51 protein-coding genes and 1 tRNA gene (1 of these 52 running past the window's edge) are annotated in these 57,671 nt (G+C 53.6%); 19 read left to right on the forward strand and 33 right to left on the reverse strand.

Annotated features, from left to right (window positions below):
- The first annotated feature begins 454 nt into the window (after positions 1 to 454).
- Both AC52W5_RS00015 and AC52W5_RS00020 read left to right on the forward strand, forming a co-directional pair.
- The gene (locus AC52W5_RS00015; RefSeq protein WP_495669483.1) at positions 455 to 865 is read left to right on the forward strand and encodes a hypothetical protein; all 411 of its coding nucleotides are present in this window, start codon (positions 455 to 457) and stop codon (positions 863 to 865) included.
- Between the two features lie 122 nt (positions 866 to 987).
- Positions 988 to 1,923: a pyridoxal-phosphate dependent enzyme gene (locus tag AC52W5_RS00020; RefSeq protein WP_495669484.1), complete on the forward strand. Its 936-nt coding sequence runs from the start codon at positions 988 to 990 to the stop codon at positions 1,921 to 1,923.
- Positions 1,924 to 2,210: 287 nt separating this feature from the next.
- Here AC52W5_RS00020 and AC52W5_RS00025 read toward each other — a convergent pair.
- A tRNA-Ser gene (locus AC52W5_RS00025) sits at positions 2,211 to 2,298 on the reverse strand.
- A gap of 306 nt (positions 2,299 to 2,604) precedes the next feature.
- On the opposite strand from AC52W5_RS00025, the gene AC52W5_RS00030 reads away from it, so the two are divergent.
- Both AC52W5_RS00030 and AC52W5_RS00035 read left to right on the forward strand, forming a co-directional pair.
- Positions 2,605 to 3,141: a hypothetical protein gene (locus AC52W5_RS00030; protein ID WP_495669485.1), complete on the forward strand. Its 537-nt coding sequence runs from the start codon at positions 2,605 to 2,607 to the stop codon at positions 3,139 to 3,141.
- Between the two features lie 191 nt (positions 3,142 to 3,332).
- Positions 3,333 to 4,028 (forward strand): Bax inhibitor-1/YccA family protein, encoded by a 696-nt coding sequence (locus AC52W5_RS00035; RefSeq protein WP_074974795.1) that lies wholly within the window; start codon positions 3,333 to 3,335, stop codon positions 4,026 to 4,028.
- A gap of 112 nt (positions 4,029 to 4,140) precedes the next feature.
- Here AC52W5_RS00035 and rlmD read toward each other — a convergent pair whose 3' ends face one another.
- The 9 genes from rlmD to AC52W5_RS00080 all read right to left on the reverse strand — a co-directional run bounded on the left by rlmD (position 4,141) and on the right by AC52W5_RS00080 (position 12,561).
- Positions 4,141 to 5,460: a 23S rRNA (uracil(1939)-C(5))-methyltransferase RlmD gene (gene rlmD / locus AC52W5_RS00040; protein ID WP_495669486.1), complete on the reverse strand. Its 1,320-nt coding sequence runs from the start codon at positions 5,458 to 5,460 to the stop codon at positions 4,141 to 4,143.
- 134 nt (positions 5,461 to 5,594) lie between these two features.
- Positions 5,595 to 6,398: a 3'-5' exonuclease gene (locus AC52W5_RS00045; protein WP_495669487.1), complete on the reverse strand. Its 804-nt coding sequence runs from the start codon at positions 6,396 to 6,398 to the stop codon at positions 5,595 to 5,597.
- Positions 6,399 to 6,456: 58 nt separating this feature from the next.
- On the reverse strand, positions 6,457 to 6,879 hold the full coding sequence (locus tag AC52W5_RS00050; RefSeq protein WP_495669488.1) for a YdbL family probable chaperone protein: 423 nt from the start codon (positions 6,877 to 6,879) through the stop codon (positions 6,457 to 6,459).
- Between the two features lie 17 nt (positions 6,880 to 6,896).
- On the reverse strand, positions 6,897 to 7,127 hold the full coding sequence (locus tag AC52W5_RS00055) for a hypothetical protein (RefSeq protein ID WP_495669489.1): 231 nt from the start codon (positions 7,125 to 7,127) through the stop codon (positions 6,897 to 6,899).
- Complete coding sequence (locus AC52W5_RS00060) at positions 7,124 to 9,214, reverse strand: AsmA family protein (protein WP_495669490.1); 2,091 nt, start codon at positions 9,212 to 9,214, stop codon at positions 7,124 to 7,126. Before AC52W5_RS00060 ends, AC52W5_RS00055 begins: the two co-directional genes overlap by 4 nt.
- 90 nt (positions 9,215 to 9,304) lie before the next feature.
- Complete coding sequence (cysM, locus tag AC52W5_RS00065; protein ID WP_495669491.1) at positions 9,305 to 10,192, reverse strand: cysteine synthase CysM; 888 nt, start codon at positions 10,190 to 10,192, stop codon at positions 9,305 to 9,307.
- A 163-nt stretch (positions 10,193 to 10,355) separates the two neighbouring features.
- Entirely contained in the window at positions 10,356 to 10,682 is a 327-nt protein-coding gene (locus tag AC52W5_RS00070; protein WP_495669492.1) for a ComEA family DNA-binding protein, read from the reverse strand.
- 34 nt (positions 10,683 to 10,716) lie between these two features.
- Positions 10,717 to 11,175: a single-stranded DNA-binding protein gene (ssb, locus tag AC52W5_RS00075; protein WP_495669493.1), complete on the reverse strand. Its 459-nt coding sequence runs from the start codon at positions 11,173 to 11,175 to the stop codon at positions 10,717 to 10,719.
- Entirely contained in the window at positions 11,176 to 12,561 is a 1,386-nt protein-coding gene (locus AC52W5_RS00080; RefSeq protein WP_495669494.1) for an MFS transporter, read from the reverse strand.
- A gap of 112 nt (positions 12,562 to 12,673) precedes the next feature.
- Between AC52W5_RS00080 and uvrA the strand changes: the two genes are divergently transcribed.
- From uvrA to AC52W5_RS00105, 5 genes are all read left to right on the forward strand, one after another.
- Positions 12,674 to 15,508 carry an excinuclease ABC subunit UvrA gene (uvrA, locus tag AC52W5_RS00085; RefSeq protein ID WP_495669524.1) on the forward strand — a complete coding sequence of 945 codons (2,835 nt, stop codon included), beginning with the start codon at positions 12,674 to 12,676 and terminating at the stop codon, positions 15,506 to 15,508.
- 32 nt (positions 15,509 to 15,540) lie between these two features.
- Positions 15,541 to 16,899, forward strand: coding sequence for a glycerate kinase type-2 family protein (locus AC52W5_RS00090; RefSeq protein WP_495669495.1), 1,359 nt, complete (start codon positions 15,541 to 15,543; stop codon positions 16,897 to 16,899).
- A 183-nt stretch (positions 16,900 to 17,082) separates the two neighbouring features.
- Positions 17,083 to 17,787 carry a phosphate regulon transcriptional regulator PhoB gene (gene phoB, locus AC52W5_RS00095; RefSeq protein ID WP_074974805.1) on the forward strand — a complete coding sequence of 235 codons (705 nt, stop codon included), beginning with the start codon at positions 17,083 to 17,085 and terminating at the stop codon, positions 17,785 to 17,787.
- A gap of 40 nt (positions 17,788 to 17,827) precedes the next feature.
- Positions 17,828 to 19,129 carry a phosphate regulon sensor histidine kinase PhoR gene (phoR, locus tag AC52W5_RS00100; RefSeq protein WP_495669496.1) on the forward strand — a complete coding sequence of 434 codons (1,302 nt, stop codon included), beginning with the start codon at positions 17,828 to 17,830 and terminating at the stop codon, positions 19,127 to 19,129.
- A 140-nt stretch (positions 19,130 to 19,269) separates the two neighbouring features.
- The gene (locus AC52W5_RS00105; protein WP_495669497.1) at positions 19,270 to 19,845 is read left to right on the forward strand and encodes an NUDIX domain-containing protein; all 576 of its coding nucleotides are present in this window, start codon (positions 19,270 to 19,272) and stop codon (positions 19,843 to 19,845) included.
- A gap of 87 nt (positions 19,846 to 19,932) precedes the next feature.
- On the opposite strand, the gene AC52W5_RS00110 is transcribed toward AC52W5_RS00105, so the two are convergent.
- The 7 genes from AC52W5_RS00110 to purB form a co-directional block, all read right to left on the reverse strand.
- Entirely contained in the window at positions 19,933 to 20,502 is a 570-nt protein-coding gene (locus AC52W5_RS00110) for a DUF1292 domain-containing protein (protein ID WP_495669498.1), read from the reverse strand.
- A 56-nt stretch (positions 20,503 to 20,558) separates the two neighbouring features.
- The gene (locus tag AC52W5_RS00115) at positions 20,559 to 21,173 is read right to left on the reverse strand and encodes an SCO family protein (RefSeq protein WP_495669499.1); all 615 of its coding nucleotides are present in this window, start codon (positions 21,171 to 21,173) and stop codon (positions 20,559 to 20,561) included.
- Between the two features lie 125 nt (positions 21,174 to 21,298).
- Positions 21,299 to 22,810, reverse strand: coding sequence for a YncE family protein (locus AC52W5_RS00120; RefSeq protein ID WP_495669500.1), 1,512 nt, complete (start codon positions 22,808 to 22,810; stop codon positions 21,299 to 21,301).
- A gap of 949 nt (positions 22,811 to 23,759) precedes the next feature.
- Complete coding sequence (gene dnaJ / locus AC52W5_RS00125) at positions 23,760 to 24,863, reverse strand: molecular chaperone DnaJ (RefSeq protein ID WP_074974883.1); 1,104 nt, start codon at positions 24,861 to 24,863, stop codon at positions 23,760 to 23,762.
- Positions 24,864 to 25,021: 158 nt separating this feature from the next.
- Positions 25,022 to 26,956, reverse strand: a complete 1,935-nt coding sequence (gene dnaK / locus AC52W5_RS00130; protein WP_495669501.1) for a molecular chaperone DnaK — start codon at positions 26,954 to 26,956, stop codon at positions 25,022 to 25,024.
- 97 nt (positions 26,957 to 27,053) lie between these two features.
- The gene (gene grpE / locus AC52W5_RS00135) at positions 27,054 to 27,635 is read right to left on the reverse strand and encodes a nucleotide exchange factor GrpE (protein ID WP_074974813.1); all 582 of its coding nucleotides are present in this window, start codon (positions 27,633 to 27,635) and stop codon (positions 27,054 to 27,056) included.
- A 120-nt stretch (positions 27,636 to 27,755) separates the two neighbouring features.
- Positions 27,756 to 29,138, reverse strand: coding sequence for an adenylosuccinate lyase (purB, locus tag AC52W5_RS00140; RefSeq protein WP_495669502.1), 1,383 nt, complete (start codon positions 29,136 to 29,138; stop codon positions 27,756 to 27,758).
- A 108-nt stretch (positions 29,139 to 29,246) separates the two neighbouring features.
- Here purB and AC52W5_RS00145 point away from each other — a divergent pair, with 108 nt between their 5' ends.
- The gene (locus AC52W5_RS00145; protein ID WP_074974815.1) at positions 29,247 to 29,855 is read left to right on the forward strand and encodes a glutathione S-transferase; all 609 of its coding nucleotides are present in this window, start codon (positions 29,247 to 29,249) and stop codon (positions 29,853 to 29,855) included.
- 247 nt (positions 29,856 to 30,102) lie between these two features.
- Here the strand turns inward: AC52W5_RS00145 and mnmA are convergent, their stop codons facing one another.
- On the reverse strand, positions 30,103 to 31,194 hold the full coding sequence (mnmA, locus tag AC52W5_RS00150) for a tRNA 2-thiouridine(34) synthase MnmA (RefSeq protein ID WP_495669503.1): 1,092 nt from the start codon (positions 31,192 to 31,194) through the stop codon (positions 30,103 to 30,105).
- 1 nt (position 31,195) lies between these two features.
- Positions 31,196 to 31,642, reverse strand: a complete 447-nt coding sequence (locus tag AC52W5_RS00155) for an NUDIX hydrolase (RefSeq protein ID WP_112891754.1) — start codon at positions 31,640 to 31,642, stop codon at positions 31,196 to 31,198.
- 276 nt (positions 31,643 to 31,918) lie between these two features.
- On the opposite strand from AC52W5_RS00155, the gene icd reads away from it, so the two are divergent.
- The gene (gene icd / locus AC52W5_RS00160) at positions 31,919 to 33,172 is read left to right on the forward strand and encodes an NADP-dependent isocitrate dehydrogenase (RefSeq protein WP_495669504.1); all 1,254 of its coding nucleotides are present in this window, start codon (positions 31,919 to 31,921) and stop codon (positions 33,170 to 33,172) included.
- Positions 33,169 to 33,381: a hypothetical protein gene (locus AC52W5_RS00165; RefSeq protein ID WP_074974820.1), complete on the forward strand. Its 213-nt coding sequence runs from the start codon at positions 33,169 to 33,171 to the stop codon at positions 33,379 to 33,381. The genes icd and AC52W5_RS00165 overlap by 4 nt, the downstream gene beginning before the upstream one ends.
- On the opposite strand, the gene AC52W5_RS00170 is transcribed toward AC52W5_RS00165, so the two are convergent.
- A complete protein-coding gene (locus AC52W5_RS00170) occupies positions 33,361 to 33,564 on the reverse strand; it encodes a cold-shock protein (RefSeq protein ID WP_011381544.1) in 204 nt (67 codons plus the stop codon). The two genes, AC52W5_RS00165 and AC52W5_RS00170, sit on opposite strands and share 21 nt — an antisense overlap.
- Before the next feature lie 280 nt (positions 33,565 to 33,844).
- Between AC52W5_RS00170 and clpS the strand changes: the two genes are divergently transcribed.
- Together clpS and clpA are read left to right on the forward strand one after the other, a co-directional pair.
- The gene (gene clpS / locus AC52W5_RS00175) at positions 33,845 to 34,153 is read left to right on the forward strand and encodes an ATP-dependent Clp protease adapter ClpS (RefSeq protein ID WP_074974821.1); all 309 of its coding nucleotides are present in this window, start codon (positions 33,845 to 33,847) and stop codon (positions 34,151 to 34,153) included.
- A 1-nt stretch (position 34,154) separates the two neighbouring features.
- Positions 34,155 to 36,413 carry an ATP-dependent Clp protease ATP-binding subunit ClpA gene (gene clpA, locus AC52W5_RS00180; protein WP_495669505.1) on the forward strand — a complete coding sequence of 753 codons (2,259 nt, stop codon included), beginning with the start codon at positions 34,155 to 34,157 and terminating at the stop codon, positions 36,411 to 36,413.
- Between the two features lie 195 nt (positions 36,414 to 36,608).
- Here the strand turns inward: clpA and AC52W5_RS00185 are convergent, their stop codons facing one another.
- The 9 genes from AC52W5_RS00185 to AC52W5_RS00225 all read right to left on the reverse strand — a co-directional run bounded on the left by AC52W5_RS00185 (position 36,609) and on the right by AC52W5_RS00225 (position 50,904).
- Entirely contained in the window at positions 36,609 to 36,827 is a 219-nt protein-coding gene (locus AC52W5_RS00185) for a dodecin family protein (RefSeq protein WP_074974823.1), read from the reverse strand.
- A 341-nt stretch (positions 36,828 to 37,168) separates the two neighbouring features.
- On the reverse strand, positions 37,169 to 39,739 hold the full coding sequence (cphA, locus tag AC52W5_RS00190) for a cyanophycin synthetase (protein WP_495669506.1): 2,571 nt from the start codon (positions 39,737 to 39,739) through the stop codon (positions 37,169 to 37,171).
- Between the two features lie 49 nt (positions 39,740 to 39,788).
- Entirely contained in the window at positions 39,789 to 42,029 is a 2,241-nt protein-coding gene (locus AC52W5_RS00195; RefSeq protein WP_495669507.1) for a cyanophycin synthetase, read from the reverse strand.
- A gap of 384 nt (positions 42,030 to 42,413) precedes the next feature.
- Positions 42,414 to 42,893 (reverse strand): cyanophycin metabolism-associated DUF1854 family protein, encoded by a 480-nt coding sequence (locus tag AC52W5_RS00200; RefSeq protein ID WP_495669508.1) that lies wholly within the window; start codon positions 42,891 to 42,893, stop codon positions 42,414 to 42,416.
- Entirely contained in the window at positions 42,890 to 45,232 is a 2,343-nt protein-coding gene (locus tag AC52W5_RS00205; RefSeq protein ID WP_495669509.1) for a cyanophycin metabolism-associated ABC transporter, read from the reverse strand. Before AC52W5_RS00205 ends, AC52W5_RS00200 begins: the two co-directional genes overlap by 4 nt.
- A 274-nt stretch (positions 45,233 to 45,506) precedes the next feature.
- Positions 45,507 to 46,382, reverse strand: coding sequence for a DMT family transporter (locus AC52W5_RS00210; protein WP_495669510.1), 876 nt, complete (start codon positions 46,380 to 46,382; stop codon positions 45,507 to 45,509).
- Between the two features lie 111 nt (positions 46,383 to 46,493).
- Complete coding sequence (locus tag AC52W5_RS00215; RefSeq protein WP_495669511.1) at positions 46,494 to 47,720, reverse strand: MalY/PatB family protein; 1,227 nt, start codon at positions 47,718 to 47,720, stop codon at positions 46,494 to 46,496.
- Positions 47,717 to 49,828, reverse strand: coding sequence for a 5-histidylcysteine sulfoxide synthase (gene ovoA / locus AC52W5_RS00220; RefSeq protein ID WP_495669525.1), 2,112 nt, complete (start codon positions 49,826 to 49,828; stop codon positions 47,717 to 47,719). Before ovoA ends, AC52W5_RS00215 begins: the two co-directional genes overlap by 4 nt.
- Positions 49,829 to 50,205: 377 nt before the next feature.
- A complete protein-coding gene (locus AC52W5_RS00225; protein WP_495669512.1) occupies positions 50,206 to 50,904 on the reverse strand; it encodes a GNAT family N-acetyltransferase in 699 nt (232 codons plus the stop codon).
- A 133-nt stretch (positions 50,905 to 51,037) separates the two neighbouring features.
- Between AC52W5_RS00225 and AC52W5_RS00230 the strand changes: the two genes are divergently transcribed.
- The 3 genes from AC52W5_RS00230 (at position 51,038) to AC52W5_RS00240 (ending at position 53,955) form a co-directional block, all read left to right on the forward strand.
- A complete protein-coding gene (locus tag AC52W5_RS00230) occupies positions 51,038 to 51,712 on the forward strand; it encodes a thiopurine S-methyltransferase (RefSeq protein ID WP_495669513.1) in 675 nt (224 codons plus the stop codon).
- Between the two features lie 165 nt (positions 51,713 to 51,877).
- Positions 51,878 to 52,423, forward strand: a complete 546-nt coding sequence (locus tag AC52W5_RS00235) for a Slp family lipoprotein (protein ID WP_495669514.1) — start codon at positions 51,878 to 51,880, stop codon at positions 52,421 to 52,423.
- 269 nt (positions 52,424 to 52,692) lie between these two features.
- Positions 52,693 to 53,955, forward strand: a complete 1,263-nt coding sequence (locus tag AC52W5_RS00240) for a hypothetical protein (RefSeq protein WP_495669515.1) — start codon at positions 52,693 to 52,695, stop codon at positions 53,953 to 53,955.
- Between the two features lie 230 nt (positions 53,956 to 54,185).
- Here the strand turns inward: AC52W5_RS00240 and AC52W5_RS00245 are convergent, their stop codons facing one another.
- From AC52W5_RS00245 to AC52W5_RS00255, 3 genes are all read right to left on the reverse strand, one after another.
- The gene (locus tag AC52W5_RS00245) at positions 54,186 to 54,572 is read right to left on the reverse strand and encodes a TIR domain-containing protein (protein WP_074974836.1); all 387 of its coding nucleotides are present in this window, start codon (positions 54,570 to 54,572) and stop codon (positions 54,186 to 54,188) included.
- 97 nt (positions 54,573 to 54,669) lie between these two features.
- A complete protein-coding gene (locus AC52W5_RS00250; protein WP_074974837.1) occupies positions 54,670 to 55,059 on the reverse strand; it encodes a RidA family protein in 390 nt (129 codons plus the stop codon).
- Between the two features lie 75 nt (positions 55,060 to 55,134).
- Positions 55,135 to 55,602, reverse strand: a complete 468-nt coding sequence (locus AC52W5_RS00255; protein WP_495669516.1) for a hypothetical protein — start codon at positions 55,600 to 55,602, stop codon at positions 55,135 to 55,137.
- A gap of 442 nt (positions 55,603 to 56,044) precedes the next feature.
- Here AC52W5_RS00255 and AC52W5_RS00260 point away from each other — a divergent pair, with 442 nt between their 5' ends.
- Positions 56,045 to 56,617: a hypothetical protein gene (locus AC52W5_RS00260; RefSeq protein WP_495669517.1), complete on the forward strand. Its 573-nt coding sequence runs from the start codon at positions 56,045 to 56,047 to the stop codon at positions 56,615 to 56,617.
- Between the two features lie 56 nt (positions 56,618 to 56,673).
- Positions 56,674 to 56,826: a hypothetical protein gene (locus tag AC52W5_RS00265; RefSeq protein ID WP_495669518.1), complete on the forward strand. Its 153-nt coding sequence runs from the start codon at positions 56,674 to 56,676 to the stop codon at positions 56,824 to 56,826.
- A gap of 73 nt (positions 56,827 to 56,899) precedes the next feature.
- On the opposite strand, the gene AC52W5_RS00270 is transcribed toward AC52W5_RS00265, so the two are convergent.
- Positions 56,900 to 57,671, reverse strand: the end of a protein-coding gene (locus AC52W5_RS00270; protein WP_495669519.1) for a sucrose synthase. 1,613 nt of this gene lie beyond the right edge of the window; the window shows 772 of its 2,385 coding nt (coding positions 1,614-2,385); its start codon lies beyond the right edge, outside the window — the gene reads right to left on this strand; it ends in the stop codon at positions 56,900 to 56,902.

Genomic DNA, 57,671 nt, shown 5'->3' on the forward strand with positions numbered 1-57,671 from the left:
GACGCCTTCAAGTTCTTTGAGCTGCGCCTCGAAACCGGCACTCTGATCGATCGTTGAAGTTCTCGCGTAACCGATGATCATTTACTCTCACAAGAATTAAGTATGCTGTGATAGAGCACCGGTCATGAATCAAAACGGTATCTAGTGATAGGTTTTAGGTGGGTTAGACGATCTCTCACTAGGGCCAGCTCCAGTGAGAGATCGTCTTGCTCGCTCATACCTTGTCTTCGTTAAAGCTCCAGCAGCAAAAGTTAGCAGGGATGCCATTTTTTGGCATATTCCGGGAGTACTGCAGTTAGGATTTAAGGTCCGTAATATATAAACAAAACATTATGATCATAATCAAAACACCTGAATCTTATTTATAGTAATACTGAGTACAATGTTCCAATGTCATGGGCCGCATCAGGATGGAGCGGCTTTCACTTCATCCATTTCATTGGAGTCTGCCTTCATGCAAAAAGAAATAAGGAAGTTTGTAGCGGTGATATCCACGCTGGGCCTACTAGCGGGCTGCTCGGAGACCGGTACAATCGAAGCAAAGAAGGATGACACGAGCGCGCCAGCACAAAATATCAGACCTTTTGTCGACCACGACGGCCTCGCAAGGGGGTATGAAAACCGGGCCAGGAAACTGCTGGAAATAGCAGCGAAACACGAGAAACGGCTCCAGTATTACGAGGACAAAAAGTCCCTCTACGGGAGACACGGGCAGGATTCAAAAGCGCAAGCCATCGCCCTGGTGCAAAAATACAAGCTGGCGTGCAAGCTGGCGGCAGAGAAAGCCACCGAATTTGCTTTTCACCACAGGACGGGGTCGCAACTCGCGAAACGCAATTATATTGCTTCTACGGCGTCACATTGATTTGAATTGCCCCGCGAGCTCAGCGGTGAACCTTGGCTGGAACTGGATGAAACAGTACGACTTGATTCTTGTGGCACTGGCCGCAGATTAGCTGTTCGTATCTCATTGGAGCTCTCTTTTGAATGCCGCTACATATTGAAACACCGCTAATTGAATCCCATTTGATCAGCCATAAAGTGGGCCAATCTATTTGGCTGAAAATGGAGTCTGCCCAACCATCTGGCTCTTTCAAAGCCAGAGGAATCGGCTATGCATGCGAAGAATATTTAAAACGAGGAGCAAAACGTTTCATTGCATCATCGGGCGGTAATGCGGGGCTAGCAGTTGCTTTTGCTGGACGCCGCCTTTCGGTACCTGTAATCATCGTGGTGCCTGAAGCAGCTTCAAAGCGGGCGGTGAACTTGATGCGCTTAGAGAATGCGGAAGTTATAGTCCATGGGAAGTCTTTGGACGAAGCGCACCGATTTGCGCTGTCACTCATCCAATCTACCGATGCATATATACATCCTTTCGATGACCCTCTGGTTTGGAGAGGGCATGCCAGTCTAATTGATGAAATATTCCGTGCTGATCTAAAGCCTGACGTAATCGTTCTGTCAGTCGGTGGTGGCGGCCTTCTTTGCGGTGTTATAGAAGGATTGAAGAGGAATGGAGGGGCCGGTGTGCCCATCATCGCGGTTGAGACTGAAGGTGCCGACTCCTATGGGAAATCGTTAAACGCGGGATTCCTTGTCGAGCTTGCATACATATCGAGTATTGCGACGACGTTAGGAGCGCGCATTGTTTGTGAACAAGCACTGGCGTACTCCAAAGATCACCGTATCGAAAGCGTTGTGTTGCCGGACAAGGTGGCCGTTTCTGCTTCTTTGCAGTTTTTGCAAGATCATGGAATTGTCGTTGAGCCTGCTTGCGGGGTTGCGCTTGCTGCGGTGTACGAAAAAGTTGCAGCGTTATCAGGATATAAAACGGTATTAGTTATCGTATGCGGTGGCGTTGGTTCTACCGCTGATGACTTAGTCGAGTTGGCACGTGTGGAATGTGACGTAGCAAAATGTTAAATACTCAGTGCGCCCCATTCTCAAGGAGGACAAGGAAGAAAACGTTTGGTAAGAACAATTAATTTAATTTGCTGTTTTACCCATTTTGCTCAACATGATCGTGCGCCTGCTTGCGGAGCGCATCGAATTCGAAGGCGGACGACCCAATTGCAGTTCCTGTAACATCTTACAGCTAGGCTCAGGACTCATTAATTGAGATAGAAGATGACGGTTACGGCAATGCAGATGGCTGAAAAGAAGGTGTGGCAATAAATACCATTTGACATCAGATATTTATGATACCCACTTGGCGGAAGAGGTGGGATTCGAACCCACGAATGGTTGCCCATTGCCGGTTTTCAAGACCGGTGCCTTCAACCGCTCGGCCACTCTTCCGAAACCCTGCGAATCATACTCGTTTGGGAAATGATTTGCCAGCAGCCCCCGTTACAACAACGTTGTACATGATAGGGTGCTTGCTTGCCATAACAAATGATTACAAAGGAGACTTGCGCAAGTAGTACGACTTTTCCTCAAATAGATAGAGTACCGGCACGCCTTGTGTTCTGTTCTCCATTTTGAGAGCCATCCCAGATTGTTATGTTCTGTTGTTCAGCTACGAAAAAATGCAATCTAAATAAATGCACTCTTCTACTGAATCGGCAGTTCCGGCAACTCAATCAATCAGAACGGGAGGATAAAATGGCGACTTCTCATGACAATTATATATTCTTTGATGTAGCAGGGATGAAAGCGTTCAGCTTTACCGAAACAAGTCATTCGATAACATCTGGACAGCCATATCACGGCGTTTCATCTGGCGTAAAAAAGGAGGATGGTCACGACCAGGCCTACATTATGGTTAATGCCGGGAGGAAAAATTCGGCATCGGTTGCAAACTGGTTCAGAACGGCTGCGAGCAATGGTCAGACCGTAGTTTGTGACAGCGCCGGAACTTATCCAAACGAACTGAACTTCGCGGTACAAGGAACAATGAAGATTACCAACGAATCCAATCAAGTAATAGTTTGCGAAAACTTGATCGTAGCTCAAGGTCATTTTGTCACAAGCGATAACTGGTGGATTTCCAGCCCAACCATGCAGGGCGCTCATGTTTCCATCTCGGGTGCAGCCATGCAACGATGTACCGTAGAAGGCAGCTTCCTTCCGGTAATGGCTATTTTCAGTCCAAAGACACCTTGCGTGAATCATTTTAGTATCGGCATTATGAGCATCTAGCGGGATTGATCTTCGCGCCAGCATCGTACACGAATGTGCCGATGGTCAGCGATCCGCGTTTGTTTGCATTGATCCTCGTTCCTGATTGTTGATATATTGTATTTTCGGAGAGGCGGGATCTTTGAGATTGCAACTTTCCTTAAAGATGAGTAGTCTTATGCGTGTAAACTTTCGTCAACCAAGGAGACGTCATGCAACCTGAACTTCGATATTCCAGCCCGACTGTGCAAACCGGACTTGCAGTCGATCGCAACAAGGTACTGCGCAATACCTATTGGATGCTTGGTCTGACCATGATTCCAACGGTGATCGGCGCGATGATCGGAATGAGCACCAACTTCGCGTTCCTCGCGCAAGCGCCTATCATGGGACCGCTGGTGATGCTGGCCATCATGATGGGATTGCTGTTTGGAGTGAGCGCCACCCGTAACAGCGTGGTGGGAATCGGATTGCTGTTTCTGTTTACTTTTGTGGCCGGGTGGTGGTTAGGCCCGATGCTTCAGTATGCGCTTCATTTCAAGAATGGGGCGCAAATCATCACAACCGCCGCCGCGGGAACAGGAGCAATCTTCTTCACGCTGGCGACCATCGCCACGGTGACAAAGAAGGATTTCAGCTTCATGCAGAACTTCCTGTTCGTGGGGCTGATACTCCTGATGATCGCGTCGATCGCCAATCTGTTCTTTGCCATACCGGCAGCCTCGCTCGCCATTTCGGCAGTCGCGGTACTGCTGTTTTCCGGCTTCATTCTGTTCGATGTAAGCCGTATCGTGAACGGCGGGGAAACCAACTACGTGATGGCGACCATGGGCATCTACCTCAGCCTGTACAACCTCTTCACCAGCCTGCTGCACCTGCTGCTGGCTTTGTCCGGTGAGAAAGACTGACGCGAAGAGCGCCATAAGGATAAAACTACAGGGTAAACCCGGCGAGCAAGCCAGGGAAATCCGGGAATACCTCCGGGGCGGCTGGAAACAGTCGCCCTTTTTCATACCTTTTTTATGTTTGCTCGCTGGCTTTCTCGAACAGCGCGATAGACTCGACATGCGCGGTGTGCGGAAACATGTTGATCACACCCGCTGCCTTCAATGAATATCCATTCCTGTGCACCAGCACGCCCGCATCGCGCGCCAGTGTAGCGGGATTGCAGGAGACGTAAACAATCCGCCACGGCTGGGACTGTTGCTTTTCGAGGGCAGTCACCACGGTGATAGCGCCCTCCCGTGGAGGGTCGATCAGCATCTTGTCGAAATCCCCCTGTTCCCGCATCCAGCTTTCATCGATTTCAAACAGGTTGGCTTCCATGAATCGTGTATTGCCCACCAGCCCATTGCGTTGTGAATTTTGACGGGCCTGGGAAACGAGCGCCGCGCTGCCTTCATAGCCCACTACCTGCGCGTCGCGTCGCGCAATGGGAAGGGTGAAATTACCCAAGCCGCAAAACAGGTCCGCGATGCGTTCTCCCGCGCCGGGATCGAGCAGGTTTAGCGCCCGCCGCACCAGTATGCGATTGACCGCCGAATTCACCTGGGTGAACTCAGTCGGATGAAACGGAATGGTTACATCGAATTCCGGCAGCGTATAACTCAATTCTGGCGCGTCTTTGGGGTAGAAAGAATAAGCCGTTTGAGGACCGCCGGGTTGCAGAAAAAGCTGAACGTGATGCTGATCGGCAAAAGCCTTGAGCAAGGCTTCATCCTGCGCGGTCAAGGGTTCAAGAATGCGCAAAACCAGTACATCCACGTTCTCGCCCAATGAAACTTCAATCTGCGGCAGACGCTCGCGGATGGACAAATTTTCCACCAGCTTTCGTAATGGCATGAGAAGTGCAGAGATATGCGGCGGCATGATCCTGCAGATCTGCATGTCGGCAATGAAGCTGCTGCGCTTTTCATGAAAACCCACCAGCACTCCGCCTTTTTTTGCCACATAGCGGACCGACAGCCGCGCCCGGTAGCGGTAACCCCAGGGTGATCCATAAACTGCCGGCAATATCAGTTCGGGTGCCACCTTGCCGATGTGCTTGAGATTATCTTCGAGCACGCGCTGCTTTGCTGCCACTTGGGTACGAGCGTCCATGTGCTGCATGCTGCAACCACCACAGATGCCAAAATGATGGCATTCCGGCGTTACCCGCGAAAACGCGGGCTTGAGAATCTGATTGACCTGGGCAAGCTCGAAGCTCGGTTTTTTGCGATAGGCGTTATAGGTGACAACCTCTCCCGGCAGGGCGCCTTCGATGAAAATGACCTTGCCTTCAGCGTGCGCAACGCCCCGGCCTTCCTGATCCAGGGATTCGATAAGAACGGGGGCAGTCATCTCACATTGGCAGGTCCGAAATCGAGAACGGGTTCAGAAGGATTTGATATTCTACCCTCGGTTCTACCCACGGATGCCTTCCGGAATCTGACGCACCCCCATGCAGGAGAATGAGCAGCCTGAGCAGCTGTCGATCAATCCAGAAATGAAGAAGCTTCGCTCAAACAGAACCACTGTTCGAGAAATTCCTGCCAATGCGGCTCGGAAGACTTGCTCTGGGTGAAGCGAACCAGCTCGCATTCACGTTGATACTGTTCTTTATTGAAGGTTCCACGCATAAGCTGAAAGCGCAGGAACACAAGGTAGGTATTCACCACGTCCGTTTCGCAATAGTTGCGAATGGCGGCAATCTCGCCTTTCTGGAAAGCGCTCCAGACCTGGGAGCCATCCATCCCCGACTTCCCCGGAAAACCCATCAGCTTCGCCAACTCATCCAGTGGAACATTCGCACGCGGCTGATACAACGCCAGGATATCCATCAAATCCAGATGGCGCGTATGGTAGCGGCTGAGATAGTTGTTCCATTTGAAGTCGCGGTCATCATCGCCCATGTCCCAGTAGCGCCGGGCCTTCAGGCCGTGGATAAGGCTGCGGTAGTGGAGCACGGGCAGATCGAACCCGCCTCCATTCCAGGAGACCAGTTGGGGACTGTATTTCTCTATGCCGTCGAAGAAGCGCTGTATGAGTTCAGCCTCGGAATCCGCCGGGCTTCCCAGAGACCATACACAGAATTCATCCTTGTCGCGCAGCGCACAGGAAATCGCCACCACCTTCTGCAGGTGCAGGGGAAGAAAATCGCTTCCGACAGTCTGGCGGCGCGACTGAAACGCCATCTCGGCGATATCCGCGGCCGGAAGCTCATGGGGAAGATTGTAGAGCCTGCGCAATCCCTCTGTATCGGGAACAGTCTCGATGTCGAAAACCAGTACGGGAGTCACGCTAGACGTTCAAATAAATCCTGCACATCTGTTTTTGAGGGTACCCGGCCGCCCGCCTTTACTTCTTGACCCATCCGCCGTCCGCCCCCTGATACCACCAGCCGCCCCGTGCCAGTTCGATCCAGCGTTGGCCAAACGTGGAGCGAATATCGGCTTCCCATTCCGGGTGACTATTGGCGCGAGCGATCTCGCGATAAAGCGCGTTCCTGTCCTGATTTTCCGCTGCGATCAATCCATTCACCGACTGCCGCGCTGCCAGTGGCACTGCGTTGGCGTCCCGCATGACAATGAGACCGTCACGCGTGAAGCCTATTGCTCCACTTGAATAATACGGCTCCAGTTGGCTATGGCGTTGCTGCATGCTCCGCTTGATGCTTGCTATCGCGGGGGTATCGATTTCGATATTGGCCTGGGTATGCCCGGCAAGCGGCATCAATGACAATAGAATCAGCAGCGCTGCCCGGAAAATCGAACTGACCATGATATCTGCCTTTACTGTTATGGCTGCTGCTGCGGCTCTACCGCAGGTTGGGAAGAAGATGGGGGTGAAACGGGCTGCTCCGTCTTTTCACCCGCTTCAGGTTTCTTGAGTTGCCACACTTCTTCTATTATCTTGTCTGCTGCTTTTTCGGCTGCTGCGGCAGGGAAATAAATATTGATGGTGACGCAGCCGGCTGGCATCGCGCTGACCAGGGTCAGCAAAACTGCCTGGAACAAAAGGTTCTTCATTGTTTATCCTGTTGAAGGACAGGCCTGGCATTGGCGTCCGTAATCCGTTGAAGACGACTTACCAATTCCCGCCAGTCCACCCTGCGATTATAACCTATCACTGTGATCGCCGGGATTCCGCCGCCTTTGACGATCAGATACCCGTGCGGCATAGGTTCCGATTCTATCCCGCCCATACCGCAGACACCATTGCGCAATGTACAGCTCCACCCGATCTGCGAATAGCCGAATTCATCAAAGACACGCAGGAAACTGCGCTGGATTGCAGCGGCAGCGCCGACTCCACCCAGTGATGAAATGCTTTGCACTGCCCGCTGGCTGATGCGGCGGCTGTAATCGCCCGGGCTGCTCATGAGGCGGGCATCGAATTTCACCGGTTTCCAGTCAAAAAGCTCGAGATCATGCACGGCCACATCTATGCGGCCTTCCATATTGCCAAATGAGAATGCGCCGGTGAGCAGGTCAAGATCGAGATTGCGCATGTCCACATCCGCCATGAGGGAGGGTGCGGAGCCGAATGGCTCCAGCGCTTTCAGATTCCACACCAGCACCGTGCCATCAAACACGTTGAGAAGCAGGGCGCCCTGCACTTCAATAGCGGAGCCGTCGAATGTTACCTTGGGGATTTTTCCCGAGAGAGTGCCGCGCATCGGCTGCATCCCGAGCGCGCGGGTGAGTTGCTCCATGGATATGGGCGAGAGGTCGCCGCTAAACTGCCAGCGCCAGCCGGGGGGCGATTCCTGCGCCTGCCTGATGGCGCTGAAGTTCTCCAGGGTCAGCTTGCCGTCCAGCAAGGGTGCTTCCATTCGGGGTATGCGAAAACCAGGTTCATTTAATCCGGTTATCTCCAGGGGGATATGGACCGGCCCCACCGGTAGCCGGCTTACGTGACCACCCCCTATCGTAATGGCGGCGTGCGTCAGCCCAGCTGCACGCAGGGGTATGCGCGTATTGATATCGCGCAGTGCAAAGCGCCCGCCCTCGTCCTCCAGCGATACGTCACGCAGATCGACATCGAGCATTTCGCTCACACCATTCCGGAATCGCCACTTTACTCCCGCCTGGCCGGCGGTCTTCAATGCGGAAAAAGAAGTATTGACCAGAAAAGGTTTTACGATCTGGCTGTACAACCCCGCCATTTCGAGATCGGGCGCATCGAGGTCGAAATCGTGCAGCGTGCTGGCGCCCCAGTCCATACTGCCGGACAGATCGATCTCCCCGATCTTCGCCAGGGAAAGTTTTCCCGTCCGGAGACGAAGGATGCTGTCATCGAGTTCGCCACGCCCGGTGAAACGATGATCCTGGGCAGCAAAATAGAGGGGCTGCCAGAATACTTCCCCTTGCGGCCAGTGAGCATCCACCTGCCACTCCCATAACCCAGGGTTCTGCGAGGGAAGCTGGCCAGACTTGCGTTTGGCCCTTGCATCGACGGTAACACTGATATTCTCGCCCGCATGTAAACCGCTGACATCGCTGAAAGCTACGCCCTCCACCGTCAGATGGGCATCAATGGCAGCAGCTCCGTCAAGGTCAGCCCGCAGTTTCGCTGCGCCATTGATTTTCCCTTTTGTGGATGAAGGCAGAATGGCATTCTCGCTGACCGGCAGCAATTGCACGATCTGCGCGGTCTCTCCGTTAGCTGCGGTAAGCGTACCTTCCCAACCTGCTCTTCCCGTGCGAAGCGACAGCTTCCACCCCTCGCCTGTCTTGCCTGCGCTGTTTCTGATTCTCACATCGAGGATTTTTACGTCGGAAGTTCTGCCTGGAACAGATAACCGAAATGACACAGGCAGTGGCGCGGACTCCGATAACCTCAGGGCACCGCTATCACAGTTGATCTCTTCCCTGCTGGTGCGAAATCGATCACATGAAAAATGCAGGTTATGCCAGGTCTTTCCCTGTATCGCCACCTCGGCCAGCTTCATTCTCAGCGAGGACGATGGAGGAGCGCCAGCGAGGGTGATCTGGATTCCCTTGATATTGGAAAGCGGACCGCGGATATCCTCTGCGGAAAGGGTAAGAGACGCAGCCTGCACGGATACCACTGCGGGAAAGAACGCTGCCAGTATCCTGATGAGGAATTTCATCACGAGCAAGCCATTTTTCGTTCGTTCTGGGCCCTATTGCCGGTACCCTGCTACGGCTATCAGACCCTGCCTACCCCCTGAAACCGGTAATCACGCAGGGAAAACACCCGTAGAAAGATAACGGTCGCCTCGGTCGCAAACAATCGAGACGATCGTTGCATTTTCTGCTTCTGCAGAAACCTTGAGCGCCGCAGCGAGCGCACCGCCGGACGAAATCCCTGCAAAAATCCCCTCCTCGGACGCAAGCCGCCGCGTCATTTCCTCGGCTTCATCCTGGGAAACCAGCATGATGCGGTCTACCCGGCTCGGATCATAGATTTTTGGCAGATAGGCTTCAGGCCATTTTCGGATACCGGGAATCTGGGCGCCTTCTTCCGGCTGCACGCCGATGATCCGGACCTCGGGTTTCTTCTCCTTGAAATAGCGGGAGCAACCCATAATGGTTCCGGTCGTGCCCATGCTGCTCACGAGATGAGTAATCTTTCCTTCGGTATCCCGCCAGATTTCGGGAGCGGTGCCTTCGTAATGGGCGCGCGGGTTATCGGGGCTGGAAAACTGGTCGAGGATGATTCCCCGCCCCTCGTCGCGCATGCTCTCGGCCACGTCGCGGGCTTCTTCCATGCTGCCCTCTCTGGAAGTCAGTATGATTTCCGCTCCGTACGCCTTCATTGATTGCCGGCGCTCCACGCTGAGATGCTCGGGCATCACCAGCACCATGCGGTAGCCCATGATTGCCGCGGCCATGGCGAGCGCAATGCCGGTGTTGCCGCTGGTGGCCTCTATCAACGTATCGCCGGGCTTGATTTCCCCGCGCTCCTGCGCACGCGTAATCATCGACAAAGCGGGACGGTCTTTTACCGAACCCGCTGGATTGTTCCCTTCCAGCTTCAGGAGGACAGTGTTGGTAGTATTCCCGGGCAGGCGTTTGAGCTTGACCAGAGGTGTATTGCCGACAAAATCTTCTATGGTTTTGAACATGACCTGTCCGACTTGTGAAACGTCACAACGAATTCCCGCAGTAGCCGGAGTGGCGCGTAGTGACCGTAAGAGATGGGGTAAAAGCGTAACTTATCGATAGTAGATGGGTGTGGTCAAGCCTTCACCCACCCGCAACCTGCGACACTAACCGGCAGTGAGAGGATTATTCTCTGGCAGCGGGTTTGTGCTCCTTCCTGCCTGTCGCACCTCCGCTGCTGCCGCCGACAGTGATATCCTTGCGCAGCTTCTGAACCGTGGCGGGACCAATGCCGCTTACGCCCTGCAAATCGTCCACGGATTTGAAAGATCCCTTCTTCTTGCGATAGTCGATGATCGCCTTGGCTTTGGCCGGACCGATTCCCTGAAGACTTTCCAGCTCGGCCTGGGTAGCGGTATTGATATTGACAGCCGCGAATGCTGCTCCGGTAAATACAAACAGCGTAATAAGGAGAAGAAACAGTTTCGTCATATTTTTAGCAGATTCGATCATGCAGCATCTTGCACTCATGCCAGGGAAAACGATGTCAGAACGGAATATCATCATCCATATCATCAAACCCGGTGCTACTTCTGGCAGGCGCCTTACTGCTGGATGTGCTCGGTGCAAAACCACCTTCATCTCTATCGGGCGCTTCATAACTGGCGCCGCCAGGCTTACTCCCTAGCATTTTCATATCGGTGGCGATGATATCGGTGGTGTAGCGTTCGACACCCGACTTGTCGGTCCATTTGCGCGTCTCCAGCCGTCCTTCGACATAGACCGATCGCCCTTTCTTGAGATACTCACCTGCGATCTCAGCCAGCTTGCGGTAGAAAGTGACGCGATGCCACTCGGTTTTTTCCTGTTTTTCGCCGTTCTTGTCTTTCCAGGTCTCGGTTGTTGCCACGGTGATGTTCGTTACCGCGTCACCATTCGGCATATAGCGGGTCTCAGGGTCCTTGCCGAGGTTGCCGATGAGTATAACTTTGTTGACTGATGCCATTTATGCTTCCCCTCCAAGTAATTGAGCAACGCCTTGCTCATCAAAACCGCGCATATCTACTTTCAGGTAAGCCACCCCTTCGCTCGCAAGCACCAGCGCCTCATGCACACCGGGCAGGGCCGCCAGTTGCCGCGAAAGCCCGTGGGCGGTGCCGGTATCCATTATCTGCACGTGATACATCCTGGTACGAACAGCTGCGGGCGCCTTCATGGTAACGGCAAATATCAGCCAGAACATGAGGAGCGCGGCACAAAATGCAAACAGTGCGGTACTCCCGTAATGTTGATAGAGATAGCCACCGGCGCTGGCACCAATAAACGTACCCAGGAACTGGACGCTGCTATAGACGCCGATGGCGGTGCCTTTTGCCCCCACCGGGGCGATCTTGGAAATGAGCGAAGGCAGGGTCGCTTCCAGCAGGTTGAAGGCGGTGAAGAATACCAGCAGCGCACCTGCGGTGCCCCATATCGAATCGAATGTATAGGCCAGCAGGATCTGGCTTATCAGCAGCACAGCCACGGATATGACAAACACCTGCTTGAGCTTTGCCTTCTTTTCACTGTAGATGATCACTGGAATGATCAGCAGCATGGAAATGACCAGCGCAGGAAAATAGATTTGCCAGTGATGATCTGCTGCGAGCCCTGCCTGCCGCAGCGACAGCGGCACCACCAGCCACAGTGCCATCAATACCGCGTGCAGTGCGAAGACACCAAAATCGAGCCGCAACAGTTCGGGATTTCGCAAAACATTGGAAAATCGCCCCGCGGATGCTTCCGTATCCGAATGAAACCGGCTGTCTGTCGGGTTGGGAACCACTCGCGAAACTACCACCATCGCCAGCAGCACCAGCACGCCTGTCATCAAAAAAATTCCGGGCACGCCAATCATGCGGTTGAGTGACGGCGCAATGACCAGCGACAGTGCGAAGGTAGTGCCTATCGTCATGCCGATCGCTGCCATTGCCTTGGTGCGGTGCTCTTCGCGTGTAAGGTCCGCGGCAAGCGCCATCACAGCCGCCGAAATCGCCCCTGCGCCCTGGATGACACGGCCAATGATTACCCAGTAAATATCCGTTGCCGCGGCTGCGACAAAGCTGCCTAAAGCGAACAAGAGCAGGCCACCATAAATCACCGGTTTGCGGCCGAAGCGATCAGACAGCCAACCGAACGGAACCTGCAATATTGCCTGCGTCAACCCGTACGCCCCCAGTGCAACCCCGACCAGCGTGTAATTGTCGCCTCCCGGTAGATGTTCGGCGTAAAACGCGAATACCGGAAGAATGATGAACATTCCCAGCATGCGCAGGCCGTAAATACTCGCCAAGCCCGCGATCGCGCGTACCTCTGTGGGTGACAGTTTCTCGGAAGATGATGAGGGGGACATGAATCAGATTGGGAAAACGCGGAAACTTGAGTATATTAACAGGTTTGGCCGGTTCTCAGGTAGCCTTGCCCCGGTGGATGAGCAGGCGCTGGACCGTCAGCGAAAGGAGTCAATGGAACTCATCAAGATCCGTGGTGCGCGCACGCACAACCTGAAAAATATCAACCTCGATCTGCCGCGCAACAAACTTGTCGTCATTACGGGTCTGTCGGGATCGGGCAAGTCTTCGCTGGCATTCGACACGCTCTATGCGGAAGGCCAGCGGCGTTATGTGGAGTCGCTTTCGGCGTACGCCCGCCAGTTCCTGCAATTGATGGAAAAGCCGGATGTCGATCTGATTGAAGGATTATCGCCCGCCATCGCCATAGAGCAGAAGGCGACTTCGCATAACCCGCGCTCGACTGTCGGCACTGTCACTGAAATACACGATTACCTGCGCCTGCTTTTCGCACGGGTAGGAGATCCGCAGTGTCCCGATCATGGCATCACGCTGACTGTGCAGAGCGTTTCCCAGATGGTCGATCATGTGCTGCGACTGCCGCCGGATACCCGGCTGATGATACTTGCGCCACTGGTAGTGGGGCGCAAGGGCGAGCAGGTGGACTTGATCGATGAGCTGCGCGCCCAGGGCTTCATCCGGCTGCGGGTCGATGGGAACGTATACGAAATCGATGCCCTGCCCAGGCTGCAAAAAAACCAGAAGCATACGATCGAGGTGGTAATCGACAGGCTCAAAGTTTCGCCCGATTCGAAGCAGCGGCTGGCGGAATCGTTCGAAACAGCGCTGCGCCATGCCGAGGGGCGCGCACTGGCGGTAGAGATGGATTCCGGCGCCGAGCATCTTTTTTCAGCCAGGTTCAGTTGCCCGATATGCAGCTATTCGCTACCCGAACTCGAACCGCGTCTGTTTTCATTCAACAACCCGATGGGTGCCTGCCCCAAATGCGATGGACTGGGCAGAATCACCTTCTTCGATCCCAAACGGATCGTCGCGTTTCCGCATCTGTCGTTGGCTTCCGGCGCCATCAAGGGATGGGACAGGCGCAACCAGTTTTATCATCAGTTGCTGGTGAGCCTGGCGAGCCATTACGATTTTGATCTGGAAGTGCCTTTCGAGCAACTGAACAGCCATATTCAGGACATCATCCTGAATGGATCGGGCAATGAAAAAATCATGTTTTCGTATCTGAACGAAAACGGGTCGAGAAATTATCGCAAGCATACGTTCGAGGGAATCATTCCCAACCTGGAACGGCGCTACAAGGAAACCGATTCAGTTGCCGTACGCGAGGAACTGGCGAAATATCTGAATTCCCAGGTCTGCCCTGAATGCACTGGGACGCGCTTGCGGCGGGAAGCACGCCATGTGCATGTAGGCGGCATGGCAATATATGAGATCAATGCCTTGCCGCTTAAAGAAGCAAAGTTTTTTTTCGACCAGGTGACGCTGACTGGTCATAAACTTGCCATTGCAGAGAAGATCATCAAGGAAATCTCCAGCCGTATATCATTTCTCAACAATGTCGGACTGGACTACCTGTCGCTGGATCGGTCCGCCGATACCTTGTCCGGAGGGGAATCCCAGCGCATCCGGCTTGCCAGCCAGATCGGATCAGGTCTCACCGGTGTGATGTATGTGCTCGATGAGCCTTCCATCGGCCTGCACCAGCGGGACAACAGCCGCCTGCTGAAAACTCTCAAGAACCTGCGCGATCTCGGCAACAGCGTGATCGTGGTGGAACACGACCAGGATGCGATACTGACCGCGGATCATGTGGTAGACATGGGCCCGGGGGCCGGTGAGCATGGAGGCGCCATTATCGCCCAGGGTACGCCGGAAGCGATCCAGCGGGATGCCGGTTCGCTTACCGGAAAATATCTCTCGGGCGAATTGACCATAAGGCTACCCGAAAAACGCACCGAACCGAAAAATGACCGCTGGCTGCGGATTGAAGGCGCCTCGGGAAACAACCTGAAAAACGTCACCCTGAACCTGCCGGTGGCATTGTTCGTTTGTATCACCGGTGTATCCGGCTCGGGTAAATCCACGCTTATCAACGAAACCCTCTACCAAGCTGCTGCCCGGCATCTTTATGGCAGCGCAACTGAACCGGCTCCCTATCAGAACCTGGAAGGGCTGGCGTTTTTTGACAAAGTGATCAGCGTGGATCAAAGCCCCATCGGACGCACGCCGCGCTCGAATCCCGCAACTTATACCGGGTTGTTCACTCCGATTCGGGAGTTATTCGCCGGTGTGCCGCAGGCGCGGGAACGCGGCTATGGGCCGGGGCGGTTCTCGTTCAATGTGAAGGGGGGCCGTTGCGAAGCCTGCCAGGGTGATGGCATGATCAAAGTGGAAATGCACTTTCTTCCCGACATCTACGTATCATGCGATGTCTGCCACGGCAAGCGCTATAACCGCGAAACCCTGGAGATTCAATACAAGGGAAAAAACATTCATGAAATCCTGCAGATGACGGTAGAGCAGGCGCATGAATTCTTCAGTGCCGTACCCGTGGTGGCGCGCAAGCTCCAGACCTTGCTGGATGTCGGCCTGGGTTACATCAGCCTGGGCCAGTCCGCAACAACGCTTTCGGGCGGCGAAGCGCAACGGGTGAAGCTGTCGCTGGAACTCTCCAAGCGAGATACCGGGCGTACGCTCTATATTCTGGATGAACCCACCACCGGGCTTCATTTCCAGGATATCGACCTCCTGCTCAAAGTACTGCATCGATTGCGCGACCACGGCAACACCGTGGTCGTGATCGAACACAACTTGGATGTGATCAAGACTGCGGACTGGATTATCGATCTCGGCCCCGAGGGCGGTGAAGGTGGTGGGGAAATCATCGCACAGGGGCCGCCGGAGGAAATAGCAGCGAATGAAAGGAGCTTTACCGGGCATCACCTCAAGGACATGCTGGAGAATTTTCACGCGGCCACCTGAATACTGGCGTGAGGCTGGAAGGTGAAAGTACTATGAATCCCCGGGCACTCCTGCTCAACAGTTTCAACGCTGCGCTCACCGCCGCCGATCCGCTGCGCGTCGTACCGCCGCATCTTGCTTCCGTGTCATCTCGCGCCCTTGCAGTCAAACAGCATGAGGGCTGCATTAGAGGCCATATCAGGGACCGTGTTGAAGGACGGACCCTGGTGGTAGGTGCGGGCAAGGCCGGGGCGGCAATGGCGCAGGCTGTGGAAACTCATTGGCCCCAAGAGATGCCTTTGAGCGGAATCGTGCTCACCCGCTATGGTCACGGCCTGCCCCTCGAGCGAATCCAGTTGATAGAAGCAGGCCACCCGCTGCCCGACGAAAGCGGGGAGCAAGGGGCGCGGGCCATTCTGGCAGAAATAGAAAAACTGAGAACCGGTGATTTCCTGTTGTGCCTGCTGAGTGGAGGCGGCTCCAGTCTTCTGTCGGTACCGGTAACCGGCATATCGCTCGATGATCTCCGCGATGTCACTACCCAACTGCTGAACAGCGGGGCGCCCATCCAGGAAATCAACATTGTACGAAAGCATCTCTCCGCGACAGCGGGCGGACGGTTGGCGGCTTCGAGCCGTGCTCCGGTGCTGGCACTGATCATTTCCGATGTAACAGGAGACGATCCGACCCATATTGCTTCCGGCCCCTGTGCACCTGATCCCACGACGTTCTCCGATGCGGGCGCCATACTCGAACACTATAAAATCAATGCGTCGGCCGCCGTGACGGAAACGTTGCGTGCAGGAGTGGAAGGCAGAATCAGGGAGACACCCAAACCTGGGGATGCCGTTTTCGATCAGGTAGAAAACCGGGTGATTGCAACGGCACATGCTTCACTCGCGGCAGCAGCAGAATATTTTTGTGCCCAAGGAATTCCAGCTGTAGTGCTGGGGGATTCCGTTACCGGGGAAGCGCGCGAGGTGGCCAAGGTCTTCGCGGCAATGGCGAAGGAGGTGCGTCAACATGGGCAACCGTGGAAGCTGCCGATAGCCCTGATTTCAGGAGGCGAGACGACAGTCACATTACGGGAAAATGAACAAGGATATAAGAGGAGCGGACGGGGCGGCGGCCGCAATACCGAGTTCCTGCTGTCGCTCGCTATCGAACTGAACGGTGCGTCAAACATCTACGCGCTCGCCTGCGATACTGACGGCATAGACGGCACTGAAAACAATGCAGGCGCACTCATTACGCCGGACTCTCTCAGGCGCGCCGCCGAGCGGCGCATGAACCCTTCGTCTTTGCTAACCTGTAATAATGCCTATGCCTTTTTTGAAGCGCTGGGCGATCTGATCACGACGGGTCCGACCCGAACCAACGTCAACGATTACCGCGTTATACTGATTCTGTGAATCTGCGACAGGAGGTTCGAATCCCCTTGATGCGGCCGGAAGCCTCTCTCGGCTTGACGATACCGGCTGCGGAATCTCTCGCTGCTTGCAAATGTCACAAAACCGCAATACTGTTTACATATCATCGAAATATAAGAAAAAATCAAAAACGGAGAAGATTCTGACGATAGAAGGAACTATCTAATGGCAGCAACAATACTGGTGGTGGAAGATGAACCCGCGATCCAGGAACTGATCTCATATAGTCTCCGGCAAGCCAAGCATACGGTTTCCTCGACGAAAAACGCAGAGGAGGCCATGAAAATCATCAATGATACGCTGCCCGATCTAGTGCTCCTGGATTGGATGCTACCTGGGATGAGCGGCGCGGATTTTGCCCGCATGCTGCGGAGAGCCGCCCGCACAAAGGATATTCCCATTATCATGCTCACCGCTCGTGCAGACGAGAGCGACAAGGTGACCGGACTGGAAAGCGGCGCCGACGATTACATTACCAAGCCTTTTTCACCCCGGGAACTGCTGGCGAGAATCAAGGCAGTACTGCGGCGGCGCGCTCCCGAAGCCGCTGACGATGTGGTGGAGATCGGTGGACTGCGACTGGATTCGGCAACCCACCGCGTCACTGCGAATGAGACTGAAGTCGTGCTCGGGCCCACCGAATTCCGCTTGCTGCACTATCTCATGACTCATTCCGAGCGGGTACATAGCCGCTCCCAATTGCTCGATCAGGTATGGGGCGATCATGTATTTGTCGAGGACCGTACTGTCGATGTGCATATCCGCCGCCTGCGCAAGGCTCTCGAAAACGTCGACAAGGATGGATTGGTGCAGACGGTACGGGGCTCCGGCTATCGCCTCTCGGCAGGGCAAGCGGTGAACGCGGGATGAAAGCTGGAATGATCTGTTGTAATCGTTCCAGCTGACGTTTGTGTCCGGTTTCTGGGGGCATTTTGCCACTCTCGTACTGATTACCGTTGTAAGCGGAGTACTGATGGCTGTGTCCGGCGCAGCTGCGGCGCTGACCTTTTATGTCATCGTTCTGTTCCTGCTGGTCCTGCGCCACTCGCACAATCTGAAGCGGCTGGACCGATGGCTCCATAGTGAAGAAGCTGGGCTACCCGACAGCTCCGGCAGATGGGGAGATGTATTCGCGCGTCTGACCCGGCTCATGCGCGATCAAAAACAAACCCACCAAAACCTCAGCTCCGCTTTGGAGCGTCTGCGGCGCGCCACCTCAGCCATGCCTGAGGGAGTAGTCATCCTCGATGAAATGGACCGCATCGAATGGTGCAATCCAGTGGCCGAAAAGCATCTGCGCATCAATGCCGGTCTCGATACCGGACAGCATATTACGCATCTGATGCGTCAGACCCAGTTCGCGGAATATCTCGCCTCGCGGAATTACAAGGAACCCCTGGTGATTAAACAGCCGCGGCAGCACGAGTTGATGCTCTCGCTGCAGTTCGTTCCTTATGGCGACAAGCAGAAACTGCTCCTCAGCCGTGATATAACCAAGCTTGAAAGAATCCAGACCATGCGCCGCGATTTTGTCGCCAACGTCTCGCATGAACTGCGCACGCCTTTGACGGTCATCGGTGGATTTCTCGAAATGCTGTCGGACGATAATCAACCAGATCCTGATACACGCCGATGGGCGCTGGAATTGATGAGCGAGCAGACACGACGCATGCAGAGCCTGGTGGAAGATCTGTTGACCCTGTCGCGACTCGAAGATACGGAAAACCAGGTGCGCGAGGAGCACGTCAATATACCGGAAATGTTGCGAATGCTGTATGAGGAAGCGAAATCCCTGAGTGCAGGACACCATCGCATCACGCTCAAGCTTGATACAACCACAAAGCTCCTGGGCAACCTGTTTGACCTGCGCAGCGCCTTTATCAACCTGATCAGCAATGCCATACGCTATACTCCGAATGGGGGAAATATAACGTTGCGCTGGGCTGTTCAGGACGGGCAGGGTGTATTTTCGGTACAGGACACCGGGATAGGGATCGAACCGGAACATATCTCGCGCCTAACGGAGCGTTTTTATCGCGTGGATCGGGGCCGCTCGCGCGAGACCGGAGGCACGGGCCTCGGTCTTGCCATTGTCAAGCACGTGCTCAGCGGTCATCAGGCGAAGCTGGAAATTACCAGCGAACCAGGCAAAGGCAGCCGCTTCAGCGCAGTGTTTCCGACTACCCGGCTTCTGATACAGCAAGATGAGTGAATAGCGGCCTGCCGCGCGGTATAATCGGCTGCATACCACTTCCCCGGAAAGCGGATATCGGACGCAACGAACAGTGGAATAAACAGATCCACTGCGGACAAGATATCGCTATCCATTGCATGAAGAAACGTACCGTTCCTATGTCCAGAACCCGGCCTGAACATCCCGACCTTACCGAAACCACTGTCAGCAGCCAGAAGGTTTTTGAAGGCGACCTGCTGCATGTCTACCAGGACCATGCACGCCTCCCCGACGGCAAAGTGAAAATACGTGAGTACATCGCGCACCCCGGCGCGGTGGTCATTATCCCATTGCTCGACAATGGCGAACTGGTGCTGGAACGTCAGTTCCGTTACCCGCTGCACCAGGATTTTTACGAATTGCCCGCTGGAAAAATCGACTCCGGCGAGGATCCGCTTGTGTGCGCACAACGGGAACTGCTGGAAGAAACCGGTTACACCGCAAAAAGCTGGCGTTATCTCGCTACCCTGCATCCCTGCATCGGTTACTCGAATGAAAAACTGATCTATTACCTTGCACAGCAACTCACCTTTGAGGGCGCAAACCTTGATGATGGAGAATACCTGGAGATATTTACCCTGCCTCCGGCAGAAGCACTTGAATGGGTAAAAGAAGGAAAAATTACCGACAACAAATCGGTTTCAGGTTTGTTCTGGGCGGAGAAGATATTGAGGGGCGAATGGGTAATAAAGTAATAGAAGAGAAAAGTAGCAGAGATTGTACAGATCAGGTGGGCTAGGACCTGCTCAAAACTTTTACTCAAAAAACTTGGCCTGCCCCTATTAATCTGCGCGCGATCGCAGTCGCTGGGGCGTACACAGTTTATTGAGCAGGGTAACCGCAGAGAACTTGTTGCTTCCACCCCGGCCTTTTCCTGCCTGATCATGGACTCTGCTTATTTCCAGAGTATCTCCCTGTACGTGCGCACTTACAGTGTAGGCATCGAAACCGAAATCTTTACCGAAGTCGATCCACTCGATGGGTAGAATAAACTCCGCTCCGTTTACTATACGCCTCGCATTCAAACCAGCAGGCAAGCTACTCTCTTGTGGCGCTTTCAATGCGTGGGGCAGTACAGTGTTATCGGGCTGAAGCGCCGTTTTATACATCAGAACCTTATTTCCATTTTCTTTATTTATCGGAATGAGGAAAACATAGACTTTTCCATGTAGTATACGCAGCAGTAAGTGATCCGCAACTTCCCCCTGCGCTCTTTCTCCCCTAGTCTTAACTTGAAATACCAGGTGATCATCTGGAGAAATATCTGTAGCCACAGATAGAATATCGAGCTCCGGAGACAGCGCCTTGTCCATGAAAGAGACGATCGTACGAGGATCGGCATCGATCTGCATGGCGGGTGCAGTGAGAGAGAAGACCATCAGCAGTGGGAGCAGTGCACCAGGGCGAATCATGATTCGAACAATGTCCTGTTCCTGCGAAATAAATCTTCTATATCGGTGGCGTCCGTCAATGCATCGAATATCACTCTGATATTTCCTGCAGGATCGATCAGAAACGCAGTAGTGCTATGATCCACCTGATAATTCAGCATATTCCCGGCATTTTTCGTATAGAAGGCGGTTTCCACACTGAAAGCAGTCTTGAACCGCTCCAGTTCCCCACCCTTGAGCCGCAAATAGCCAAGGTCGGTTCCGAAGGTCCTGATGTACTGGGACAGGATCGCATCGGTGTCCCGGTCCGGGTCTATTGTTACAAAGATTCCACCTAGACTGATCCGCTCGGCAACGCCGGCTTTGACCAGCATGGATAGATTGGCAAGCGACGCCGGACAGACATCCTTGCAGTGGGCAAACCCGAAAACGACCAATTGCCACATCCGGAGGTCCTTGCCCGCATGTACCTGACTCAAGCGGGCAGCAGCCTCGGGAAGCAAGGGTATCGGGCGGCGCAGGAGAACGGTAGCCGCCTCACTTCCGGCACTCGCCGCCAGAAGCAGGATTGCCAGCATAGCGTTGACGTATTTCCGGTATATCCCTGGGCGGATTTCGCTGATGTATTTCATAGTGTCAATGAATTCTTCTGGTTGGCTTCCGGAAGCGGCCCATCCTGTTCAATCTTCGGGAAAAATCCTGGAGGAGAGGATGGGCCGGAATACGAAGGTATAAAGGAAAAGCGGGATTGCCGGGATCAGCGCAGACCGCCTGCGGCAAATATGCCATGCGGCTTGACAAGACCGTCACGCGGCCCCCATACCTTGGCTACCGTGTCAGTTTCAGTATCGATCTTCAGGACATATCCGGAAACCCAGCTTGCCACCAATAAATAACGGTGATCCAGTGTCGGGCTGATCGTATGAGCGACGGCGTACCCTTTCGGAAGTTCGAAACCGGGCCGCAGTCTCTTGATGAACTTCGGCTTTTCGCGGTCGGTCAAGTCGAATACCGAGATGTAGCCATCATTGCCGAATGTAAAATCAAGCGTGTCCTCTTCTGCGATGTAGAGCTTGCCATTCGCCACGGCGATATCCGATGCGGAGCGGAATACACCAGGAGCATTGGCGTGATGCGCAGTCTTGACTATTTCCTTTGCGGTTCCCAAGTGGGTGTCGATCAGCCACACGCCTGGCGGAATGATCTGCTGGGTGCTGGAGGGTGTCAGGGAAGTTTTGTCGAATTGCATCGATGCGGTGACCGCATACCGCTCATCCAGCCAGTATACGAAATGGGTAAAAGCTGCATGCCTCTTTTCGTCGCCCAGCATGATCTGGCCTACCGTCTGCAATTCACCCGTTTCCCTGTTCGGCTTGTATACATCGATCACGCTGTTATCGAAAAAATAACCTGTCCCAAGACCAATGGTGCCCGATTTGTTGAAGTTAACCCCATGGGTTTGCTCCGTGTAGCCAGGTATGACGATTGGATCAAAACTCAGGAACTGATTCGTTTTGTGGTTGATGACACGTATCCTGTCCGATGTAAATTCCGTAAAGTAGAGAAAATCGGAGTACGGCAACAGGGTTGGGCCATGAATTTGCGTTCCCCTGCCTATGAGCCAATTGGGAACGGCCTGTACGGGATTGACCGGCGTGACAAATGGTAATTCGGAGGGATTATTGGGTGAATCAGTCGCCAGCACGGCATCCACCCTCAGAGAAGCGTAGCGAGTATCCCAATTGATTTCGTTCACACCCAGGGCGATGATATAGGAAGGGTGATCCGGCGTATTGTCGGAAGTGAGATAAATCCTGTTTCCTTCGGGCATCACTACCGTATGCTGCAGGGGAACATTTCCGGGCCAACCGGGAAGTGTGGTGGGATCCAGGATGATCAGCCCGTCGTTTTCATAATTGAAGAGATAAACCATCCCGTTGTGGTAGTCGATCGCGGTTGCGATAGGCTGAACATAACCGTTATAGACGTTGGGATACTGGTCGAACGGCAACGGCTCGCGAGCCCCTCTTCCACGCCCCTTATCCGCATAATCGTCATCGTCGGCGAGCGCCTTGTCGTCTTTTCCACGCAAGCTGTCGATTCTGGTGCGCATTTTGCCGGCGTTTGCCGTCGGAACAGCGATGCTTGATGAAGTGCTCTCTTTTAAGAAGGAGGGATTATCTGCGGCATGAATTGCGCTCACAGAGAGCGTCAGCATGCACAAGCTCGCCTGTAAAAACAGGCGAGAATTCTTCTTGATTAAAGTCATTTGAGATTCCCCTTATATGCTTTGAATGAATAAATCCAACGTACTGGAAGAAATTTCCATCCATCAAGGAACCGGGATGCCAAAAGCAGCTTCTTCGGTTTGATACCGATCACTGACAGAATGAGGTATTTCCAGCACGCTTCTTTTTCTTGGATTATGAAAGCGCAGTGCCCGAGTCTCTCGCCCCAAGGAAGCGACATCGATACAACTGCGTTCCGAAAGGTTAGCACCGCCGGGCTGGATTCAAATCGGGGAATAAGAAGGGGAAGACTCCGCTAATTGCTGGGTATGAGCTTGTATGAAACGACGAGGATGCGTACTACTGTCCGGAATAAAATGAGCGGCAATCTGGAGAACTGCATAGGCAAAAGACAGCTGCTTTGTAAGGGCAGAATCTTTTGGAAAAAACCTTGATCGTCATTCCCGCAAAAGCGGTCTCCAGATCTTTTTAACGTAATAACAAACCAACGGATTTCCGCTTTTGCGGGAATGACGATACCTTGATGAATCCGGGGCAGAATCATCACTCCGGTGTTCCCGCATATGCAAATGGTTTTATGAGAACTGCCCGATTTGCGAAACCGAACCGGAACGCTCTCTAGTGCAGCAAAGGGGAAGGATATCAGTCAATGTGGGAAGCTACACTGACTCTGTGGCTTTGTAGCCTCGAATATAGGGCCTGTTAACACTTGTTTCGCACCCGCGACGGAGGTGGATTTTATTCAGCACGAGGCGTGAGCCGCGCCGCAGAGTAAGCCTCTGTAAGCGGCGAGTAATGATGGGTTGGATAAAATCGGTCCCGTCCCTTCGGGTTGCCCATGAAAAAACGTGGAGGCTGCGTTGCAAAGCTTGAGCATAGGTTCACTATGCCCTGCGCTTCGCGCCTTGTCCTACGCTTTTTCTTGCAGCAACGCAGGCCGCGAAACAAGTGTTAACAGGCCCTCTGCAATCACTCTGCAAAGAACTCCCGCACCTTATCCATCCAGGATTTTGCGCGTGGGCTGTGACGAGAACCGTCTTCCTGGTTGATCGCTTCCAACTCCTGCAACAGTTCTTTCTGCCGAGGGGTAAGCTTGACCGGCGTCTCCACCACAACATGACACAACAGGTCACCCGGGTTATTGCTACGCACGCCCTTGATCCCTTTGCCGCGCAGTCGGAAAATTTTTCCGCTTTGTGTTTCCGCCGGTATCCGGATTTTGGCATGCCCTTCCAGCGTAGGAATTTCGATCTCGCCTCCCAGCGCTGCGGTCGTGAAACTGATGGGCATTTCACAGTGCAAATCGTTGTGGTCGCGCTGAAAGACTGAATGAGGCGTCAGGTGAATGACGACATATAAGTCCCCTGGAGGACCACTGTTGATCCCTGATTCGCCTTCTCCCGATAAGCGGATGCGATCGCCTTCATCCACACCCGCCGGAATTTTTACGGATAACGTCTTATGGTGTTTGACGCGGCCGGAACCGCCGCATGTATTGCATGGGCTGGAAATGAATTTGCCGCTGCCATGGCACTTGGGACACGTCTGCTGGATCGAGAAGAATCCCTGCTGCATCCTCACTTGCCCGTGGCCATTGCAGGTAGGGCAAGTGGTGGGGGAGGTGCCAGGCTTTGCGCCGTTGCCATGACAGGTGCCGCAGGCATCCATGGTGGGAATACGAATCTTCGTTTCGGTTCCGCGCGCGGCCTGTTCCAGTGAAATTTCCAGGTTATAGCGCAGATCCGCCCCGCGATAGACATTGGCTTGCGCGCCGCGCCCCCCGAAAAGATCACCGAATATATCGCCGAATGCGTCAGCAAATCCCTGGCCACCACCACCCATGCTGGCATCCACTCCGGCATGGCCATGCTGGTCGTACGCTGCCCGCTTTCTCGGATCTGAAAGTATTTCGTAGGCTTCTTTTGCTTCCTTGAAGTGTTCCTCTGCTTTCGGGCTATCCGGATTGCGATCCGGATGATATTTCATCGCCAGCCTGCGATATGCTTTTTTTATTTCATCCTCGCTGCTGTCGCGATTAATGCCCAGCACTTCGTAGTAGTCGCGTTTGCTCATATAGTCTTCTTGAAAATTTGGCAGCACGGAGAGTAGCAGAGTAGCTTAAACCAGCTCCTCTCCGGCACGCCAAAACGCAGGATGCGGAAAGGAATGCTGCGCCTTTCCTGCACCGCTGCGCTTAGAATGTCTTGATGCTTTTTGGCTGCTTCGCGGATTTACTTCTTGTTTTTTACTTCCTCGAACTCCGCATCGACAACTTCTCCTTCGACAGGTTTTTCGGTCCCGCCGCTCTGGCCGGAAGGTTCCTCACCGGGTCCGGCCTGCGGGCCCTGCCCCTGTGAATACATCTTTTCCGCCAATTTATGCGAAGCCTCAGCCAGTGCCTGGGTTTTGGCTTCGATGGTTTCCTTGTCGCCGGACTTCAAAGCTTCTTCCGCCTCTTTCAGTGCCGCCTCTATCCTGGATTTTTCCTCATCGGCCAGTTTATCCCCATGCTCCTTCATGGTTTTCTGCACAGAGTGGATCATCGCATCGCACTGATTGCGCGCCGTGACCAATTCCATTGCCTTATGATCTTCCTCGGCATGGGCTTCGGCATCCTTGACCATGCGCTGCACTTCCTCTTCCGACAGACCGGAACTCGCCTGAATCTTGATCTTGCTTTCCTTGCCTGTGGCCTTGTCCTTGGCCGACACATGCAGTATGCCGTTCGAGTCGATATCGAATGTCACCTCGATTTGCGGCATGCCGCGCGGAGCTGGCGGGATATCGGCCAGGTTGAATTGGCCCAGGCTCTTGTTGCCGGATGCCATCTCGCGCTCGCCTTGCAGCACGTGAATGGTTACGGCGGTCTGATTGTCATCCGCGGTGGAAAATACCTGTTGCGCCTTTGTCGGGATAGTCGTGTTCTTCTGGATCAGCTTGGTCATCACGCCGCCCAGCGTTTCGATACCCAGCGACAACGGCGTCACATCCAGCAGTAGCACATCCTTCACCGCACCCTGCAACACGCCACCCTGGATCGCTGCGCCCACGGCCACCGCCTCGTCAGGATTCACATCCTTGCGGGGCTCTTTGGCAAAAATTTCCTTGACCTTTTCCTGTACCTTGGGCATGCGGGTCTGACCACCCACCAGGATAACGTCGTCGATATCGGAAACCTTTATACCCGCATCCTTGATGGCGGTACGGCAGGGCTCCACTGTCCGCGTAATCAAATCCTCCACTAGGCTTTCCAGCTTCGCTCGCGTGATTTTTACCGCGAGATGCTTCGGACCGCTGGCATCCGCCGTGATGTACGGCAGATTGACTTCGGTTTGCTGGCTGGAAGAGAGTTCGATCTTGGCTTTTTCCGCAGAGTCCTTTAACCGCTGCAAAGCAAGCATATCCTTCTTGAGATCGATACCGCTTTCCTTTTTGAACTCATCCACCAGATACTCGATGATGCGAGCGTCGAAATCCTCACCGCCCAGGAAAGTGTCGCCATTGGTCGCCAGCACTTCAAACTGATGCTCGCCTTCGACTTCTGCGATTTCGATAATGGAAATATCGAATGTTCCGCCGCCCAGATCGTACACGGCAATCTTGCGATCTCCTTCCTTTTTATCCATTCCGAAAGCAAGCGCAGCCGCGGTTGGCTCGTTGATGATGCGCTTGACCTCGAGTCCCGCGATGCGGCCTGCGTCTTTTGTGGCCTGCCGCTGGGAATCGTTAAAATAAGCCGGAACGGTAATGACGGCTTCGGTCACAGGTTCGCCCAGATAATCCTCCGCCGTCTTTTTCATCTTCATGAGCACTTGCGCCGACACCTCGGGTGGCGCGACTTTCTTGCCGCGCACCTCAATCCATGCATCGTTGTTGTCGGCTTTGATGATGGTGTAAGGCACCATTTTGATGTCCTTTTGCACCATCTCCTCGTTAAAGCGCCGACCGATCAGGCGTTTCACCGCGAACAAGGTATTTTTCGGATTGGTGACCGCCTGCCGTTTGGCAGAGGCGCCCACCAGAATCTCGCCATCTTCCGTGTAGGCAACGATGGAAGGCGTAGTGCGTGTCCCCTCGGAGTTTTCTATCACCTTGGGCTTGCCGCTCTCCATGACGGCGACGCATGAGTTAGTGGTTCCCAGGTCGATTCCGATAATTTTTCCCATAATTGATCCTTGTATTAGTTGATTCTTGATATCCGTTGTTATAAATCCGTCGAGTAATTCGCTTGTTACCGCTGAAATGGGGGTAAAGATCGTGATTTCAAGACTCTTTTCCCTTCGAAACCGAAACCAGCGCCGGCCGGATAACGCGATCATTCAGCACGTAGCCTTTCTGCATAACCTGCACTACGGTGTTGTGCGGAAGCTCGGACTCCACCATGCACATGGCCTGGTGCAAATGCGGATCGAATTTTTCACCCTGGGGATTGAGCTGCTTGATATTGAACTTGGCGAAAGCCGCAGTGAGCTGCTTGAGCGTCAACTCCATGCCGCTTTTGAAATTCTCGACGGTTGCATTTTCCACCGCCAATGCAGCGTCCAGACTGTCCATGACCGAAAGCAGTTCAGTCGAAAAATTTTCAATAGCGTATTTGTGCGCGTTGGTGACATCGATCTGGGCGCGCTTTCTTATGTTCTCGCCCTCAGCCTTGGCGCGAAGCCAGGCATCATAATGTTCCGCTGCATCGAGTTCGGCTTTTTTCAGTAACTGCTCCAGGCTGGGCATGGTTTCGCCCTCCTGCCCAGGCGTCTTGGCCTTGTTTTCCCCGGTTTCCTGTACGCCGTTTTCGCTTGTAACAGTCAATTCGGGCTGGTCTGGTTGAGGTCGGTTTTCTTCTGTCATGGCTTTCTCCTGATTTTCTATCCATAAACATATCGGGATGGTTTCTCGAATTTCAAGCCCAAAAATTTCCAGGCTCGACAATGTATGCAGGGGGCAGCTTGATAGAAAAAGACGTGAAAATCAGTGTTCCACGCTGATTTTTCTCGCTAATGCAGCAGCGTTCCCCAGGTATGTTTCAGGTCTCAGTTCACGCAATCGTTTTTTTTCTGTATCAGGAAGGGCAAGACCATCAATAAACTGATGCAGCGCTGCCTGGGTGATGCCACCTTTGCCACGGGTCAGCTCTTTCAACCGCTCGTATGAATCCGGCATGCCGTAACGGCGCATCACTGTCTGAATAGGCTCGGCCAGCACTTCCCAGGCATTTCTCAAATCCTCCTCCAGACGGCCTGGATTGATTTCCAGTTTGTCCAGACCCCTGCTGCAGGAGTCATATGCCAGTAAGGTGTGCCCTAATGCCACACCCATGTTACGCAGCGCAGTGGAGTCGGTAAGATCGCGCTGCCAGCGCGATATTGGCAATTTCTCGCTCAAGTGCCGCAGCAGCGTGTTGGCAATCCCGAGATTGCCTTCGGAATTTTCAAAATCTATCGGATTGACCTTGTGCGGCATGGTTGAGGAACCGACTTCATCTTTTCGGGTTTTTTGCTTGAAATACGCCAGCGAAATGTATCCCCATATATCACGGTTGAAATCCAGCAGGATCGTGTTGATCCTGGCATAGGCATCGAACAGTTCAGCTATGGTGTCGTGCGGTTCGATCTGGGTGGTATAAGGATTGAATTCCAGGCCGAGCTTTTCCACAAAATCCCGCGCAAATTTCTCCCATTCGAAGTCGGGGTACGCTGCCAGATGCGCGTTGTAATTGCCCACCGCACCATTGATTTTTCCGAGAACAGCCACCTGCGCAAGGTGCCGGCATCCCCGTTGCAGACGATAAGCGAAGTTAGCGAACTCCTTGCCCACTGTCGTGGGCGTGGCAGGCTGCCCATGCGTGCGCGCAAGCATGGGTACCTCGGCCAGTTCGTGCGCAAATCGGATGAGACTGCCAATAATGTTATCCAGCGCCGGCAACATGATATCGTCGCGGCTGTGCATCAGCATCAATCCATGGGAAAGATTGTTGATGTCCTCTGAAGTGCAGGCAAAATGAATGAATTGTTCGATTCTGCCAATCTCGGCATTCCCCGTTAACTGCTTGCGAAGCCAGTATTCCACGGCTTTCACGTCATGGTTGGTGCGCGCCTCGATGAGTTTGACCGCTTCGCCATCCCTTTCGGAGAAATCCGTTACCAAGGTATCGAGCTGCGCAACCGTATCCGCGGATAACGGCAGTGCTTCATTAATGACAGATGCCTGGCTCAATGCCTTGAGCCATTCAATCTCAAGCTGGACGCGGTAACGGATCAGCGCAAGTTCACTGAAATAGGGCCTCAATGCATCGACTTTGCCGTGATAACGGCCATCAAGGGGAGAGAGTGCGGTGAGAAAGGATGAATTCATAGCTTGGTTTCCGGCGAAATTTTAACACAGGTAGGCTTCGGTCCCGTTATGCCATGCAGTGCGGAAAGCCGATATAATGCGCGTTGACCACTCTCTTCAAGATTCGCCATGAAGCTTATTGGATCGCTTACCAGCCCCTACGTACGCAAGGCACGTATTGTCCTCGCCGAAAAGCACGTTGGTTATACCTTCGAACTGGATGTCCCCTGGAACGATGATAGCCAAGTACCCGACTACAATCCGCTCGGCAAGGTGCCGGTGCTGATCATGGACGATGGGACGAGCGTGTTCGATTCACGCGTGATCGTCGAATATCTCGACAGTGTCAATCCCGTATCGCGTCTGATTCCGGACGGCAATCGGCGGCGCATCGCGGTAAAACGCTGGGAAGCGCTGGCGGACGGTATCTGCGATGCCGCTGCCGCCATTTTCCTGGAACGCAAGCGTAGCAAGACACAGCAAAGCGGACAGTGGATCTCCCGCCAGCAGAAAAAGGTTGAGGGAGGCCTGGAAGCGGCGGCAAGGGAGCTCGGTGACAGAAAATGGTGCGATGGAAATGCTTATTCGCTGGCTGACATTGCGTTGGGCTGCGCGCTGGGCTATCTTGCTTTCCGGTTTCCGGAGATCAAGTGGCGGGAGAATTTTCCCAATCTCGCGGATCTTTCCGACCGTCTGGAAAAACGGCCTGCGTTCATGGAAACCGCCCCGCGGGACTGACAGCGACATTGCCAGATAAGATGGATCATCCCTGCGGGAAGCAGGTATCCATTTTCTTACCTGGAGATAAATTTGGATTTCAACTTCCGTGAAAATGAGGATCATTACTTCCCGCAGCCCGCAGGATGGGGAGTGAAGCGTAACCCATCGAATTCTGGTGACGGGTGATGGATTGCGGCTTTCAGCCTCCACCCTCCACCCATCCTATCCCTACCACCTCTGCTGTCCGTTTTATCTGCTTTCCCTCTCAATCATCTTGCCTAGCGGTAATTATACCTCCCCCCAGACACACTTTGCTTTCGTATACCACCACTGACTGCCCCGGCGCCACGGCCCACTGCGACTGGGCGAACTCGATTTCGCATTTGTTGCGGTCGAGGGAAGTGATCGAGCAGGGAGCGTCCGGTTGGCGATAACGGATTTTGGCCGCGTACACCCAGTTGCAGCGAGGCATCTTGCCGCTCACCCATGTCAGGTCGGTTGCGATAAGCGCGGGCCTGAGCAGGTCGGGATGATCATGCCCCTGAACCACCGTCAGAATGTTGTGCTTCATATCTTTGTCTGAAACAAACCAGGGTTCGCCGTCTCCCCCCCTTGTTCCGCCTATGCCCAATCCCTGTCGTTGCCCGATGGTATAATACATAAGGCCGGCATGCGTGCCCATGAGGTCCCCGGAAGGGGTTTGCATTTCCCCTGGATCATTCGGCAAATAACGGTTGAGAAATTCGCGAAAGGGTCGTTCACCGATAAAGCAGATGCCGGTGCTGTCCTTCTTGGAGAAATTGGGCAACCCGTAGTCTTTCGCGATGCTTCGCACATCGCGCTTATAAAGATGCCCGATAGGAAACAGTGTCCGGGACAGCTGCGCCTGGTTGAGCCGATAAAGAAAATAGCTCTGATCCTTCGTTCCATCTTCACCCTTGAGTAACTGGAATACGCCATCCGTATTGCGCACCTGCGCATAATGGCCTGTCGCGATATAATCCGCGCCCAGCCCCGCCGCATGATCCAGAAACGCTCTGAATTTGATCTCGGCGTTGCACAGCACGTCTGGATTGGGTGTCCGGCCTGCCTTGTATTCGGCAAGAAAATGGCTGAATACCCGCTCCTTGTACTCGGCGGAGAAATTTACCGCTTCAAGGGGAATTCCAATGACATCCGCCACGGATGCCGCATCTATCAAATCCTGTCGGGATGAGCAGTATTCATCCGTGTCGTCATCTTCCCAGTTCTTCATGAAGAGGCCGATTACTTCATACCCCTGCTGTTTCAACAACAAGGCAGCGACAGAGGAATCCACCCCGCCGGACATTCCGACAACTACGCGCGCTTTGCTCATTTCAAGCCAAATGAGTAAGAATGTCGAGCGGACAGCCCTTCCCCGCCAGGTGGTCTTCGATGCATTTCATGACGAGTGGGCTACGGTGGCAATAGGTCATGCTGCGAATTTCATCGATGCCGAACCAGTCAGCGCGTACGATCCCAGAATCCAGATTACGGCCGGGATCGTGGTCGCTCACTGACCCGGAAAAAGCGAAGCGTATGAATGTCGTATCTTCCGCCGGGGAATGCCAGTGGTAAATGCCGAGTACGGATCGGGGGACAAACGTGTAGCCGGTCTCTTCCAGGGTTTCCCGTATCGCGCCGTGGATGATTGACTCGCCCGGCTCCAGATGACCCGCCGGCTGATTAAACAACAAGCCGCTACTGGTTTGCTCTTCCACCAGAAGATATTGCCCGTCTTTCTCCACTACGGCTGCAACCGTCACATTGGGTTTCCAGATCATGATTTCGTTATTTCAACCGTTTTAATTATCAAATAGCGGAACGTGGATACAACCGGATACGGGCGGGAAATGTCATCCCCCTGTTTATTATAAAGGAAGCCGTCCTGCTGCTGCCGCCTGTAACGCTTTTCGGGATATATAGGAAAGCTCGCGGGCAAAAGCAAGCGCTTCTGTCCGAAACGCGGGAAACGCGGTTAAAATGTATAAATTTTGCCGATCCGGTTCCGGCTTGTTCTGGATTATGGAACCAAGCCCAGCTCAACAAATGGAGATAGCATGTATCAGCACATCAGCATACCAGCGGAAGGTTCAAAAATCAGCGTAAATCCGGATTTTTCCCTGAATGTGCCGGACAATCCGGTCATACCCTATATAGAAGGCGACGGGATTGGAGTGGACATTACGCCGGTAATGAGGAAGGTAGTGGATTCCGCTGTAGAAAAAGCTTATGGAGGCAAACGTAGGATTTCCTGGATGGAAATCTATGCCGGCGAGAAATCGACGCGGATTTATGGCGAAAATGTCTGGCTACCCGAGGAAACCCTGCGGGCGGCGAAAGAGTACGTGGTTTCGATCAAGGGGCCGTTGACCACCCCGGTGGGAGGCGGGATCCGCTCCATCAATGTCGCTTTGCGCCAGGAACTGGACCTGTACGTATGCCTTCGTCCTGTTCGTTATTTTCAGGGAGTGCCTAGCCCCCTGAAAAATCCGGAAAAAACCGACATGGTCATTTTTCGCGAGAATTCGGAAGACATCTATGCCGGTATTGAATGGGAAGCCGGATCAGAAGGTGCAAAAAAAGTCATCGATTTTCTAATGAACGACATGGGCGTCACCAAGATACGCTTTCCCCAAACTGCAGGGATCGGCGTAAAGCCGGTATCCCGGGAAGGGACCGAAAGGCTGGTACGCAAAGCAATCCAGTATGCGATCGATAACGGACGGCGCTCGGTAACACTGGTGCACAAAGGCAACATCATGAAATTTACCGAGGGTGCGTTCAAGAACTGGGGCTACCAGCTTGCAGCAAAAGAGTTTGGGGCAAGCCTGCTCGACGGCGGTCCATGGATGAAGCTGCCCGAGGATAAAGGCGGTATAGTGATCAAGGATGTGATCGCCGACGCTTTTCTTCAGCAGATTCTGCTGCGGCCGGAGGAATATGATGTCATCGCCACACTGAACCTGAACGGTGATTATGTTTCCGATGCTTTGGCCGCGCAGGTAGGCGGCATCGGGATCGCTCCCGGCGCAAACATGAGCGACTCGATAGCCATTTTCGAGGCGACCCATGGAACCGCCCCCAAGTATGCCGGCAAGGATCAGGTTAATCCAGGCTCCATCATTCTGTCCGCGGAGATGATGCTGAGGCATATGGGCTGGGCGGAAGCCGCTGCTCTCATCACGCGGTCGATGGAAAAAACCATTCAGGATAAAACCGTAACTTATGACTTCGCCCGCCTGATGGCCGGCGCGCAAAAAGTCTCCTGTTCAGCATTCGGGCAGGCCCTGATCGAAAACATGGCCCGTTGAAAACTTGGCGCATTGAAAATCTGGCGCTCTGGGGGCGGAAGGGTAAGCAAGCGTCAAGCGCATTGCTGAGCTTGCTGCTTATCCTCGACAAGAAAAAGCCCCTTGCTGATTTACAGCAAGGGGCTTTGTATAATTCTGTGATGGATCACATGCTGCTCAGTGCGCTCGCACGCCCCGGCATGAAATCTTTAAGCAGACTGAATATTTGATGCTTGCTTGCCCTTCGGACCCTGGGTAACCTCAAACGTTACTTTTTGACCTTCTTTGAGAGTTTTGAATCCGGACATATTGATTGCGGAGAAGTGCGCGAATAAATCCTCGCTTCCATCATCGGGTGTAATGAAGCCAAAACCCTTTGAATCATTGAACCATTTTACTGTACCAGTTGCCATTATTGCTTCCTATAAATAAAACCGGGCCGGAAACCCGAACACTGTTTGAGTTTCAAGACCGCAAAACGGCTGTAACCGGTGCTGCAGAGAACTTGAAGCCAAACGCCAAGAGCTGTTTTACGCAAATCCATTGTTCAAGTCAAGTAGTCGGCCCCGTTATTTGGTAGAAATGCAGCAGAAAATTTTCTAAAAGGTACTTGAATATTTCAGCGCAATCATCAAATATAAAGACTGGAAGTTGTTATATTTCCGTTTTAATTGAAGGCAAGAATACAGGATCATGGCTGCAGGAAATCATGGTGAGGTTGTACTTGAGGCTAAAAAGAGTAAACTCAAGCCGCCACCAATGTTCAAGGTTATTTTGCTGAATGATGACTTCACGCCGATGGATTTCGTGGTGACTGTATTACAGACTTTTTTTTCCAAGAACCGAGAACAGGCGACACAAATCATGCTCAAAGTCCATATGGATGGAGCTGGAGTATGTGGAGTTTATCCCAATGATGTGGCTTCCACAAAAGTCGAGCAGGTAGTTGCATTTGCAAGGCAGCATCAGCATCCGCTACAGTGCGTGATGGAGGAGAACTGAAATGATTGCTCAAGAATTAGAGGTAAGTCTGCATATGGCATTCGTGGAATCGCGTCAGAAGCGCCACGAGTTCATTACGGTCGAGCATCTGTTACTGGCCCTGCTCGATAATCCGACTGCCGCAGAGGTATTGCGCGCCTGCTCGGTTGATATGGACGATTTACGCCGGCTGCTGACTGAGCATGTTACCGAAAACACGCCGACTGTAGGAGGGAGTGGAGAGGTAGATACGCAGCCTACTCTTGGTTTTCAGCGCGTTATCCAGCGCGCGATTCTGCATGTGCAGTCCTCGGGGAAAAAAGAAGTTACGGGCGCAAACGTACTGGTAGCGATATTTGGGGAAAAGGATTCCCACGCAGTTTATTTTCTTCATCAAAAAGGGGTAACCCGACTCGATGTCGTGAACTATATTTCTCACGGCATCAGCAAAGTTCCGCAGGGAACCAGCGCCAAAACCGAAAGCGAAGGAGATACCGAGCAGGAAATGAATGCGGGGGGCGCGCTGGAAAGTTACGCGGTCAACCTCAACGCCCAGGCGCTGGCAGGCAAGATCGATCCGTTGATCGGGCGAGAGCGCGAACTGGAGCGCCTCATACAGACGCTGTGCCGCCGGCGCAAGAACAACCCCCTATTGGTAGGGGAGGCAGGGGTAGGCAAAACAGCTATCGCTGAAGGTCTGGCGCGGCGAATTATCGAGAACGAAGTTCCCGAGATCCTTGCACATCATCAGGTCTATGCCCTCGACATGGGCGCATTGCTGGCGGGTACCAAATACCGGGGTGATTTTGAGCAACGCCTGAAGGCAGTACTGAAACAGTTGCTCGAGAACTCGAATGCTATACTGTTCATCGATGAAATTCACACCTTGATCGGGGCTGGAGCGGCTTCCGGAGGCACCCTGGATGCCTCCAACCTATTGAAACCGATACTGAATACCGGGCAGCTGAAATGCATTGGCGCCACCACCTACAGCGAATATCGCGGCATCTTTGAAAAAGATCATGCGCTTTCGCGGCGCTTCCAGAAAATTGATGTGCCCGAACCAAGCGTGGATGAAACGGTTTCCATACTACGTGGCTTGAAAGCGCGTTATGAGGCCCATCATGGTGTCAAATATACCACTACCGCGCTTACAACCGCCGCGGAATTGTCAGCCCGCTTTATCAACGACCGGCATCTGCCGGATAAAGCAATCGACGTAATCGACGAAGCCGGTGCGGCCCAGCGTGTTTTGCCGAAATCCAAGCAGCGCAAGGTAATCAGCAGGCACGAAATAGAAAGCATCATCGCCAAGATTGCACGCATTCCGGCGCAGAATGTTTCCAGTGATGACCGCAACACGCTCAAGACTCTGGACCGCGACCTGAAAGCGGTTGTGTTCGGGCAGGACAAGGCCATAAATGCGCTGACCGCAGCGATCAAGATGGCGAGAAGCGGCTTGGGCAATCCGCAAAAGCCAGTCGGTTCTTTCCTCTTTTCCGGCCCGACCGGGGTCGGCAAAACCGAGGTTGCACGGCAACTCGCCTACGCGCTTGGCATTCACCTGCACCGTTTCGACATGTCCGAATATATGGAGCGGCATGCTGTTTCGCGTCTGATCGGCGCGCCGCCGGGCTATGTGGGATTTGACCAGGGTGGTTTGCTCACCGAGGCTATCATCAAGCAGCCATATTCCGTACTGCTGCTGGACGAAATTGAAAAAGCGCACCCGGATATTTTCAATATCCTGCTGCAGGTGATGGATCACGGCACGTTGACGGACAATAACGGCCGCAAGGCGGATTTCCGCAACGTTGTCATCATTATGACCACCAATGCCGGAGCGGAAGCCTTGAGCAAGGCTACCATGGGCTTCACCAAGGCCGCGCAAACAGGTGACGAGATGGCCGATATCAAGCGGATGTTTACGCCTGAGTTCCGTAATCGGCTGGATGCGATTATTTCCTTTGCGCCGCTGGATAGAGAAGTGATTCTGCGCGTGGTGGATAAATTCCTGATGCAGCTTGAAACACAGTTACAGGAGAAGAAAGTGGATGCGATATTCACCGATGCACTGAGAGAATATCTTGCCAGGAACGGTGTGGATCCTCTCATGGGCGCACGGCCGATGGCGCGTCTCATTCAAGACACCATACGCAGCGCCCTGGCGGATGAGTTACTGTTCGGACGTCTGGCCAATGGCGGCAGAGTGACTGTCGATATCGATGCCGATAGCAAAGTAAAGCTTCAGTTTGAGGAAGAAGCAGCGGCAGCGATATAAACTTGATTCAGCAGGGTAGAAAAAACAAAGGAGGCGCGAATTTCCGCGCCTCCTTTGTTTTTGTCTTTTTTACTTTGCCTCGGCTGTTGTTCCGATTATTCTTCGCACCCTGATTCAGCAAGACCAGCGGCATCCCGGTCCATCTAGCTCTATGGGCCCTATGAGCTCTTTTGCCTCATGGTGCCGGAAAGCCGGTTATTTACCGGTCTCGTATTTGAAAGACAGGCTTACCCTCGCACGATAAGCCACCACCTTGCCGTTTTCGACTACCAGATCCAGCTTCACTATTTCAGCGACGCGTAAGTCTCTCAATGTCTTTGATGCTGTTTCCACGGCGTTCTTGGCGGCGTCTTCCCAGGAAGTCGTGCTGGTTCCGATTATCTCCGTTATTTTGTAAACGCTATCTCCAGCCATGAAATTCTCCTTCGTAGGTGAACAACATAAACTCAGCACCGGACAAACCGGTATCTCTACTGACGTGATTTTCAGTTTAGGTTCAATTTTTGTGGATTGCAACCGATAAGGAGCTAAAACTGCCCACTCTCCCCACCTCTCACCGGAAGAATGCGGATTCCGGAACAATAGAGGGGAAATGGATTACCTTTGTCGATTCAGTCTTCGATCCTTCTTCAAGCTCAGGATCGGGCGAACAGAGAGAAGGACTCGACGTTTTTGCGTAAAACCGGAGTAAGAAATCCTTGAAACGCTCGGATCAAGAGTGTTCCGCGAATCTCGGGGAATGGATAACTCCCCTATCAGCCAGCTACCACCCGCTTGGTGATATATCCCAGCGCCTCATCCACCTGATCGATGAGAATAAGACACAATTCTCCCTCTTTCAGATCGTCAAATGCGGCATCAATGGCTCCAAGCTCTCCGTAGATTTCCTTGATCTTCCGGGTGCGTTTCGCCTTTTCCAGGCCCTGCCGCAGCAGGCTCAATACCTCCCCATTCGCGCGACCGCGCTGGCACTGATCCTGATAAAGCACCACTTCATCGAAAGCATCTCCCAGTATTTCCGTCTGCTGTCGAATATCCTCATCGCGTCGATCGCCAGCACCGCTGATAACCACAGAGCGCCGTTTCGCCGGAATCTTGTCAATTGCATTTACAAGTGCGCGAATCGCATCGACATTGTGGCCGTAGTCGGCAATAAGTGTAGCCCCCCGATGAGTGAAGAAATTGAAGCGGCCGGGGGCAGTTTGCATGTCGCTGACAAAATTCGCGAGACCGCCGCGAATGATCTGCCAGTCGAGACCCAGCGCCCAGCCTGCTGCAACGGCCGCCATGGCGTTTTCAATCTGGAATGCGATCGCGCCATTCTGTGTCACAGGTATGCCTGCAAACGGAAGGCGATATTCGAAATTGCCTTCCGCAGCGATGATTGCGTCGCCATCGACGTAAACGACACGTTTACGTTGGGCGCGATGCTTCGCGATCACGGGATTATCCGGATCGCGCGCAAAAAAAGTGACCTTGCCAGGGCAATGAGCCGCCATGCCTGCCACAAACGGATCAGCGGCGTTCAGCACTGCCACACCTGTCCCGGGCTTCACATTCTGCACGATGATGCGTTTGACGGCGGTCAGATCCTCCACGGTATTAATGTAGGAAAGACCGAGGTGATCACCGACTCCGATGTTGGTAACCACCGCGACATCACAACGATCGAAAGCCAATCCTTCGCGCAGCAGACCACCTCTCGCAGTTTCAAGCACTGCCGCGTCCACATCCGGATGAAGAAGCACTTTTCTTGCACTCTTGGGACCGCTGCAATCATCGGTGTCGATACGCTGCCCCTCAATATAGACGCCGTCTGTGCTTGTCATGCCGACACGCAGCCCCTGACAATCAAGAATATTGGCAATCAGCCTGACAGTAGTCGTTTTGCCGTTGGTGCCTGTTACCGCCACTACCGGAATGCGGGCATCATCGCCCTTCTTGAACATGTTTGCAATGATCGCCTCTCCCACCGCCCGCCCTTTGCCGAAGGAAGGCTGCAAGTGCATGCGCAAGCCTGGCGCTGCATTGATTTCGATAATGGCGCCTTGTCCCTCCAAAGGTCTGGACACGCTTTCGCAGACAACATCCACTCCACAGATATCAAGGCCAATCATCTGGGCAGCTTCGCCCATACGCGCCGCAAATTCCGAATGAACTTCGTCGGTAACATCTGTCGCTGTTCCGCCGGTCGAAAGATTCGCATTATTCCTGAGAACTACTCGCGTTCCCACCGGCGGTACGGATTCCGATGTCAGACCCTGAGTTGCAAGGTGGGCAAGAGCGATTTCATCAAAATGGATTTTTGTAAGCGCGTTGGCATGTCCCTCACCGCGTCTCGGATCACTGTTGATCTGCTCCACCAATTCTCCAACCGTGTGAATCCCATCTCCTGCAACCTGGGGCGGCTCACGTCGTGCTGCGGCGACCAGCTTGTTGCCAATTACCAGCATGCGATAGTCGTGCCCGGGAATGTAGCGCTCAACCATTACTTTTCCAGTGACTTCAACCGCAACGGCGTATGCTGCTTCCACCTGCTCTCGGCTCACGAGATTCACGCGGACCCCCCTTCCCTGATTGCCGTCCTGCGGCTTGACGACGACAGGGCTGCCGATTTCACAGGTCGCCACCCATGCATCCTCCGCACTTGTAACCGGCCTTCCGGGTGTGACAGGTACGCCGGCAGCATCCAGCAAGAAGCGGGTAAGCTCTTTGTCCTGCGCGACCGACTCGGCTACCAGGCTGGTGAGGCAGGTTTCTGCAGCCTGAATACGCCGCTGCCTGCTACCCCAGCCGAATTGCACCATGCTACCATCAGTCAGCCGGTGGAAGGGAATGCCGCGGGCAACCGCTGCCCGCACTACTGAACCGGTGCTCGGCCCCAGGCGTATGTCCTCATAGAGCTCACGCAGATGCTGCAGGGCGTCGGGCAGATTGAAAGGGGTATCTTCGATAGCCGCGCTACACAGGGCTTGTGCAAGATCAAAGGCGAGCCTGCCAACCGCCTCTTCGCTGTATTCCACGACGACCTGGTAAACCTCGGCTTCAAGCGTCGGAGCGATCTTGCTGAAAGCCACCGGGCAACCCACCTGTACTTCGAGTCCGAGTGCAGTGCGCTCGAGCGCATGCGCAAGCATTTCCGCTTCAGGGCAAGATGCGACTCGAAGCAAATCGATTTGCGGGAATCGCGCGTACAGGCGATCCAGAAAACCCGGCATGCCCCCCGGCAGAGATTCAGGAGTGTCGCAGGAAACGACTGCCTCTATGGCTGTCTGACGGCTCCACAAATTGGGCCCGCGCAAAGCGCGGAGACGTGATACTTGCATCGGCAGTTCTCCTAGCGTTTCTTATTCAGCGGAGGTTTACTGATTCTTTTTACGCCTTGTTAAACGCGTGAAAGTTTCCAATCCCCGCGCGTATGACGGCCAGGTCGATGCCGAGTGACCATGCGGCGCCTACTGCCGCGAGTACATTTTCGACCTCCAAAACATCCTGCCCGTTACATGTAACCGGAACATCGTTCAATTTACTCAGTAGCAGTTCACCGGACCCGTCAACAAGGAAAATTTCTCCGTCTCGAACCGTTACCGCCCGTTTGCCTTGGACGCCGTTTATACCAGCGGTACCGTGCAAGCAATGCTCTTTTATTACCGGAAGATCGGAATCCAGGCTGAAGTAAATAATTTCCCCATTGCACAGCGCAGCCATTTCCACCAGCATCGGCTCCCTGGCGTTGAGCACTGCCGCACCTGCGGGCACGACTACATCCACTTGGGTACGCAACAGGTCGAAGACCTGTTTGGGAGTTTCGATATATTTTCCATAATGACGGGTCAACTCCACATTGGTAACGATGCCGACATGACAACCATCGTAGGCCAATCCCTCGCGCAGCATGCTGTCACTGCCGTTTTCAAAAACCGCCGCCTCGATTGACCGGTTCATGAGAATGTTACGCGCTGTCTTCCAGTTGGCCTGATCACCTTTTTTCACTTGCCTGCGATCAAGATAGAAGCCGTCGCTGCATGCCAGGCCCGTCTGCTTTCCGGATAGCGCGAGCAGTTGAGCAATGAGATGAGCCAGAGTGGTTGTACCATAACTGCCGGTAATACCTACAATCGGAATGCGGCCGTCCTCGTAGCTCGGGAAGAGATGCTCGACGATCGCTTCACCGACCGGACGCGGGGTACCAATAGCGGGCTTGATGTGCATCAGCAAACCGGGCCCGGCATTGACTTCGACAATGGCTCCACCCTGTTCTGCAAGCGGCCGCGCAATATCCGTGGCGACAAGATCGATGCCCGCAATATCCAGCCCGACAACACGCGCCGCCAGCGAAGCCGCCGCCGCGGTACTGGGATGCACCTCGTCAGTAACATCGAAAGCATGGTTACCGTTACGCTGAATGATGACTTCCTGCCCGACAAGCGGTATTGAATCCGTGGTGAAACCTTGCCGCAGGAGTTCCATTATCGTTACCCCATCCACATTGACCGGATTCAGCGGATGATCTTCACTTTCCCCCCGGCGGGGATCAGAGTTGAGCTGCTGCTGGATCAGTTCGTTTATGGTGGAAATCCCATCGCCTGTAACCGAAACGGAATCACCCCGGCTTGCGGCGACGAGACGGCCTCCGACTACCAGCAGGCGGTGTTCCGTACCGGGAACATAACCCTCGACCAGGACACCGCTGCCCTCTTCCAGAGCTACCCTATAAGCGGACTCGATTTCTTCACGCTTGCTCAACTCGATAAAAACGCCGCGTCCATGATTTCCGTCACACGGTTTGATCACCACCGGCAGACCGATTTCCTGGGCCGCTTCCCATGCATCCTCGGCGCTGTGAACGATGCGGCCCTCAGGGATAGCGACACCGCACGATTGAAGCAGTGTCTTGGTCAGATCCTTATCGCGCGAGATGCTTTCTGCAATTGCGGGAGTGCGGTCCGTTTCGGCTGTCCAGATGCGCTGGCTTCGGATGCCATAGCCCAACTGTACCAGGTTGCCCTTGGCAAGAAGGCGAATCGCCGGAATGTTGCGGCTGGCGGCAGCTTCAACAATGCAGGCAGTGGATGGTCCCAGCCACAGCGAATCGATCATCCCGCGCAGATGCGCAACAGCGCCTCTCACATCGTAAGGTTCGTCCCCCGGCGAATAATCCATTGCCGCAAGCAGCAATTCCCTTGCTGCTGCGAGAGCATTGCGCGTGACATCCTCATGCCACGCGCTCACAGCCACCTTGTAGACACCGCGCAGGGATGTTTCGCGCGCCCGGCCGAAGCCACCGGGCATTCCTGCCAGATTTTGCAGTTCAAGCGTAACGTGCTCGAGAATATGGCCAGTCCAGGTACCTTCCTTTAAACGGCGCAGAAATCCGCCCCGCTCCCCATAGCTGCAGCGGTGCTCAATGAGCGAAGGAAGCCAGGAAGACAGGCATTCATAGAAACCGGGGATTGTGTCGGAGGGAAAGTCTTCGAGTTCCCCGATATCGACAATGGCTTCAAGTACGGGACGGACACTCCAGATATTGGGGCCGTTGAGGTGACGTATTTCAATAAACTTGATATCCCGATTTACCGTTATGTAGTCAGGTTTGCTATCTGCGTAAGCCAGCATAAAGTGAGATTCTCACAAGAAATAAGTTAAGGTTGAACTAACGCGGCTGACTACAATAGGTTTACAACCAGGTAAATTAATATGAAAAGCAAATGATTTTTCTCACGAGCGTCTGGCTTTCAGTACGGAGTCCCCATCCGCAAGAAATCAAGCATGGATTATGCCAGCTAAAATAATCTTTGAAAAACAGTTATTTGGAGCAGGAGAGGAGGCTATTTTGTCGCCATTTGCCGACAATCGGTTTCCCGGCAAAAATATACCGTTGATATCACGCAATGTTGTATGTCTCCTGTCAGCGACAGGCTTTGCAGAGGGCGCTGTAAACACGCAACTGCGAAACAATGCTCCAACTGCAAGTGCCGGAATCGGTACCCTTGCTTTGAATCAGAGGAAGCGATCGAGGACCTTTCGGCTGTGATGATCGAGCGCCGTACGGTCGCGTATCAGGAAATTGATGTTCTGACTGTCGGTGATCAGCAAAGCGATTGGAGTCAGACGGCGAATGTATTCTTCGCCCTTGAGAACGAACGACGTGCTTCCGCGGTCGGTTTCAACCCGCCAGGTGCTGGGGGTGGCAAAACTTGAAACTGCCTCGATGCGTTTGATTTCCGGCATGAACTCCCGGTTGGCAAGATCCGTTTCAACATGCCTGCGCGTCTCATCGGGAAGGCCGCTCAACACCTCGATCCACGCCAGCTCATGGCCATCCGTATCGACCAGCGAGATACCGCGGCTGGGAGCGGTAATGGGAAAAGCCCGTACCGGAACCACACCCTCTCGTACCTCCCCGTTCGCTCCGTTAAACACCAGTCGTCCAAAGGCATTGCGGCTCAGGGAGTAGTGTAAGGGCACTTTTCCCGTCATTCCCGGCCACCTTCAGCCCTTGGCTCCGGGCTCAGCCCGCGCAGATCGTCCTCTGTGTCCACATTGCGCACTTGCGCCTGGTAAAGCCGGTAATAATGCCCTTCACGCGCCATGAGTTCATCATGATTGCCTACTTCGATAACGCTTCCGCGATCAAGAACGATAAGCCGGCTGGCATCACGCAATGTGGAGAGCCGGTGGGCAATCGCGATGGTAGTCCGACCGCGTACCAGGTTTTCGAGCGCTTTCTGGATCTCTTTCTCGGTGGTCGTATCCACGGAGGATGTCGCTTCGTCCAGGATCAGAATACGCGGATCGATTAGCAGTGCCCTTGCAATCGATATGCGTTGCCGCTCTCCACCCGAGAGCGCCTGCCCCCGTTCGCCGACCAGAGAGTCATAGCCGTGCGGCAGACGGAGAATAAACTCATGCGCATGCGCAGCTCGTGCGGCGGCGACAATTTCCTCCTCTGTCGCGTTCGGTCTGCCGTAGGCAATATTCTCGGCAATGGTACCGAAAAACAAAAAGGGTTCCTGAAGAACAAGCCCGATATGCTTTCGGTATTCCGCGACCGGAAGCGCGCGTATATCTACGCCATCCAGCAGGATTGCGCCTTCCGTCACGTCGTAGAAACGGCAGATCAGATTGACGAGCGTGCTCTTGCCTGAGCCGCTATGTCCTACCAGACCCACCATTTCACCCGGCTCGATGGTTATATTGATGTCGTGCGTGACTGTGCGGGTACCGTAGCGGAACTCGACATTTCGCAACTCGATTCGCCCCTCTACGACGGGCAGGTGCACAGGGTGGGCCGGCTCCGGAACGCTGGAAACGTGATCGAGAATTTCGAAGATGCGCTTGGTGCCGGCAGCGGCCTTTTGCGTAAACGAGACGATACGGCTCATCGAATCTAGCCGTACATAGAAACGGCTGATGTAAGTGAGAAAAGCCGTCAGCACGCCTACCGTGATTTCATCTTTTGATACCTGCCAGATACCGAAAACCCACACCACCAGCAAACCGATCTCGGTCAGCAGCACGACTGTTGGCGTGAACATCGACCAGACTTTGTTGACCCGGTCATTGACTTCACGATTGCGTTCATTGGCAGCGCGAAAGCGGGTTGCCTCCCGCTTCTCCTGCGCAAACGCCTTCACCACCCGCACGCCGGGAATAGTGTCGGCAAGCACGCTGGTCAACTCGGCCCAAACACGATCGACCTTCTCGAACCCGGTTCGCAACTTATCGCGAACCAGATGGATCAACCACGCAATGATCGGCAATGGCGTCAGGGTGACCAGCGCAAGCCACGGCTCGATCGAAACCAGGATAATGGTCGTCATGCCGATCATCAACACGTCGGTCGCGAAATCGAGCAGGTGCAGCGACAGGAAAATGTTGAGGCGATCTGTTTCCGACCCGATACGCGCCATGAGATCCCCGGTGCGCTTGCCGCCGAAATAGGCGTGCGAGAGTTTGAGAAGATGCTCGAAAGTGGCTGTACGCAAATCAGCGCCAATGTGCTCGGAAACCAGTGCGAGTACGTAAGTGCGTGCCCATCCCAATCCCCAGGCCACAATCGCGGCTCCGAGCAGTCCGGTCAGATAAAAACCAACCAGTTCAACGTCGATGGGCTTACCGTTCTGGTAGGGAATCAGTACGTTGTCCATCAGGGGCATGGTCAGGTACGGAGGCACCATCGCCGCTCCCGTGCTGCCAAGCGTCAGAAGAAAACCGGCAAAAAGTCTCCACTTGTAGGGTCTGGCGAAACGCCACAAGCGTAACAGGGTCCAGGTAGAAGGAGGGGCATGTACTTGCTTGCGGCACGCTTCGCACTCCTCCTGCCCCGGAGCCAGTGAAACATCCAGTATCCTGTGACACTTGGGGCAGAGAATCTGTACAGGTAAAGGGCGAAACTCCCCTGTCAAGTGATAATGAAGTTGCTCACGGAAATTATCGATGAGCCGGCTGGCCGCAGCATCCCTCCCCAATGTGTAGCGCCAGCATGCAAGTAGCGCGTTCTCATCAAAAAGCTCAAGACTGCCGACGCCTGCATGATCGCTGCGCACAAGCGTCAGTCCGGGCCGGTAACTCCACTCCTGTAAGGTTGTCGCCGCCTCCGCCGCCGCCTTGGCGAGCAGACGTTTATTGGTGACGACTACAAGTCCAGGATCAAAATGCAGTTGGTCATTGAGGTCAGTTTCGAGCCATGCTGCCACCTTTTCTCCCTTGGAAAGCCGGGATTCAACAGCCCCAATCCAGGCAGCCGGCAGAGCAGGCGCCACTGCGTCTGGAAGCATGTCATCGGGAGAAATCGGCGAAAGCCCGGATTCCGGCATTACTCTATATAGGGGAAATCAGTATCAGATATTCAAAAGTAGCGAACAGGAGCAGTTCTGTCTCTTCGTCCGTTCCAGTTCGCAGCAGGCCTCTCCGCCTCGCTTTGAAGCGTCATCGTTCAAGAACAATTCGCAGAGCGAGATTCACATGTACACGAGCAATGACGCAGTTCCTCCACCCCGAAACCCGAGTATGGTCAGCTGGAGTATCAGATAGTGCTCATTATGCCCTTATCGGGATACTATGTCTGAGCATTTACTCCCCGTCCAATATTTATGCCTGGCGCGCTCCTAGGAGAGCGCCTATGGTAACCGCCCCCAATCCTGCCAGAGTGAGCAAAGACAAGGGTTCTCCCAGGACAGGCACAGCCGCCAATGCGGATACGACGGGCACGAATGCCATCAGCAGGGCGACCGTTTGCGACCCGAGGCGACGCACGGCGAACGTATAGAGCAGCATCGCGATAAAGACGACCAGCACACCCTGATATGCTGCCTGAATGGTGATTTCGCGGACAGAGGCCTGTGCAAGATTGCTGGGCAGAAATAACAGCCAAACGGGCAGGTAAATTGCGGCGCTGCCCAGGGTGGTCGTTACAGTGGCAGCAAGCGGCGGCATCGGATAGCGCGCAAGCAGCAGCGTGAATATCGCCCATAATGAGGACCCGCAAAGAAATAGCACGTCCCCGAGAATCTGCGTGGGAGATACATGTGTTCCGAGTGAGAGCGAGTCAGCGGCGGTCAGCAGGATGCCGACAAAAACAATAAGCAGCGCTATCTGGCGCACGACTGTAAATCTTTCGCCGAACCACAGCCATGCAATAATCGCAGTCAGAAAAGGCAGTGTGCCGGGCAACAGAACGGAAGCATGAGCTGCCGGCGCCCAGCGAAAGGCAGCGTATACCACCGCAGCGTAACCGATGCCGCCGAACAGCGAGAACAGGGCTATCACCTTGAGGGGGGGCAACAGGATTCGCGGCAAAAAAAAGACGGCGATCGAAGCGCCTACTCCGAATCGCAGCAGGGCAATATCCCAGCTTGTCAACGTGCCCATCCCTCCGTATCGGCTGACGAGAATGAAGCCGGTCCAGATGCATATGGAAAAGAAGACCGCTATCCAGCCGCTCCAGGATTTGAGTGTTTCGCTCATGTATTGAAACAGCGCTTGTTATTGTCTGGTTGTTCTTTGTTGCGGCTGTTTCATGAGTACGAGCGGAGCTTCCCTTCCTGGGAAAACAGAACTGTCGGGACCTCCATACGCTCAGGTGCTCCCCTGCTTCGCTTTGTTCACAGCTTTTCTGATACTTTCAAGTGCTGCTTCAATGATGCTACGGGGCGCACCGATATTCATGCGCATGAAACCGCTGCCTTCTTCGCCAAACAAAGTGCCCGGACTCATACCGATACCCGCTTCATGCACAAAAAAATGCCTGAGCTGGATATCAGTCATCCCCAATTTATTCATCAGCTCGTGGCAATCAAACCAGAGCAGATACGTGCCTTCGGGGTCGATGAGGTGGATTTCAGGGAGGTGGGTCGCCAGATACTCTGAGACAAAATCACGGGTTTTCTGTAGATAAACCAGCAATTCATCCAGCCAGACTTCACCTTCCCGATAGGCTGCCTCGAAAGCAGCAATGCTGAAAGGATTGGATGCGCTGACGTGCAGGATATCGAACGTCTGCGCAAGCTCTTCCCGATGCTTGGAATCCGGCACGACGAGAGCGGAAAGATTCAATCCGGGAATGTTGAATGTCTTGCTGGGGGCGACAGCTGTTATGACATTTGCCTTGCTTCCGGCCCATGCTTTCGCCAGCCGTGAGAGCATATGATGCCTGGCTTCGGGATAAACCAGATCAGCGTGGATTTCGTCGGAAAATACCACGAGGTTGTGTTTATCCGCTATCCGCAGGATGCGTTCGAGTTCTCCCCTGCTCCACACCCTGCCGACGGGATTATGCGGCGAGCATAGCAGCAGGACACGCGCGCCTTGCGCACATTGCTCGAGATGATCGTAATCGATCTCATAATGGCCATTCCGCAACCGCAGCGGATTCTGTACGAGTTGCCTGCCGGTACTGGTGACGGCAGAAAAAAAGGGGAAATATACCGGCGGCTGCACGATAACCGGTTCTCCGGGTTGCGCAAAGGTCAGGATAGCGGCATGCAACGACGGAACCACGCCGGGGCACATCATGATCCAGTCTCGCTCGATCTCCCAGCCATGACGACGCCTCAGCCAATCAATCAGCGACTCATACAAACTGTCGGGAAAGACAGTGTACCCATACACCGGATGGGCGGCGCGTCGAGAAAGCGCCTGGGTAACCGCGACTGGAGCGGCAAAATCCATGTCCGCGACCCATAGGGGAATTACTCCCGCTGCGCCAAACATGCTTTGGCGCTTGTCGAATTTCAGGCTGGCTGTCCCGGTCCGGTCGATTTCCTTATCAAAATCCTGGTTCCCGATGGAAGAGCTTCTGTTCAAACAACTTTCTCCCAGATTGTTACTTCCGAGAGTGTGTGCTGGAATTTACGGCGTGTTTCGCGAATGACAAATGGAACTTCCGTGGGTCCCTGAATCAGCTTGAAGTGGGTACTCAGAGTTTCTTTTAGGCCATCGAGCGTTCCGAAACTTTCACCATCCCGCTTGAATCCGCCGATCCAGGCTTCCCGCTTGGTATGTTCCTCCAGCCAGGTATAGGGAGAGGCAATCAGCAGAATACCACCGGAATTGAGGCGAGTGTGTATGGATGTGAGCAGTTTGGCCGGATCATACAGGCGGTCTATGAGATTCGCCGCGAGAATCAGGTCATAACCCGTATAGAGCGGCTTGAGATTACAGGCATCGCCCTGATAAAACGCCACTTTGTGCCTGACGTTATCGAGGCCCAGTCCAGTCAGCGTCCGCTCCCGGTAAAAAACCAGATCACCTTCATCGGCGAGGGTATAGCGCAGTACGCCTTGTGACGCCAGCTGAACTCCCTGCCCAATGAAGCGGGCAGAGAAATCAACTCCTGTCACCTCATCGAAATGCCGCGCCAGTTCAAAGGCGGCTCTCCCCGATGCGCAGCCCAGATCGAGCGCCTTGCGGGCCGGCTTGTCCCCGATGGCGGCAATAGCGAGTTCGGCCAGCGCTTTCGGAAAATTTGGCACACCAAAATAGGTGTCTCCATAATGGAATTCCGCATATTCGGAGAGCAGCTTGTCGGTTTCATAGTGCGAGCCATGCTGTATCGCCGGGGCAGTGCCGACCACATAGCGAAAACCCGCGTGCTGAAAGAAATGGCGGCGAAACGCGTAACGTGAGTTCTTCAGGGATTCATTGCCGCAGGAAATCCAGGAGCCTCCCTTGATGAGGTTGTGCCTGCCATCGAAGGTCGGGGTTGTGAAATCATCATAGTGGGGATGAACATCAAAGCCGTCGAAAGGATAAATAGGCGTTTCGGTCCACTGCCACACATTCCCGACCACATCGTAAAAATCGCCCTGAGCAAATTCGTTGACAGGGTGGCTGGATGCACCATGATCGAGATGAATGTTGGCTTCGGCTGGTGCGGCAGCCAGAACCTCGGATAATCCCGCCACCTCATAGAGGCGGTACCATTCATCCTCTGTCGGGAGGCGATAAGGCTGGTTGCTTACAGACGCTTTCCAGTTACAGAAGGCCTTGGCTTCGTGATAATTCACCTCCACGGGCCAATCCCAGGGCATGGGAACTTCCTTGGTCATCAGGCGCAACTCCCATTCGACGCCTCGCTGGAGCCAGAAGGTAGGATGCTTCGCGCCAGCATGCTTCAGCCAGGCGCGCCCTTCCTCTTCCCAGTAACTTTCGGTTCCATAGCCGTCCGCCTGAACAAATTCCAGGAATTCCTGATTACTCACCAGGTATTTGCCGACTTCGAAGGCTGCAACGTCCGCAATATGGGTACCGTATTCGTTATCCCATCCGTAGAAAGGATCGTCTTTTTTCTTGCCAAGCTGCACGGTGCCTTCCGGTACCTTCACCAACTGATTGTCGGGCGCAACCCCGGATTTACGGTAGGGCTCCCACGCAGGATGGGGAGCGACATGTTCCAGCGCATGCTGCCGGATAAGGACGGACGAAGTCTCTAGATGAATGCGCTCGTGTTCGATACCCATCATGATCGTCCACCAGGGGCTGTCCCATTCAATGGGCAGGGTCAGAGGCGTTTCACGAATGAGTCGATCGACGGTTTCCCGCATCCTTCTTCGATAGACTCGCACCTCTTCGACGGAAGGCCAATCGTAATGCGTCGTATCCAGATCGTCCCAACTCATTTCATCGACGCCAACCGCGAACATCGATTCCATTTTTGGGTTGATGCGTTCAGTAATCAGACCCGCAAGCAGCAATTTGTTAGTAAAGAAGGTTGCCGTATGGCCGAGGTAGAATATCAGCGGATGACGTAAGGAAATGGGTTTTTTGAAGTAGGCTGCATCTCCCCGCAACGTTTCGAAGAGCTGCTCGTAACGATCCAGTGTGGAATGAAAGTATTCGCGTATTTCCTCGCGCTTTGCCGCAGCATTATCTCCAGTAAGAACAGGAGTTCGGGAAAAGAGCTGTTTGGGCATTACACGCAACTTGGGGTTTTCAGAAGCGGATTGCACAGCTGCGGTTGTTTTCTTTGCATTCAAATTCATGTTCGCCCTCGGTTATGGATAGCCTCTCAATATAAAATAAACGAAGTGTACACTTGGATACATTGCCTCACTATTGTCAAGCATCATGGATCAGAGAACTCCGCACTGGAAAGCATGACTGCACACAGTGAAGAGGAATTTCACCGGAATTGCTGACGCTCGCCCGCCCGATGCTTCATACCGCGGTGCTGCGTAAAAAGGCCTGAGGTTACTTCCTTCAACTCCTCGCAACCTTTCAGGGACTTGATTATTCTGGTGCCTTCGATTGCCCCGGCGAGCGCGAGTTCCACACTTATTTCAGTGACGAATCATTGGACCAGCAGAGCATCGGGACGTAATTTTAGCTGAACATGTCCGGACTTCCCAAACGACAAGTGAAGGAAGGGAGAAATAGTGGCAGCCATGAACTGCAACTGCCCAGCCTGCAAGAATAGTGTGCGTCCCACACATTTCCACCCCAGGTGGCTGTGCGCCCGGCGGGAGGCGATGTTCGTCCGGGTGACACGGCTGAAGGTATATTTTATCCCTCGCTCGTTAAGATATTGATTGGCTCCGTTCCACATACCGATAAATCCGCGGCCCATGCGATATTCGGGAAAAAGGTAGAAGTCGAAATCGAAGACCGCTTCGCCGATCGGCGATACCAGGAAGATGCAGCGAACCTCGTCTTCTTCGTAAGCATAGGGACAGAACCACATATATCCGATAAATTTTCCTTTCTGAAAAGCGCCAAGGCAAACCGCATTCTGCTCGAAACGGGCTTCCTTTATGTCTGACCCCGCCGGCATGAGATCCACTTCCGGATCACCTCGTTTGATCTCGCGAATTTCAAGATTCCTGCTTAACCGCTCGGGGATAAGTGGCTCTTTGTGAATCGGCTGGACCATAATATCGTAGAAATACAGTCGCAGGCCGGGAGAAATACTCGCGAGAAAACGATCTGACACATACAACAGGCCAGCAAAAAATCCAAATTCCTTAAAAAGTGCAGCAAGTTTTTGAAGCATTTCGTAGTTATGGGCAGGATAATTTTGGCGAAATTTTATATCGGCGAAACATTGCCGGTTTAATCTTTTGCGAACTCAAGTGGATGGCGACAGGATAAATTTATCTTAAATAATGCCGGGAGAACACAGGAAAATGAAAAAAGAATACTGGCTGGAACGCTGGAGGCAGGAAGAAATCGGTTTTCACCAGAGCGAAGTCAATCCGTATTTGCGCCAGTATTGGCGTGAATTAAAGGTTGAGCCGGAGAAACAGGTTCTCGTTCCCCTCTGCGGTAAAAGCTGTGACATGATATGGCTTCGCGAACAGAATCTTTCCGTGCTGGGCGTGGAATTAAGCCCTTTGGCAGTAGAGGCGTTCTTCAAGGAAAACGCATATTCTCCTCGCCACACAACCGTGGGGAAATTCGATCGCTGGGATGCGAACGGCATCCGCATCCTGTGCGGAGATTTTTTCGACTTGGAAAAAGATGACCTGGCAGAGGTGGGCGCGGTGTATGACCGTGCCTCCCTGGTCGCGCTGCCCCCGGAAACCCGCTGTGCATACGCAAACCACTTGCTGCGCATCTTGCCGCCCGCAATCCCGATACTGCTCGTTACTTTCGATTATCCCGAGTCCGAAATGTCCGGTCCGCCTTTTGCGGTTTCCACACGCGAAGTAGAGGCGCTTTACGGAAAACACGTGGATATTCGCCTGCTCGCAAAACTCGACGTGCTGGCGGAAAACCCGCGCTTTCAGCAACGAGGCATAAGCCGACTTCAGGAAAGCATCTTCCTGCTCACGACACTGACGGATAAACCCATCCGCTGACAGCCTGCCAGTCGTGAGAAAGTATTCAAAGGCGCCCTATTAATGGGTCGTATTTTTAACCCAGATTAAACTATGCTTGTAGTGGCTCTATTAAGAAATTCCAATTCTAGGTGAAGATGGTAAATAAACAATCCGTGGGCCGTGTTTTCATGAAAGGAAAAAAAGATGAGACCATACTTGTTATTCGTCTGTATCTCCTTGAGCGCGTGCGTCGGACTGCCGGCAGCAGTGCGAGACGTACCGGTGGCAAAAGTCGGTTATGGCGAAGTGAGTCAGGACCCGAACAGCTATAAGGATACGTCCGTCCGTTGGGGAGGCGTGGTGATTGATGTTGAAAATGAAGAAAACTTCACCCTGGTGCAGGTGCTGTCCTATCCCCTCAATTATTCCGGACGGCCACAACTGAACAAACAGAGCGAGGGACGTTTCGTAATCAAGAGTTCCGAATTTCTGGATCCCGCAGTTTATGCAAAGGATAGAGAAATCACAGTTGCGGGAACAATCGAAGGTGATATCGAGCGTACGATAGGAAAAAAACACGTACGTCTGCCTCTGCTTTCTTCCAAAGGCATTTATTTATGGCCGGTGTACCAATATCAGGCTTACACTTATGGCGGGCCGGGCTACGGCTTCAGTCCATACTTCGGATATGGGTATTATTATGGCGGACCCTACTGGGGAGGATTCTACCGCCCCTACTGGTGGTATTAGAAACCCTTTGATAAGTCCTCCTTGAGCATTCTCGGTAAAGTCGGGATAATCATCACCCGGGATGGGCATGCGTCGGCTGCACGGCGCGGTTTGCATGCCATTGGGATTGTTGTGATCTGTTCCGCCTTTTTTGAGAAAGCGATTTGAGTATCGGTCAAAACGTCGTTTTTCTTTATCTTCCCTCAGCAAATCTCCAAGGACGTAGATGCCATGGTCCGGAATACGGCATCGTGCGCCCTCTGTCCTGAGCGACACTTCAATAAAATTTCATGCGCAAACTTCTGATTGTCTCGGCTGGATTGCTATTGAGTTTTTCCCTGGTCCTAGCCGTCGTAATCTCGCTCGCCATTGAAGATCGTCCACGCGTCAACCGTCAGGTCGTCCTGACACCGGATCACATAGAACGCGCAAAGCGCATTGTGGATAAGCATCGTTACTGGGTACGTCCGGGAATGTTCGCTGCTGCAAGGATAATGCCGGCGGATGCGGATCTGGCCGTAAATTATCTGGCGCGCAGACTCCTGAAAGGCAGCGCTCACCTCACCCTTGCCCATCGAAGCGCAGGGATCCGCCTCAGCATCCCCCTTTCCGAGACTCCACTCAGGCGCTACTCGGATAGATATCTCAACATTCAGGCATCTTTAGTCGAGACCGATCGCCTGCCACAACTCAGATCGATCCAGATCGGCAAACTTTCGTTACCCGACGCGCTTGCGGACATGCTCATGCCCCGGCTACTGGAATGGTTAAGAGAAAGCCCGGAATATAAGGCCAGTTTGGACTCACTTCGGATGGTAAAGGTTTCTCCGGATGAATTGACCATTGTTTATCGTTGGCGCGGCGGCCTCTCCCACGGCATGAAGGCCTCGATCATAGGCGAAGAGGAGCGCGAACGTTTGCTTCGTTATCAACGTCTGCTGGTGGAAAGCAGCAGAACTGGGGAGAAAGAATTATCGCTGTCGGACGTGCTTTCACCGCTCATGCGCGCAGCAGTTGGGCAATCGACGGAGACTGACGCGCGTGCTGAAAACCGTGCCCTTATTCTGGTTGCCACAGCACATGTGCTGGGTATTTCACTGAAGCGGATTCTTCCAGGAAAAACAACCTGGCCCCGAGCCCAGCCTCAGGTTGTAACACTGGATGGCCGTGATGATTTTGCCAAGCACTTCATGGTTTCCGCCGCTATCGCTGCCTATGCCGATACGGCACTCGCGGATGCAATCGGGTTGTACAAGGAATTCGAGGACTCCCGCCATGGCAGCGGCTTCTCCTTTAACGATCTTGCTGCAGATCACGCAGGCACAAAATTTGGAGAAAAGGCGGTAGCAAGCGAGACATCAGCCCAGCAACTTCAGTATCGTGTCCTTTCCGACATTGGGGACACGGATCTGATGCCCCCCTGGTCCGACCTGCCGGAATTCATGACGGAGGCCGAGTTCAAAAAACGCTTTGGGGGAATCGGAGCGCCCGCCTATGAGGAAATGATGCGGACTATCGAACAACGGGTGGCGGATCTGGGCGTGTTGCAATAAGCGTTTTCTCGACTCAACCGAATGGTTCCATCGGGAGCATCGATACTCTTCAGCAATACTCTTACGGCCGGGCTTTCACTTCCGTCGAAGGCAACGGTCGAACTTGGCTCAGGCTGAGAGCGCCTTCTGACAGGTTTCCCCGGGTTATGGAAGATGGTATATGAAAAACTGACATGCTCCGGTCGGCAATATCCGGTTTTTTGCCGCCCGGAGTGCTCAGGAAAAAATGCTTATAGTCTGTTGAGGAACGATGAGATCGTCGGCCAGGTCCACGCATCGATCTCGCGGTCTCCAACGGGTTCAGGCAGTTTGGAGGGGATCTTGTCAGAATCTCCGTGAATAAGCAGTACAGGCATTCTCGCATCGTAGGCGCAGCGCAGTTCCCATTGCTGCCCGTCGGCTCTGACATAGTTTTTGGTAATCAGGCCAATCACGCCATCACATCCCTTCACCGTCTCCCGGCATTCGTCTTTCCAGGAAGGCTCCCAGGACTGTTTGACAGGCATCTCCACAAAGGAAAATGTTGTTTGCTCCTTCAATTGCTCCAGAAGCTGATCGTGAGCACTCCTGTCCTTAAGTGCAAAACTGATAAAGATCCTGTTTGTTTTTTCAGCCATCAATTACCCCCTTCATTTGTTATTAGCGTGGAATCCCAAGTCCCAACCATCCTCTCTGCCAGCAGCGGCAGACCTCTCCCTTGATCGTTCAAATATCTCACGCTCCTGAGCCGCGCCTTGCGGTTACCTGTATCTCGATACGCATACGCGGATCTGACAGGCCAGCAGCCAGCATCATCGCCGCTGGCTTTACATCCCCGAGATATTTCCGGAATATGGGCCAGCACTTGGGGAAGTCGGCAGCATCAGGCAATATATAGGTGACGCGCACAATATCTCTCATGCTTGCCCCGGCCTCATCCAGAGCAGCGTCGATATTTCTGAAACATTGCTCAGCCTGCTCAAGAAGATCGTCCGAGATTGTCATTTTGCTGTAGTCAAAACCTGTCGTGCCTGAGACGAAGACCCAGTCACCCTCAACCACAGCCCTGGAGTAACCGATCTCCTGTTCGAAGGTGGATCCTGAACTGATCAATCTGCGTGTCATCTGAGGTTCCTGTTTTTTAGGGTCAGCAGGCGGATGAACCTCCACCGCTTTTCCGGATGTAGCCGATCGTGTTCCTCAGTGAGAGAAACACTGATTCTTGTCGGATACGACCGTGCATGCATATTTCATTTGCTGCACCTGGCCGGCACGATTGAATATGTATTCGGCCCGCAGCGCTTTAAATTGAGCATCTGTAAACGAAATCGAGTCAGCTACGTAACGTTCTTCATTCCAGAATCTGACCCTGCAGAAATCGGGTTCCGATCGGCATATCTTGCTGAGCGCAGCGCCATAAACCGCCTTATCCATATCCCGCTTGCCATCGATCAGGACCATATGGATATAGTTTTTTGAGTTGCCGAGCTGAATCGAGCGCACGAGGCGCCAGCCGTCTCCATGAGGCAATTCCCGCGATGAAGCCGATTGCGATTGTGATTGCGACTGTGATTCCGGTTGCTGCAACGAGAAGGCAGAGACGGGCCACGACAGAATAATAGAGAATGCAATCGCTATTACTCTCTTGTCCTTTACTCTCTTGTTCATGATACTCCTTTACGGAACTTCTCCGCACTGGTCAAAATCGGCAATAAAAAAAGAACGCGCCCCTCCACCTGTAAGGGAGAAACCGTGGCTCGCTCTGTTCTCAACCTGCCCTGTTCCCCTGGTTCTGGAACAAATAGCTCTGGTTCAAGAACTCTCAAGGGCTAAATCCAATTTATTCTATCAACAAAGAAAGGGGTCAACAAGAAAATACCAGTTGAGGAAAAGCCGTATTCCGGCGCCGCGGTGGGTAGAAATAATCTAGGAGCTTCGGTGCTGCAAGTTTAAATAGGCCTGATCGCCTGTCAGAAATCTTTACATTCTTCCCATATTTCTTCCATCAAACGTCTGTTCGGCCTTTGAAATCCGCGAATTAGCTCTTGGTATGAAGATTGCTTCATATAGTGTGAATGGGGTCTCCCGTAACCCGGATTGAATATTCCAGATGAACTTGCCGGCCTTTTTTTCTGTGGAACACGTGGAGCGGTACCACCATATCATCCAGGAATGGCTGGAAGTAAGCTGTCACTATGATCTATTGCTGTGGCTGCAAGGCGAGATGCAAGACTATCTGCCTCACGAGATCATGCTCGCTGCATGGGGAGATTTCGAGGCAGATGCTGTGTGTCATGACGTCGTCTCTGCCTTGCTCGAAGTGAGGAGCAAAAACTCCGATGCAAGGGCACTGCTACCCTTGCTCCAGGGTCTGTTCCGCCGCTGGCTCCAACTTGGCAAGGCTCCTTACGCTCTTGGTAGCGGCGAATATGGTTTCCTGATGGAAGAACGCGTCCTGCAATGTCCTCTGGGAGGGGCGCTGCAAGGTATGCATTCCATGTTGGTACATGGCATCAGCGACAAACGCGGGCAGCATGATTGTCTGTACGTGATGTTCAGTTCGAGCAGGAATATCTCCCCTTCCTCGATGAACGTCATCGGAATACTGCTTCCATACATCGACGCGGCATTCGGCCGCATCGATCCACCGCCCGGGAACAACGAAGCACCCTGGTTCCGTTAAATCCAGAGGAGTATGGATTCAGTCCTCGCGAAATCGCGATAATGGAGTGGACCCAGATGGGTAAAACGGTTTCTGAAACGGCTGCGATACTGGAGGTCAGCACTTTTACGGTAAAAAACTGCCTGCTGGATCTATTCCAGAAACTGCATGCTGCCGATCGTTCTCAAGTGATGCCGGCAGCAGAGAAAACATCGCCGAACAACAGATAAGCTTTCACAATTGACGACACGGCGCGCATTGGAACTGGTCTTTATTCTTTAAAAACGACATCATGACCGCCTTTTATTGGAGAAGCGCCTTTGCCACGGGCCGAAACTGCAAGTGATAGAACATGTTGAGGTAACGTATGGTTTCTTCGTGCTCCAGCTTACTGACGAACTTCCAGAAGCCGTAAATACGCGATAGCGTCATCATTCTTTCGGCATAGAGACGCCAGGTATAGCGCGCTTCGACCCTCTGCAAGGCCTTCTGGGAAACCTTGTCCCAAAAACCCGGATCGGCTGCCGCTCGCGCAAAAAAATCCGTCATGGCGGAAGCAGCCGCCAATCCATTGTTGGGATCGAAATGGTAGCCCGAAACTCCATGTTGAATGATTTCGCGCGGCCCCCCATAGCAGGTGGCAAATACAGGCAGGCCGGAGGCCATGGCCTCGATAATGGTCAGCCCGAATGCCTCGAATCGCGCCGGCTGAACAAAAATGCCGCGACGATCCGCCACGTGCCGGTACAACTCGCCGGCAAGATTCTTTTCCAGCCGGGTGCCAAGCCAGCGCATGCGTCCCTCCAGCTTGTACTCGTTCATGAGGGCATGCATGTGCTCGATCTCGGCACGCTCCTCGCTATCACTGGAGGCTGCTGGATCGATATGCCCGCCGATCACCAGAAGGTTGGCTGCGTCCGATAAGGATTGACACTGCCCGAACCATGCGACAAGGCCGGTAAGATTCTTCACCATGTCCAGGCGAGCCATTGTAAAAATCAAAGGTTTCGCAGGATCCGCGAAGTAGCCCCGGCAGGGCACGCCCGGATCATCCCTGTACAAGAGACGCTCGATG

The sequence above is a fragment of the Nitrosospira sp. CT genome (genome assembly GCF_059489795.1).

Excerpts from the sequence above, each read along its gene's own strand:
- AC52W5_RS00015 (WP_495669483.1), top strand. The coding sequence starts at position 455 with ATGCAAAAAGAAATAAGGAAGTTTGTAGCGGTGATATCCACGCTGGGC.
- AC52W5_RS00020 (WP_495669484.1), top strand. The coding sequence starts at position 988 with ATGCCGCTACATATTGAAACACCGCTAATTGAATCCCATTTGATCAGC.
- AC52W5_RS00030 (WP_495669485.1), top strand. The coding sequence starts at position 2,605 with ATGGCGACTTCTCATGACAATTATATATTCTTTGATGTAGCAGGGATG.
- AC52W5_RS00035 (WP_074974795.1), top strand. The coding sequence starts at position 3,333 with ATGCAACCTGAACTTCGATATTCCAGCCCGACTGTGCAAACCGGACTT.
- rlmD (WP_495669486.1), bottom strand. The coding sequence starts at position 5,460 with ATGACTGCCCCCGTTCTTATCGAATCCCTGGATCAGGAAGGCCGGGGC.
- AC52W5_RS00050 (WP_495669488.1), bottom strand. The coding sequence starts at position 6,879 with ATGGTCAGTTCGATTTTCCGGGCAGCGCTGCTGATTCTATTGTCATTG.
- AC52W5_RS00055 (WP_495669489.1), bottom strand. The coding sequence starts at position 7,127 with ATGAAGAACCTTTTGTTCCAGGCAGTTTTGCTGACCCTGGTCAGCGCG.
- AC52W5_RS00060 (WP_495669490.1), bottom strand. The coding sequence starts at position 9,214 with ATGAAATTCCTCATCAGGATACTGGCAGCGTTCTTTCCCGCAGTGGTA.
- cysM (WP_495669491.1), bottom strand. The coding sequence starts at position 10,192 with ATGTTCAAAACCATAGAAGATTTTGTCGGCAATACACCTCTGGTCAAG.
- AC52W5_RS00070 (WP_495669492.1), bottom strand. The coding sequence starts at position 10,682 with ATGATCGAATCTGCTAAAAATATGACGAAACTGTTTCTTCTCCTTATT.
- ssb (WP_495669493.1), bottom strand. The coding sequence starts at position 11,175 with ATGGCATCAGTCAACAAAGTTATACTCATCGGCAACCTCGGCAAGGAC.
- AC52W5_RS00080 (WP_495669494.1), bottom strand. The coding sequence starts at position 12,561 with ATGTCCCCCTCATCATCTTCCGAGAAACTGTCACCCACAGAGGTACGC.
- uvrA (WP_495669524.1), top strand. The coding sequence starts at position 12,674 with ATGGAACTCATCAAGATCCGTGGTGCGCGCACGCACAACCTGAAAAAT.
- AC52W5_RS00090 (WP_495669495.1), top strand. The coding sequence starts at position 15,541 with ATGAATCCCCGGGCACTCCTGCTCAACAGTTTCAACGCTGCGCTCACC.
- phoB (WP_074974805.1), top strand. The coding sequence starts at position 17,083 with ATGGCAGCAACAATACTGGTGGTGGAAGATGAACCCGCGATCCAGGAA.
- AC52W5_RS00105 (WP_495669497.1), top strand. The coding sequence starts at position 19,270 with ATGTCCAGAACCCGGCCTGAACATCCCGACCTTACCGAAACCACTGTC.
- AC52W5_RS00110 (WP_495669498.1), bottom strand. The coding sequence starts at position 20,502 with ATGCAGATCGATGCCGATCCTCGTACGATCGTCTCTTTCATGGACAAG.
- AC52W5_RS00115 (WP_495669499.1), bottom strand. The coding sequence starts at position 21,173 with ATGAAATACATCAGCGAAATCCGCCCAGGGATATACCGGAAATACGTC.
- AC52W5_RS00120 (WP_495669500.1), bottom strand. The coding sequence starts at position 22,810 with ATGACTTTAATCAAGAAGAATTCTCGCCTGTTTTTACAGGCGAGCTTG.
- dnaJ (WP_074974883.1), bottom strand. The coding sequence starts at position 24,863 with ATGAGCAAACGCGACTACTACGAAGTGCTGGGCATTAATCGCGACAGC.
- dnaK (WP_495669501.1), bottom strand. The coding sequence starts at position 26,956 with ATGGGAAAAATTATCGGAATCGACCTGGGAACCACTAACTCATGCGTC.
- grpE (WP_074974813.1), bottom strand. The coding sequence starts at position 27,635 with ATGACAGAAGAAAACCGACCTCAACCAGACCAGCCCGAATTGACTGTT.
- purB (WP_495669502.1), bottom strand. The coding sequence starts at position 29,138 with ATGAATTCATCCTTTCTCACCGCACTCTCTCCCCTTGATGGCCGTTAT.
- AC52W5_RS00145 (WP_074974815.1), top strand. The coding sequence starts at position 29,247 with ATGAAGCTTATTGGATCGCTTACCAGCCCCTACGTACGCAAGGCACGT.
- mnmA (WP_495669503.1), bottom strand. The coding sequence starts at position 31,194 with ATGAGCAAAGCGCGCGTAGTTGTCGGAATGTCCGGCGGGGTGGATTCC.
- AC52W5_RS00155 (WP_112891754.1), bottom strand. The coding sequence starts at position 31,642 with ATGATCTGGAAACCCAATGTGACGGTTGCAGCCGTAGTGGAGAAAGAC.
- icd (WP_495669504.1), top strand. The coding sequence starts at position 31,919 with ATGTATCAGCACATCAGCATACCAGCGGAAGGTTCAAAAATCAGCGTA.
- AC52W5_RS00170 (WP_011381544.1), bottom strand. The coding sequence starts at position 33,564 with ATGGCAACTGGTACAGTAAAATGGTTCAATGATTCAAAGGGTTTTGGC.
- clpS (WP_074974821.1), top strand. The coding sequence starts at position 33,845 with ATGGCTGCAGGAAATCATGGTGAGGTTGTACTTGAGGCTAAAAAGAGT.
- clpA (WP_495669505.1), top strand. The coding sequence starts at position 34,155 with ATGATTGCTCAAGAATTAGAGGTAAGTCTGCATATGGCATTCGTGGAA.
- AC52W5_RS00185 (WP_074974823.1), bottom strand. The coding sequence starts at position 36,827 with ATGGCTGGAGATAGCGTTTACAAAATAACGGAGATAATCGGAACCAGC.
- cphA (WP_495669506.1), bottom strand. The coding sequence starts at position 39,739 with ATGCAAGTATCACGTCTCCGCGCTTTGCGCGGGCCCAATTTGTGGAGC.
- AC52W5_RS00195 (WP_495669507.1), bottom strand. The coding sequence starts at position 42,029 with ATGCTGGCTTACGCAGATAGCAAACCTGACTACATAACGGTAAATCGG.
- AC52W5_RS00200 (WP_495669508.1), bottom strand. The coding sequence starts at position 42,893 with ATGACGGGAAAAGTGCCCTTACACTACTCCCTGAGCCGCAATGCCTTT.
- AC52W5_RS00205 (WP_495669509.1), bottom strand. The coding sequence starts at position 45,232 with ATGCCGGAATCCGGGCTTTCGCCGATTTCTCCCGATGACATGCTTCCA.
- AC52W5_RS00210 (WP_495669510.1), bottom strand. The coding sequence starts at position 46,382 with ATGAGCGAAACACTCAAATCCTGGAGCGGCTGGATAGCGGTCTTCTTT.
- ovoA (WP_495669525.1), bottom strand. The coding sequence starts at position 49,828 with ATGCCCAAACAGCTCTTTTCCCGAACTCCTGTTCTTACTGGAGATAAT.
- AC52W5_RS00225 (WP_495669512.1), bottom strand. The coding sequence starts at position 50,904 with ATGCTTCAAAAACTTGCTGCACTTTTTAAGGAATTTGGATTTTTTGCT.
- AC52W5_RS00230 (WP_495669513.1), top strand. The coding sequence starts at position 51,038 with ATGAAAAAAGAATACTGGCTGGAACGCTGGAGGCAGGAAGAAATCGGT.
- AC52W5_RS00235 (WP_495669514.1), top strand. The coding sequence starts at position 51,878 with ATGAGACCATACTTGTTATTCGTCTGTATCTCCTTGAGCGCGTGCGTC.
- AC52W5_RS00240 (WP_495669515.1), top strand. The coding sequence starts at position 52,693 with ATGCGCAAACTTCTGATTGTCTCGGCTGGATTGCTATTGAGTTTTTCC.
- AC52W5_RS00245 (WP_074974836.1), bottom strand. The coding sequence starts at position 54,572 with ATGGCTGAAAAAACAAACAGGATCTTTATCAGTTTTGCACTTAAGGAC.
- AC52W5_RS00250 (WP_074974837.1), bottom strand. The coding sequence starts at position 55,059 with ATGACACGCAGATTGATCAGTTCAGGATCCACCTTCGAACAGGAGATC.
- AC52W5_RS00255 (WP_495669516.1), bottom strand. The coding sequence starts at position 55,602 with ATGAACAAGAGAGTAAAGGACAAGAGAGTAATAGCGATTGCATTCTCT.
- AC52W5_RS00260 (WP_495669517.1), top strand. The coding sequence starts at position 56,045 with ATGAACTTGCCGGCCTTTTTTTCTGTGGAACACGTGGAGCGGTACCAC.
- AC52W5_RS00265 (WP_495669518.1), top strand. The coding sequence starts at position 56,674 with ATGGGTAAAACGGTTTCTGAAACGGCTGCGATACTGGAGGTCAGCACT.